Genomic DNA, 55,960 nt, shown 5'->3' on the forward strand with positions numbered 1-55,960 from the left:
CGACCGGCTGCCGGAGAAGCTGCCGATGCTGTACGCGGGTCTCACGCGGTAAACGATACGTCGCGTATGACTCAGTCCCCTACGCCAAAGGAGTCCGGTCTCCCGCAGGTGATGCTCAAGTCGGAGCTGCCGGCGCACCTGATCCGGCATGCCACGCTGCGTCAGCTGCAGGTGTTCGAGGCGATCGTGCGCCTGGGGAGCTTTACCCGCGCGGCGGAAGAGCTGCATCTGACCCAGCCGACCGTCTCGATCCAGATCAAGAAGCTCTCCACGGCACTGGGGCTCCCGCTGTTTGAATACGTGGGGCGCAAGGCCTTCCCGACCGAGGTCGGTCTGCTGCTGTACGACACCTGCCGCGAGATGCTCGGCGCGCTGACCAACCTCGAGATGAAGCTGGCCGAGATGCACGGCCTCAAGCGCGGGCGTCTGCGTCTCGCGGTGATCACCACGGCGCAGTACTTCGCGCCCAGCATCCTCGGACAGTTCGCCCGGCGGTATCCCGATATCGAGCTGTCGCTGGAGGTCAGCAACTTTGACCGGGTGCTGGAGCGGCTGTCGAACAACGACGACGACCTCTACATCATCGGGCATGTCCCCGAGCGGCTGACCGATGTCGCGGTGCACCCGTTCGCGCCCAATCCGCTGGTGGTGATGGCCAGCCGTGACCACCCGCTGGTCGGCCGGCGCAATATCCCGCTGAAGGAGCTGGAGCAGGAGACGTTCCTGATGCGCGAACCCGGCTCGGGTATCCGCGAGGCGACGCTCAAGCTGTTCCAGGAGCACGGGATCAGCCCGCCCGTGCGCATGGAACTGGGCAGCAACGAGGCGATCAAGCAGGCGGTGATCGGTGGTCTGGGGATTGCCGTGCTGTCGCTGCACACCCTGAGTGCCGAAGGTGCCGAGGGCCCGGTGGCGCTGCTGGATGTCGAGCACTTCCCGATCCATCGCCAGTGGCACATCGTCTACCCGAAGAAGAAGGTCCTGTCCGTCGTCGCCCAGACCTTTCTCGACTTCGCCATCCAGGACGAGGCCCGGGTGCGCGGGCAGGTCGAGGACCTGCTGGCCGCGTTCAAGGCCCAGGCCGGCTGAGTGGCGGCCAAGACAGGCCCTGAGGGGTCCCTTGGGAAACGCTGATTGATCGGCGTTTCCCTGCGGCACAGGGACGTGCCGCCGGTATCGACCGCCGTAGGCGGTTGATTCCGGAGCAAGCTGCAAACCCCTTTGCCCGTGCAAAGAGATGCAAGACGATGCAGCGCCGCGTGCGCTGAGAAAGCCGGGATGGCTTTATTCAGCGCTTTCTTTAAAATTCACGTTTTACCCGGCCGCCATCGGCCCGAGTGGGAGAACGCGCAGTGAGCACCGTGACCCGTCCGCGTATCAGCGGTACCCAGTTCATCAACGCCGACGAGGCCCCGCGTTCGCGGCTGAGCCTGAGCGCCTCGCACCGCGACCAGCATCACCCGGTGACCGGGACGGGCAGCGATATGCTCGCCGCCGCGATCGATACCCCGCCGAACGAGAGCTGCGTGGTCTGCGCACCCGCCACGCGCCGTCTGGCCGAGGAGTTGTTCGACGCCTGGAATGAAGCCCTGCAGACGGGCGATGCCCGTCGTGTGACCGAGCTGTACGCCAATGACGCGGTGCTGCTGCCGACCGTGTCGAACGTCCCGCGTACCAATCACGCCGAGATCCAGGACTACTTCGAGCATTTCCTCGAGAAGAAGCCCTTCGGCACCATCAACACGCGCAACGTGAAGCTCGGCTGCAACAAGCTGACCGACGCCGGCACCTATACCTTCCGCGTGACCGACGGCAACGAGACGCAGGAAGTCCCCGCGCGCTACACCTTCGTCTACGAGAACCGCGACGGCAAGTGGCTGATCGTGCACCATCACTCGTCGATGATGCCGACCGCCTGAACAGGGTGCGGAGCCGCCCGGACCGCGTTCGGGCTGGATCCCCTGATTCCCGGGTTTAGCGGTCTTGTTGCAGGGCCCGAGCGAGCTTGATGCCGCTCGAGATCAGCCCTACATGACTGAATGCCTGCGGGAAATTGCCGAGGAAGGCGCCGGTGGCCGGGTCAATCTGTTCGGGAAGCAGACCGAGGGTATTGGTGCGGGCGCACAGGGATTCGTACAGGGCCTGGGCCTCTTCCAGGCGGCCCTGTCCCAGCAGGTTGTCGACCAGCCAGAAGCTGCACAGGACAAATGCACCCTCGTGCCCGGGCAGACCGTCCGGGGACTCTTCCGGAAGATAGCGGTACAGCAGGCCGTTGCCCGCGCCCAGGCGCCGGATAACGGCCTCTGTGGTGGCGATCATCTTCGGGTGATCGGCCGGGATTACACCGCGTCCCGGCAGGGCCAGCAGGCTCGCGTCGATGCCACCGCCGCCCAGGTGCTCGGTGAGACTGCGAAGCTCGGGGTCCCAGGCCTGGTCCAGGATTGCCTTGCGGATTTGTCCTGCCTCGGAACGCCACAGGTCGCTGTTGCCTGCCATGCCATTGTTATCGGCCAGGGCCGCTCCACGCTCCAGGGCGACCGCACACAGGGCGGCGGAGTAGGTAAAGGGACGGCCGGCGGTGCGGACTTCCCAGATGCCATGATCGGGGTTCTTCCACTCCTTCTCGGCGGCTTCGACCAGTCGCCGCAGGCGGCTCCACAGGTGCTCATCCAGCGTCCCGCCCCAGCGCTCCCACCGATAGGCGCAATCGAGGATCTCTCCGAATACGTCGTGCTGGCGCTGCTCCACCGCACCGTTGCCCCAGCGTACAGGCGCTGAGCCTCGGTAGCCCTCCAGTTCGGGATCGATTCGCTCCGGCTGCGGCAGGTGCCCGTCTACGTCATACAGCACCCGTGGCCAGCCCGCGCGATCCACCGCGTCCAGGGCCCAGCCGATAAAGCCCGCGGCCTCGTGGGTCATGCCGATATCGCTCATGGCATACACGGAAAATGCCGCATCGCGTATCCATGCGTAGCGGTAATCCCAGTTGCGCGGGCCGCCTATTGCTTCCGGCAGGGACGAGGTCGGCGCGGCGATCATCGCTCCGGTCGCGGTGTAGTCCATCAACTTGAGCGTGACGGCCGAGCGCCGGACGAGGTCCTCGCAGGGGCCTTCATAGTGGAAATGGGTCATCCAGCGCCGCCAGACCTCCAGCGTGGCCTCGAGCAGTTCCTCGGGTGTGCGGGCCTGGAAACGGTGCGTGTGCGGGCCCCAGCCCAGGATCAGGTAGTGCTGGTCTCCGGCCTCGAGTTCGTGTTCGCTGTCGGTGTCCTCCAAGGGCAGCGACGAGCTCAGCGACAGCTCCAGTTCCGGCTGGCGGTACAGCGACAGGCCCAGGCCGGCACCGTGTGGATACGCCTTCGCACCTCCCCTGGGTGCGATCCTGACCCGCAGTCGGACGCGGCCTTCCAGCACCTCGATCCGCCGGAGCAGTTCGTTGCGCCCTGCCGGCGCATCCTCGGACAAGTCGGCCCCGGCGCGCAGGGGCAGACAATCAGTGACCCGGATGCGTCCTTCGGGGCCGGTCATCTCCGTGATCAGGACCGCAGTGTCGGGCATATAGCGCTGGTGCGAGGCGACCAGGGGCTCCGGGGCCACGGTGAAGTCACCGCCTCGCTGGTGATCGAGCAGAGCGCAGAACAGGGGCTCGGAATCGAAGCGAGGCGCGCACATCCAGGGGATGGACCCGTCGCGCCCCACCAGGGCGGCAGTCGTGCAATTGCCTATCAGGCCGTGTTCTTCGATGGGCAGGTAGCCCTCGACACGGGATATGGGGCGGTCGGATACCGTCACGGGCTCACTCCCTCGACATGGGATGTTGGCAAGACATACCGGGCGGATCGCCCGGTTCCATAATCACGACGGAGGCGCCGGGCAGGTCCAGGTTCTCCTGCCCGATCACGATCTCCGCTTTGGATCGCAGCAGCAGGCGTGATCGTGCGGTCCCGGGGCATGCCAGGCGTTGCGCATCGGGGTGCAGGTTGCACGCGACCAGCAGTCCCGGCCGGTGCATCACGAACCATCGGGCTGTCTCGTCGAAGTATGCGTCGATGGCATCCAGGCGATCATCGCTGAAGGCCGGGTGGGTGCGGCGCAGGGCGATCAGCGCCTGGTACCAGCGCAGGATCGCGGCATGTCGCGGCTGTTCGCGTTCGTCCCAGTCCAGTCTCGATCGTTCGAAGGTCTCGCGGGCCTGCGGGTCCGGGATGTCGCCCGGATCCCCGACGAAGGCGGCGAACTCGCGCCGCCGACCCTCGGTGACTGCCTGGCCCAGTTCCGGGTCGGTGTGATCCGTGAAGTACAGAAAGTGGCTCGAGGCGCCCCATTCTTCGCCCTGGAACAGCATTGGTACGAAGGGGCTGGTCATGACCAGGGCCGCCCCGACCTTGAGCAGGCCGGGGGAGACCAGTTCGCTGATGCGTTCTCCGTTGGCGCGGTTGCCGATCTGGTCGTGGTTCTGCAGGCAACCGACGAAGCGCCGTCCCGGCTGGTCCGCCGCGGGGCGGCCGTGCCGCCGGCGGCGGAAGGGCGAATAGCGGCCGTCGTTGGCGAGGCCGCGGGTCAGCACCCGGGCCAGGTCGGCCAGCCCGCGAAAGTCCATGTAGTAGCCGTCGGACTCGCCGGTCAGTGCGGTGTGCAGCGCGTGATGGAAATCCTCGTTCCACTGGGCGTCCAGCCCGTAGCCGCCGGCCTCGACCGGCCACGCCACGCGCGGGTCGTTGCGGTCGTTCTCGGCGATCACCACCAGGTGCCGGCCGAGCTGCCGCCCGAGGCGCTGCACCTCGCCGGCGAGCTGCTCGAGGAAATGGGTGGCCGAGGTGTCGACGATCGCGTGCACCGCGTCGATGCGCAGGCCGTCGATGTGATAGTCGCGCAGCCACATCAGGGCATTGTCGATGAAGAACCGGCGCACGCTGTCGCTGTCCGCGCCGTCGAGGTTGACCGCGTCGCCCCACGGGGTGTGGTAGCGGTCGGTGAAGTAGGGGCCGAACTGCGCCAGGTAGTTGCCGTCCGGCCCGAGGTGGTTATAGACCACGTCCAGCAGCACCGCGATGCCGCGGCGGTGGCAGGCGTCGACCAGGCGTTTCAGGCCGTCGGGACCCCCGTAGGCATGGTGCGGGGCATACAGGTCGACCCCGTCGTAGCCCCAGCCGCGGGCGCCGGAAAACGCGGCCACCGGCATCAGCTCCAGGTGGGTGATGCCGAGTTCGGCCAGATGGCCGAGGCGGTCGATCACGCCGTCGAAGCTGCCCTCCGGGGTGAAGGTGCCGACGTGGACCTCCTGGATCACCGCCGCGGCCAGCGGCGGCGCCTGCCAGCCGGCATCGTTCCAGACGAAGCGGGAATGGTCCAGCCAGCGCGACGGGCCGTGCACCCCCTGCGGCTGCCAGGCGGAACGCGGGTCGGGGAACGGCCCGTTGCCGTCGACGCGAAAGGCGTAGTCGCTGCCATGCACCAGCCGCGAGGTCTGCAGCGACCACCAGCCCTCGCCCTGGCGGTCCATCGGCATGCGGCTGCCGCCGCACTCGAGCTCGACCTGGTTCGCCTGCGGGGCCCAGACGCGCACGCGGGTCATGCGGTCTCTTCCTCGCGTTCGAGCAGTGCCACCGGAAACGCATCGAGGAGCTCGGCTACCAACCGGTCGCCGCCCTCGAAGGTCTCGCCCGAGAGGCGGTTGTGCCAGACGCCGGGCGGCAGCCCGAGCCGGGTGTCGCGCCAGTCGCCCCCCAGCCCGAGCACCAGGCGCGGCACCAGCACGAGGGCGCCTTCCCCGCGCAGGTAGGCCACTGCATGCCCGGCGCGCTCGCCGGTGACCCGCAGCGGGGTGTAGGCCGCATCCGGCCGGAACCATTCCGGATGGCGGTGGCGCAGGGTCAGCGCCTGGTGCACCACCCACTGCTTGGGCAGGCCCTCGTCGGCACGGGCACTGATCTGCGCCGGGGTCAGGTGACCGAGCTCCTCCAGCAGTCGGGCCCGGGTCACGAAGTCCACCGGGCGGCGGTTGTCCGGATCGACCAGGCTCAGGTCCCACAGCTCGCTGCCCTGGTAGAGGTCCGGAACCCCCGGCGCAGTGAGCTTGATCAGGGTCTGGGCCAGGCTGTTGGTGCGACCGGGGCCGATCAGCGGTTGCAGAAACGACTCCAGCGCGTTGCGAAATCCTGCATCCTCCAGCGTCCCCCTCACGAACTCGCGCAATGCCTGCTCGTAGTCCTCCTGGGGGTGGGTCCAGCTGCTGTACTGCTTGGCCTCGCGCGCGGCCTTTTCCATGTAGGCCGTCATGCGCTCGGCATCGATCGGCCAGGCGCCGACCAGCGTCTGGTAGTACAGGTATTCGGTGGCCGGTTCCGGCCAATCGCCGCTGCGGTAGCGGGCGTTGTGTCGCATCCAGCTGCGCGTGGCTTTTGCCCACGCATCCGGGATCTCGGAGAGCAGCACCAGGCGCGCGCGCACGTCTTCACTGCGTTTGGTGTCGTGGGTGGAGGTGGTAAGCATGGTCTCCGGGTGACGCGCGTGTACCAGGGCGCAGGCCTCGTGGAATGCATCGACCGATATGCCGAAACGTTCCGGGTCGCCACCGACCTCGTTGAGCGCCGTCAGGCGATGGAAGCGGTACAGCGCGGTGTCCTCGACCCCCTTGGCCATCGCCGGCCCGGTCAACTGCTGGAAGCGCAGGGCGAGTTCGTTCTCGCGCTCGCCGGGGATGCGCAGCAGGAGCAGGTCGCGCAGGAACTGCAGCAGCTCGCTGTCCAGCTCCGGACGGCGTTCGCCCGCCTGGTGGATCGCGGCGTCTACATAGTCGACGTCGGTCGCCGCCACTGAGCCTTCACGCGGGCTCACGTAGGTGCGGTAGACGGGGAAGCAGGAGGCTGTCTCCAGCAGGGCCAGGTGCAGCTCGTGGCGCGTATAGTCGCGGTGTCGGCGGTGCAGTTCGCAGATGTCCACGAACAGCGAACTCAGCCGGTTCAGCTCGCTGCCGAGCAGGTCCTTCAGTACCTGCCGCTTGGACTCGTAGACCAGCCCGGCGTAGTCGGCGTGCTCGCCGGTGAGTTCCTCGAACAGCCGCGTCAGCGGGGCCTCGCCCACCGGGTCCACGAACAGCCCCTGTACGCGGTTGAGAAAGTCGTAGCCGGTGGTGCCGGCGATCGGCCAGTCTCCGGGCAGCTGTTCGCCGGGCTCGAGGATCTTTTCGGCGACGATCCAGGCGCCCGGGCAGGCCCGGCTCAGCTGACTGAAGTACTGCCCCGGGTCGCGCATGCCGTCGGGGTGGTCGATCCGCAGGCCATGCACCGAGCCTTCCTCTACCCAGCGGAGCGGTAGTGCATGTACTGCCTCGAAGACCTCTTCCTGCTCCTGGCGCAGGCCGGCCAGGTCGTTGATGTCGAAGAACCGCCGATAACCGAGATCGCGTCCGGCGGTACGCCACCAGGCCAGGCGGTAGTTCTGTTTCTCGATCAGTGCATCCAGGGCATCGGGCCGCGTATTGATCTGTTCCACCTCGGCCTCGATGGCCGCAGCGGCCGCCGGATCCTGCCGGGTGGTGTTGTCGAGGAGTTGACGGATGACGTCCTGATCCCGATGGCGCCGAGACGCCGCGTCGCGGGCGGTCAGCCATGGCTGCGGCAGGCGCGCGCAAGACTCCGCGAGAAAGCCCAGCAATTCGATACCCGTGGCGCGGTACGCGCGGTGGAGCAGGTCGTTCAGCGAGGACGGGTCCAGCGGGAAGCGGTGTTCGTGACAGGCGAGCTCGAACAGGCCGTCGCCATACTGGAGACGGATCTCGCCAGCCTCCAGGATGCGCCCGTAATGATCGCCCAGCACCGGCAGGAGCACCTTGTTCGGCCAGCGCTCCTCCGATGATTCCCAGTCCACATCGAAATACATCGCAAACGGGCTGGAGGGGCCATTCTCCAGTACATTCCACCACCACGGGTTCTGGGCTCCGGCCACCGCCATGTGGTTCGGTACGATGTCCAGCACCAGGCCCATACCGGCCTGCTCCAGTGCCGCGCACAGGCGCTGGCGCGCCGGCTCGCCGCCGAGCTCGTCGTTCACCCGCGAGGGGTCGACCACGTCATAGCCATGGGTGCTGCCGTGCACCGCCTGCAGGATCGGAGAAAGGTAGAGATGCGATACGCCCAGCCGGGCGAGGTAGGGGGTCACGCGCGCGGCATCATCCAGTGTGAAGCCGGCGTGCAACTGCAAGCGGCAGGTGGCGGTCCGTTCAGGCTGCACGGGCTGTTCTCCGGGACCGGTTCCGGCAAGGAGAAGCGCCGGGCCGGATTCCGGAACCACCCCTTATAGCGCTACCGAAGGATCTTCGCATCGCCCTCCGCCTCGAGGATCAACCAGCCTCCACTCTGAATATGGACCACATCGCGGTCGAAAGGAACGTATGTCCTGTGTGTTGCGCCCCCCGTTCCACTGGTACGGCCGCTGGCATGAGGACGAGGCGGGCAGAATTCGCTCCGGCATGCAGGTGCAAACGCATCAGCGCCAACCCCGGCTTGCCCGTTGGTACAACCCGGGATACTGTCGGGTTCGGATCAAGAGCAGGGGACACACATGAACCCGAATCGCATCAGGAGCCTGACGGCTGCCACCATTGTGTTCGCCGTGGCCGGCAGCGCCCACGCCGCGGGCACCGCGCAGCTCGAGCTGGATGGGCAGTCCCATGATCTCGACGTTCAGGTCTGTGATTTCTCAGGCGAGTCCGACGAAGGTGACCTGCAGACACTCGTTGGCGATGCCGAGACTGAAGATGGCCCGATGCGGGTGTTTGTCTCGCGCAATGAGGTCAGCGGCATGCTGATGCATACGGTCAGCGTGCAGATCGGGGATGTAATGTCGCCGGAGGGCGAGGTGCTGGAGGCCAACCGCAGCCGTTCCGGCGATCAGTGGTTCTCCGCTGCGGACGGTCCCTCCGAACCCCTGATCCGGATCGACGGCGCGGAACTGGTCGCCGAGGGGCTGTTTTCCGATACCGGGATGACGCGGGATCCAGTCGAGGGGCGCCTGACCGCGACCTGCAACGACCCGGGTGTCTGAGCCAGGCCGCGACGGATCGCAGGCGGCGGTCGCCGCTGCAGTATGCGCAGCCACGGGCGCCCGCCGCGCGATCCCCATCGAGCATGTCCAGACGCTCTGGAGCGGCTACGGCGAGATCGTCCGCTATCGTCTGGAGGGGGCGTCCGTTCCCACCGTTATCGCCAAGCACATTGTGTTTCCGGCCAATCGCCGCCACCCGCGCGGCTGGTCAGGGGCGCGGGGGCATGAGCGCAAGCGGCACTCCTATCAGGTCGAGATGCACTGGTATCGCGACTGGGCGGGGCGCTGCTGCGACGCCTGTCGTGTCCCGCGATGCCACCTCGCGCAGGACCTGGGCGATTCCCACCTGATTGTGCTGGAGGACCTGGATGCCGCCGGTTTTCCGCTTCGGCACGATGACCTGTCGGTGGAGCAGGCCGGCGTTTGCCTGGGATGGCTTGCGGCCTTTCACGCGACCTTTCTCGGTGCCAGGCCCTTGGGACTCTGGACTACGGGTACCTACTGGCACCTCGCGACCCGGCCGGACGAATGGGCGGCCATCGCTGATCCCCAACTGCGCGAAGCAGCCCCGAAGCTCGATCAGCGACTCAGTTCGGCGCGCTTTCAGACGCTGGTGCATGGCGATGCCAAGGTCGCGAACTTCTGTTTCAGCGAACGTGGCGATCGGGTGGCCGCGGTGGATTTCCAGTATGTCGGGGGTGGCTGCGGGATGAAGGACGTTGCGTACTTCATCGGCAGCTGTCTGGACGAGGCTGATCAGGAACGCTTCGAGAAGGAACTGCTGGAGGGGTATTTCGCTGCACTGCGCTCGGAGGTTGTCGCCACGCACGGAGGGGGTGTGGACCTGGACGCACTGGAGCAGGAATGGCGCGAGCTGTTCCTGCTGGCCCAGGCGGATTTCCAGCGTTTTCTGGCCGGCTGGAGTCCGGAGCACTGGAAACGCAACGACTACGCCGAGCGCGTGACGCGCAGTGTGTTGGAACGGCTGTAAGGCCAACCGTCCGGACGCGGAGAGCGCCCGGACGGGTTCGCGTCAGGAAGCGAGTCGCTTGTACTTGACCCGATGGGGCTGGTCGGCCTCAGCGCCCAGGCGCTTGTGGCGGTCTTCCTCGTATTCCTGGTAGTTGCCGTCGAAGAACACCACGTTGCCATCCTCCTCGAACGCGAGGATGTGCGTGGCGATGCGGTCGAGGAACCAGCGGTCATGCGAGATCACGATCGCGGAGCCGGGGAAGTCCAGCAGGGCCTCTTCCAGCGCGCGCAGGGTCTCGACGTCCAGATCGTTCGTCGGTTCGTCGAGCAGCAGGAAGTTGCCACCGCTCTGGAGCAGCTTGGCCAGGTGTACGCGGTTGCGTTCCCCGCCGGACAGCTCCTTCATGCGTTTCTGCTGGTCGGTGCCCTTGAAGTTGAAGCGGCCGACGTAGGCGCGTGACGGCATCTGGAAATTGCCGACCTGGATGATGTCCTGGCCGTTGGAGATCTCCTCCCAGACGGTTTTCTCGTCCTGCAGCGCGTCGCGGCTCTGGTCCACATAGGCCAGCTGCACGGTCTCGCCCAGTTCGATCGTGCCTTCGTCCGGCTGTTCCTGTTCGGCGATCATGCGGAACAGGGTGGTCTTGCCGACGCCGTTCGGGCCGATCACGCCGATCAGCGCGCCGCGTGGCACGGAGAACGACAGGCCCTGGTAGAGCACGCGGTCGCCGAAGTTCTTGGACAGGCCGTCCACCTCCAGCACCTTGTCGCCCAGGCGCGGGCCCGGCGGGATGTAGATTTCCTTGGTCTCGGAGCGCTTCTGGTAGTCGGTGGAGGCGATCTCCTCGAAGCGCTTCAGGCGCGCCTTGCTCTTGGCGCCGCGGCCCTTCGGGTTGGAACGCACCCACTCGAGCTCCGACTCCATCGCCTTCACGCGGGCGGCCTCGGCCTTTTCTTCCTGCTTCAGGCGCTTTTCCTTCTGCTCCAGCCACTGCGAGTAGTTGCCCTGGAACGGGATGCCCTGGCCGCGGTCGAGCTCGAGAATCCAGCCGGCCACGTTGTCGAGGAAGTAACGGTCATGGGTGACCGCGACCACGGTGCCCTGGAACTCCTGCAGGAAGCGTTCCAGCCAGGCCACGGATTCGGCGTCCAGGTGGTTGGTCGGCTCGTCGAGGATCAGCATGTCCGGGCTGGACAGCAGCAGGCGGCACAGGGCCACGCGGCGGCGTTCCCCCCCGGACAGGGTCTTCACGTCCGCATCCCACGGCGGCAGGCGCAGGGCGTCTGCGGCGACCTCCAGCTTGCGCTCGAGGTTGTGGCCGTCGGCCGCTTCGATCTTCGCCTCCAGCTCGCCCTGCTTGGCGGCCAGGGCATCGAAGTCGGCATCGGCCTCGGCATAGGCGGCATACACCTGATCCAGCTCGGCCAGCGCCTCCTTGATCGGGGCCACGGCCTCCTCGACATTGCCGCGCACGTCCTTGCTCTCGTCGAGCTGCGGCTCCTGCGGCAGGTAGCCGATATTGATGCCCGGCTGCGGCCGCGCCTCGCCGACGATCTCGGTGTCCACGCCCGCCATGATGCGCAGCAGTGTGGATTTCCCCGCACCGTTGTAACCCAGCACGCCGATCTTGGCGCCCGGGAAGAAGTTCAGGTTGATGTCCTTGAGGATGTACTTCTTCGGCGGGACGATCTTGCCCACGCCGTTCATCGTGAAGATGTACTGCGCCATGATGCTCCTGCGACCTAAGGGGTTTGAATGAGGGGCGGGCCACTGACGACCCGCGCTGGGGTCGCACTTTACCATTCCGTGGGGTCCAGGGGCGCGTCTTCCGGCGCCGGACCCCTATTGAGGGCGCGGGTCCCGCGCGGCTGTGACCGGATCATGACCGGCTTGCTGGCCGCCGGATTCTGCGTTGCCGGAAATGAACTCGATCGCGTCAGCCCTTGAACTTCACCAGGCGGCTGACTTGGATGTCGGAGATGAAGACGACACCACTGTGCTGATTGAAGAAGGGCGTGAACCCTTCGAGGATCGGTTCGACCAGTTCTTCGGGGATCGCCGCGATGATCATGATCAGGACTTCGTCCTCGTTGAACATCAGGTGCCCCGAGTGGAAGCCCTGGCTACCCTTGCCGGAGAGATTGCCGATGATGGTGTAGCCCTTGACGCCCGCCCGATCCAGCAGATCGGTGGCAAACGCCTGGTGTTCGCCTTCGAGAATGATCTCGATCTTCTTCAGTGATTTGAGATTCAGGTCGTTCATGCGCGGTTTTCCTCCACGGCAGGTCGGTCGGCCGCATCTTGTGTGGAACGGGGCGGGGGTTCCTCGCGCCAGTCGCCGTCGACGAATCGGTACAGCCGGTCGGTTTCCGGGTCGAGGATGACGCACAGTACCCAGCCATTCGCAATCAGGCTCCGGACCTTGGGCACGTTTTCAATGGCCCGGCGCGCATGGGAGAGCGGGGCCTCGATCAGGGCCAGCAACCGGATCGGGTCGTGGTAGGGCAGCCCGTCGTAGAGTACGGTCTGGGCGGGCAGGCCGGTGCGCAGGTCCGAGAGGTTGCCGGTCATGACCCCGACGCGACAGGCGACGTTATGGTAGGCCTTGCTGCCGGAGCCGTAGCGTTCGTTGTCGACCGCCGAGAAATAGTGCTCCATGTTGATCCACTGGGCGACGATCAGCGGGCCGGTCAGAATGCTTTCCAGCAGTCGGCCTTTGGGGTCGACGCGATAGTCGTAGGAATGCAGGAACGTGCGGCCCTGCAGGTCGCTCGCCGCGGTCAGGTGTCGCCGGCCGATGATGAAGCCCGCATTGCGTGCCAGACCCCATTCGGGGCGCACCTGGGCCCAGTCGACCGTGTTGCGTCGTGCCCGCCGAGCGGCCGTTATGGTATCGGGGGCGTCCTCGAGATCCGGTTCCAGGGTCTGCAGCCGCTCGCGTGCCGTTCGGCGCGTGGCGGCGCGCAGGCCGCTGCGCAGGCGCTCGAGATAGACCAGGTGGCTGGCCGGCAGCAGGTCGAGGTCATGCAGCCGGATCTCGTCGGATGTGGTGTTGTGCATGGCGGGCAGAAACCAGGCGTCATCGGGGATGTCGATGCCCTGGGTTCGCAGCCGCCGTCGAACCTCGGGCTTGTTGCCCATGTGTGCGAGCACTCGCGCGCTGACGATACCGTGGCTGCCGCCGCAGGCGCCGCAGTCCAGGGCCGATTCGTAGGGGTTGTTGTCCGACTGGCTGCCGTGCCCCGTGAGGATGATGAAACGCGAGAACTGTTCGGTCAGGCCGATGGAGCGGAGCGCCTGGGCGACAAAGTAGGCCTGCTCTTCGAGGGAAAAGCCGATTCGTCCCAGTCGCTCGAGCTGCATATGGGCATAGGAACGGTTGATCCGATAGTCGTTCCGCAAGGTCGCGATGAACTCCGACTCCGCACTCTCGCTCAGGCCGAATTCGCGGGCGAAGACGGTCTGTTCGCTGCTGTTTCCCATTGCCGTCTCGCGCAACTCGCGGATCATGGAGTCGGTGATCGCTTCGCGCTCGATGTCGAACTGCTGATGAATCGCCTGGACGATGATGACCCGCTGCTGGGCGCGAACCACCGAATCCGCCTGTTCACGGGTAAGTTTGTCGACCATCAGGCGGGTCGAGGGCTGGTCCGACTCGATCTTGTTGCGCCATCGGTGGTAGGCCGCCGGCGCGACGGTTTTGCCAATCATGTCGAATCCGAAGAGCAGACCAATGGCCTCGACGGTGAAATACGGCGACAGCACGGAGTGCTTCAGGTCGTGCAGCAGGTATTCCGCCGAGGAGTACAGGTCCAGGTCCAGCTGCTCGGCGCCCGTGGTCACCTCCAGCACGAGGTTTTTCGGCGTGACCACGACCGGGCAGAGGTGATCCTCGCTGCCCTTGCCGAGCGCGATGAAGCTCACTGGTACCCCGAAGAAGCCGGCAATGCCGTAGGTCTGGTAGTCGCCGATGGTCTCGAGTTGACGCCGGACACGTTCGGAACGCACGTCGATGCAGAACAGCAGCTGCGCGAACGGGCGTTTTTCGCGCGGTGCGGGCGGGTCGAGTCGCAGGCCGGACAGAACGCTGCGGCGGTAGGTCGCCTCCATGGCCTCCAGCCAGACCATACCCTCGTGCCGCTCGAACTCGCCCAGCTGTTCCAGCACGGCGGCAAGCGGTCCGCGCTCGAGCCCGTCAAACAGCGCGGGATTCCCGGCGAGCGACGCCAGGGCGTGAAGCGCGCGGGCCTGGTCGCGACTTTCCGCGTGGCGTTTGGCCGGCAGGTAATGGTCCAGCTGCCGGGCGATCTCGGCCGGCCTGCCACGCGCGATAACGTCTTCGACGATCTCGGCCTGAGTCGGCAGTATTGCCCCGGTGAACAGTTCGTGGCGCAGGTAGGCCTCGCCGGGTCGCTCGGTCAGGAAGGCCTCGAGCGCCTTGCGGTCACCGGGCAACTTGTGCCGACGGCCATGTTCGCGGATCAGCGACAGCGCGAGCACCAGGCGGATAGCCAGGAAATCGATCAGGTCGGCCGGATGTTCGCGTGCCCAGTGGTAGTGGCTTGCCGTCGAGCGCCAGCGGATGAAGCCGGCCCAGCCGTGCAGGCGAGTCAGTTCGTGAACGATCAGATCGGGCCAGGCCTCTTCGGGGATCCCGATCGCGTCCAGGACATGGGCGATGATCGCCTCGGGACTGTCACACTCCGCCAGGATTTTGTGAGTGTACTGGCCGCGCAGGAACAGGCGCGGATGGTGATGGACGACACTCTTCCACGCGGCGAACAGGCCTTGTTCGCGGCCGGGCATCTGCCATGCCGACTGACCTTCGTCGAAGTAGTCCAGGCAGATCCTGATCAGCTGTTCGTCCAGCGTGGGCCCGATACGTGTGCCGAACACTGAATCGAGCGCCTCGTAGAGCGGCCGCATAGCCGGAAACGCGGCGTGCAGCCGGTCCGCGAGTATCCCGGTATCCGTCGCAGAGGGTGTGTGTTCGCGACCGTTCAGGGCGGCCGCCACGTCGTCGGCATCGGCGAGCGTGCGCGGCGTGATGACCGGATCATGGCATTCGGTCAGCAGCGTGCAGAGCAGGTCGAGCCCGCCGATCGCCCTAAGGGCCGGGTGGCTCTCAAGAGCGGCATCGACGCGCGCCTCGAGGGTGTCGCGGTCCACGCGGCCCTCGCGGAACAGTCGCTGGTAGTCGGCTCGGGGCAGGAATCCCCGCCCGTGGAACAGCTCTTCACCGCGCCGGATCGCGTCCGGGAACGGCAAGTTCTCCAGCCCGTGAAGCGGGTTGTGATGGATGAAGGTGCGCATGGGCCAGAAGTTGGGAATCGGCTCGGCCGCCATGTGCACCATCGAGCGGATCTTGAGCTTGCGTCCGAGGGTCAGCTTCACGGGGCACCTCCAGTCCACAGCAGTCCGGATACCACCAGCAATGCCACCAGTCCGGCGAAGGCCCATATCGATGTGGCCGGCAGGTCCTCGGCGATGGCGCCACTGCGCGGCCCGAACACTGTTCCTTGCAGCAGCCGCGCCCCTGCCCAGCTCCACAGCAACCAGGTCAGCAGGACCCCGAGGGCAACCCCGGGCGTGGCACCACCCAGCAGTGTCAGCAGAGCGAAGAAGCCGGGGAACAGTGGCAGGGCCATTGCGGAGAGCGTGGCTACCACGATCATGCCCGACAGGCGGGGGAGATCCCGCGCCAGCCCGCCATGCAGTCCGGTATAGGCGGTCTCCAGTCGTCGAACAAGCGCATCGCGTACCAGGAGCATCAGCAACGGGGCGGCTGTCATCGCGAGGGCGAAGCCGATCACGTCCGTCTCAGCCGGCCGCTGCAAGGCGAACAGCCACACCAGGGGCCAAGTGGAGCTGGCCAGCAAGGCCGCCCAGCGCCCGACGTCGCGGATGGTCAACAGGCGAAAGGCGTACAGGATCGCACTCAGGGTCGCCCAGACGACAAGCACTCCAGCGAATGGTGCGATATCACCCCACAGGATCAGTGCCACGCCGATCTGCGGCCAGGCCACGAAAAGCGCCACCTGCACGTAGGTGTTGCTGATGCGCGCAGCCAGCGCATTGAACGCCAGGCTCATCGGGAACAGTGGCAGGAAGAATGCCGCGACGAGGATCAGCAGAGCGGACATCTCAACCCCACCTCAGCCAGAGATTCAGGCGCCGGGAACCCGCCAGCAGCGAGACCGTCATGCGAGTGTAGAGCTCGGCGACGTAGAACTCGCGGGAGAACAGCGAGTACAGCGTCAGCCAGGTGCGTCCATGTTCCCTGTCGACCCGCTGGCGGCGCACGTGGGTCAGATAGGCGCCCATCCACCCGGCCACCATGACCAGCGCCAGTAGCGCGATCAGCACACCGAAGGTGATCTGGTCGATGCCTGCCGCGGTATAAAGCGCTTCGCGGAACTCGGCATCCGGATACAGGAAGCTCTCGAAGCTGTGCCCGACAAAGCTGTAGCCGACCACGATCACCGCGAATGACAGGACGATCAGGGCCATCATGCGCAAGGGATTGCCGGTATCCAGCCGGTGCGTGGCGAACAGCACCTGGACGCCCGTGATCCAGCCAAAGAACAGGAGCACGATCGCGCCCTGTTTCTGGAAGAAGTCCGGGGCCACCCAGTAGTGTGCGAGCACCAGGATCACCAGCGGCACGATCAGCATCGCAGCCCCGATCAACAGCCATGGCAGTCGGGCCGGGGCCGACTTGCGTTCGACCAGAAAGTCGTAGAGCGGGTCGTTCGGCACGCCGTCGTGCTTGCGCGCGGCGCCAATTACCTTGCCGGCACCCAGGAACAGCGTGCCCTTGAACAGCCCGTGGGCAATCAGGTGGAAGATCGCCAGCGCGAACGCACCCGCACCGGTCTCCATGATCATGAAGCCCATCTGGCCCACGGTGGAATAGCCCAGCGACTTCTTGATGTCGTTCTGCGCGAGCATCAGCATCGAACCGAGTACCGCCGTGAACAGGCCCACGATGAACAGCAGATGCAGGACCTCGCTGCTGTGGACGAATACCGGCGCGAAGCGATTGATGATGATGCCGCCGGCGTTGACGATACCCGCGTGCATCAATGCCGAAACCGGTGTCGGTCCCTCCATGGAATAGGGCAGCCAGGTGTGCAGCGGGAACTGGGCGGATTTGGCAAAGGCCGCCAGCGCCACCAGGAAGGCCACGGTTCCGGCCACCGGCAGGTCCAGGAACGTACGGGCGTCCGGCGCCGCTTCGATCCGGGCGAACAGGGTGGGGAAGTCCAGCGCCCCGTAGGCCTGGAAGAGCACCATCGCGGCCAGTACCAGCGGCAGGTCACCCAGGCGATAGGTAATGAACGTCCAGAACGCGTAGCGCTGCGCGTTAACGGGTTCGGTGTTGTGCGCCAGCAGGAAATAGAGAAAGACGCCGATCAGATGCCAGGCCACCAGCAGGGTGATCAGATCGCCGGCCATGACCATCAGCAGGATCGAGCCGGTCATCAGATCCAGCAACATGAAAAAGCGCGCGTACCCCGGCTCCTCGATCATGTAGCGGATCGAATAGATGTGGACCACCAGGCTGATGCCGGCGACGACCAGCGCCATGATCGCGCTCAGCGGGTCGATCTGCAGACTGCCCCAGCCGCCGGCCATGACCGTCCATTGCGGCCCTGTGTCTCTGGCGATGTAGGCGATCAGCTGGAAAGCGGCCACCAGCACGACGAGCAGGTTGATGCCCACGCTCAGCCGTGCGACCCGTTTGCCGAGTCGGGCACCGAACAGATGGACGAGTAATGCCGAGAGGAAGGGGAGGAGAGGGATCAGCCACTGCGTCTCGATCATTGTCTCGACCTTGGTTGGCGCTGTTGGCTGCCCGTCGGGGTGTTGACTTCGATGTACCGGATAATAGGTAAAGAAATATCCAAAAACACGCCGTCCGGATACAAAACAGGTGGGCCGATTGCAAACTCTGGCCCTTCATCACGGGAGGCGTACGCGGGCCCCGGCGGGCTGTCCGGCGTGAGCCAGTCGCGGACGGGGGCGGCCGCGGCCGGCTGCCGGCTCGGGGCTCCTTTACTGGTGCGGGTTGAAGCCCCTGCGGCGCAACAGGGCCTTCTCGAGCTCCACCAGGGTAAAGAGGATCAGGCCGAACGCGAGGATGCGCAGCCACTCTTGCGGTCCGATGGCGGTGGTGCCGAACAGGAGTTGCAGTGGCGGGGCATAGGTAAAGAGGCTCTGGAGCACGATCAGGATCCCGATTGCGATCAGGGCCGGTCGGCTGGCGACGAGGCTTGCATGGCTGAGAGCGGGCGCCAGAAGAGAGCGGCTGGTAAGCATGAAGAACAGCTGCCCCATGACCAGGGTGTTGATGGCCACCGTACGGGCAAACTCGTGTTCGGCCCCCTGCTGCTCCAGCCACAGGAAGTGGCCAAAGGCACCGGCGACCAGCAGGGTGGACACGAAACTGACGCGCCAGAGCAGGAAGCCGGACAAGATAGGCGTATTGGGCGGGCGAGGAGGGCGTTGCATCACGCCCGGCTCGGTCGGTTCGAAGGCCAGCGCCAGGCCGAGGGTAACCGCACTGACCATGTTGACCCACAGGACCTGCACCGGGGTTAGCGGCAAGGTCAGACCCAGCAAAATGGCAGCGACGATCGTAAAGGCCAGTCCCCCGTTGCTGGGCAGCAGGAACATGATCGCCTTTTTCAGGTTGTCATAGACCGTGCGGCCTTCCTCGACCGCATTGGCGATGGAGACGAAGTTGTCGTCGGCCAGCACCATTGCGGAGGCCTCGCGTGCGGCCTCGGTACCCTTCAGTCCCATGGCCACGCCAACATCGGCGCGTTTGAGTGCAGGGGTGTCGTTTACGCCGTCACCGGTCATTGCTACCACGTCGCCGTGGCTCTGAATCGCGCGAACGAGCCGCAGCTTGTGCTCCGGTGTGGTGCGGGCAAATACGTCGACCCGCTGGACCATCGCCTGGAGGTCATCGTCCGAGGTGTCGTCCAGTTCGTGGCCGACCACGACACCGCCTTCGGTGCTGATGCCCAGTTCGTCGGCGATCGCCCGTGCGGTGACGCCGTGATCGCCGGTGATCATCTTCACGCGGATCCCGGCTCTCTGACAGTGAGCCACCGCTTCGATTGCCTCTTCTCGCGGAGGGTCGATGATTCCGCAGACAGCAACCAGGGTGAGGCCTCCGTTCTCGATGTCGTCGAACTCGAGTTCTCGGCAGTGCCTTTCCATGCGTTTGGTAGCGAGAGCGAGCAGGCGCTGACCGCGGGAGGCGACATCATCCATCCACTGCTGCCAGTGTTCGGTGTCCAGCGGCTCATCCTCATCGTCGGTGCGCTGGTGGCTGCACAGCGCCAGTACGCGTTCCGGCGCGCCCTTGAGGAAGAGGAAGGCGTGCCCCTCATGATCGTGGTGCAGGGTGGCCATGAACTTGTAGGATGATTCGAACGGGATCACGTCGTCGCGCACAAATTCCTTGTTCACGAGCTTCGGCTCCAGCCCGCCCTTCATCGCCGCGGTGATCAGGGCGCCTTCGGTCGGGTCGCCTTCCATGGTCCACTGGTCGCCCTTGAGATAGACCTCGGCGTCGTTGCACAGCAGGATACCGCGCAAGGTCTCGGCCAGCAGGGGATCGGTCTCCGGATCGGCCTCCTGGCCGTCGCGGGTGACCCCGCCGTGCGGCTCGTAGCCCACCCCGCCCAGTTCGTACTCTGCCTGGGTGGTGATGATGCTCTTTACCGTCATCTCGTTACGGGTGAGGGTGCCGGTCTTGTCCGAGCAGATGGTGGTAACCGAGCCCAGGGTCTCGACCGCCGGCAGGCGGCGGATGATCGCGTGACGGGCAGCCATCCGCTGAACCCCGATCGCCAGGGTGATGGTCATGATCGCTGGCAGCCCCTCGGGAATCGCCGCAACGGCAAGGCTGGCTGCAGCGAGAAAGGTCTCTACCAGGTCGTAGTCGCGCACCCAGAAGCCGAATGCAAAGGTGAGTGCCGCCAGCACGCCAATCGCGACTGACAACCAGCGGCCAAACTGGGCGATCTGCTGAAGCAGCGGAGTGGTGACGCTCTCCACTTCGCCAAGCAGGGTGGAGATGCGGCCGATCTCGGTATTGGCGCCCGTGGCCACCACTACGCCGCGCCCCTGGCCGAAGGCGACCAGGGTCCCGGAGTAGGCCATGGACTGACGGTCGCCAAGATCGGCGTCGCTGTCCACGGGGTCGGTCTGTTTGTCGCTGGCGATCGACTCGCCGGTCAGCGTGGCCTCGTCGACCCGCATATTGTGCGCCCCGATCAAGCGCAGATCAGCCGGGACTCGGTCTCCGGCCTGCAGATAGACGATATCGCCGGGGACGAGCTTCTCGGCGGGAATGCTGCGGCGTTGCCCCTCCCGCAGGACTTGCGCCTGGGGCGAGAGCATCCCGCGGATGGCTTCGAGGGCCTTTTCGGCCTTGCCCTCCTGGATGTGGCCGATGGTGGCATTGATCAGCACCACCCCGAGGATTACGCCAGTATCCAGCCAGTGACCAAGGAGCGCTGTGCCAACGGCTGCGGCGATCAGTACGTAGATCAGTATGTTGTGAAACTGCCCCAGAAAGCGCATCAGCGGTCCACGGCGTGGCGGCTGGGGCAGCCGGTTGTACCCGTGTTTTTCCAGCCGCTGGTGGGCGGTTTCGCTATCCAGGCCGTCAGCGTTGGTGCCAAGGGCATCCAGGGTCTGGTCGACGCCCCGGCTGTGCCAGTCGCGGTCTGGTTCGCGATCGCTCATGTGTATCCCTGACGGATGGCGGCTGTACATTGCTTCCGGTTGTCCTAATCATGCGCCGGGAAAGGCGATGTGTCAGGGCTTGTCGATGAACAGGCGCACTAGCGTGTGCCGAAGCATGGCCAAGTTGTATTTGAACAGATCCGCGGAGGGCGCTGAATCGGTGCGCCGAATGCAAATGCTCGACAGGCCGACTGCGGGCACAGACAATGCCGTCATGATCGACTGGTGGGAGGGCCTTGTGCTGGTGGGGGCAGGGGGCGCGCTGGGAGGGCTGGCGCGCTTCTGGCTGTCGCAGTGGATTGATAACCGCACCGGAGGCCGTTTCCCGTGGGGGACGCTGGTCGTGAACGCCTCGGGCGCGCTGCTGATCGGCGTGACGATCGGGCTGGTGGCGGACCCCTCCGGAGCGCGCTGGCTCTGGTTGTTGCTGGTGGTGGGGGTGCTCGGCAGTTTCACCACGGTCTCCTCGTTCAGCCTGCAGACGTTGGGTGTTGCGGAACGCGACGGCTGGCGCCCGGCGATCGCCTACGTCCTGCTCACACTGGGTGGTGGGCTGGCGCTGGTGTATATCGGCCATGCGCTGGGCCGCGTCGCGGGTGGTGCGGCATGACGGGCTACTCGCTGCGCCTGTCCGCGTTCGTCGCCCTGGGGGCCGCGCTGGGCAGCATGGCGCGCTATGGCCTGTCGTGGACCGGGCTGCACCTGATGGGAACCGGGTTTCCCTGGGACACGCTGGCGGTGAATGTGGCCGGCTCCTGGCTGATTGGGCTTTACGCCGTGATCAGTGCCCCGGAGGGTTGCCGGCCCGCCGATCCGGTGAGCCGCCAGTTTGTCCTGGCCGGCTTCTGCGGGGGCTTTACGACGTTTTCGGTGTTCAGCCTGGAGAGCCTGTGGTTGCTGGAGACGGGCGATCCCGGACGTGCGGCGCTGTATGTGTCCGTATCCCTGGTGCTGTGGCTGGCGGGCGTATGGCTGGGTAGCGTGCAGGGGCGTCGCTGGAATGCCGCTGCGTCACGCGGCTGAGGCCGGACGGGCCTGACGGCCCGGCCATGGACGGGGCGCGGCCGCGACCGTAGACTTCCCGGTCGTTTGTGAACGGATTACCGACATGCTGGATATTCGCAGTCTGCGCCAGGACCTGGACGCGACCGTGGCGGCCCTGGCCAGCCGCGGCTTCGAGCTCGACCGCGAGCGCTTCGAGACGCTGGAAGCGCGGCGCAAGGACCTTCAGGTTCGTACCCAGGAACTCCAGAACGAGCGTAATACCCGCTCCAAGGGGATCGGGCAGGCCAAGGCGCGGGGCGAGGATATCGAGCCCCTGAAGGCCGAGGTCGGTCGTCTGGGTGATGAACTCAAGCAGTGCGAGGCCGACCTGCATGGCGTGCAGCAGGAGCTGGACGCGCTGCTGATGCGCATCCCGAACCTGCCGCAGAAGGACGTGCCCGTCGGCAAGGACGAGGAGGCGAACGTCGAGGTGCGCCGCGAGGGCACCCCGCGCGAGTTCGATTTCACCCCCCGCGACCACGTGGACCTGGGCCTGCCCGGCGGCTGGCTGGATTTCGAGGCGGCGGTACGCGTGGCCGGCTCCCGCTTCGTGGTGATGCGCGGCGAGATGGCGCGTCTGCACCGCGCGTTGACCCAGTTCATGCTCGACCTGCACACCCAGCAGCATGGCTACCAGGAAACCTATGTCCCGTACCTGGCGAATCCGGAGTCCCTGGAGGGGACGGGCCAGCTGCCCAAGTTCGATGAGGACCTGTTCTCGGTGGACTGCGACCAGCGTTTCCGGCTGATCCCGACCGCCGAGGTCACGCTGACCAACCTGGTGCGCGAGCAGATCCTCGAGGCCGGCGCGCTCCCGCTGAAGATGACCGCCCACACCCCGTGCTTCCGCTCGGAGGCGGGCAGCTACGGGCGTGACGTGCGCGGCCTGATCCGCCAGCACCAGTTCGAGAAGGTGGAGCTGGTGCAGGTGGTGCATCCGGAACAGTCCGGCGCGGCCCTGGAAGAGCTGCTCGGGCACGCGGAGACGGTGCTGCAGGCACTGGAGCTGCCCTATCGCGTAATGCTGCTGAGTACCGGCGACATGGGCTTTGCGGCCGCGCGCACCTATGACCTGGAGGTCTGGTTGCCGGGCCAGCAGGCCTACCGCGAGATCTCCTCGTGCTCCAATTTCGAGGCCTTCCAAGCGCGGCGTATGCAGGCCCGCTTCCGTCCGGAAGCAGGCAGCAAGCCCGAGCTGGTGCATACCATCAACGGGTCCGGTGTCGCGGTGGGTCGTGCCCTGGTCGCCCTGCTCGAGAATCACCAGCAGGCCGACGGCTCGATCACGGTCCCGGAGCGGCTGCGTCCCTATCTCGGTGGAACCTCGGTCCTGAAACCGCCGTCTGAACAGTAAGTTGATTCAGGCGGGGTGGATGTGAGCCAAATCGGAAAGCCAACTGCGTTCGTCAGTCTGCTGGTGCTGCTGCTTTGCTGGCCGCTGTGGGCGCAGGCCGAGATCGAGGAGGGCTTCGATTTCGACGATTCACCGCGGATCATCGGCCTGCACGCACCGGACTGGTTCGAGCTGAGCTTTCTCGATCTGCCGGAGGACCTGGAACGTGCCGTGGAGCGCGGCAAGCAGGGGCTGGCCGTGTACTACGGGATGGACGACTGCCCGTACTGCGAACAGCTGTTCGAGGTGAATTTCGAGAAAGAGGACATTCGCGCGCAGCTGTCGGACAACTTCGATGTGGTGGCGATCGACGTGCTCGGCGACCGCGAGGTGACCGGGCTGGACGGGGAGGTCAAATTCGAACGCGAATATGCCTCGGAACAGCGGCTTAACTTCACCCCTTCAATTGCTTTCTATGATGCTGACGGCGAACGCATCCACCAGATGCGGGGATACTACCCGCCGTATCGATTCCGCGCGCTGCTCGACTTCGTGACGGAGCGTCACGACCGCGAAATGAGTTTTCGTGATTATCTCGACCGCGCCGACCCTCCGCCCAAGTTCGACACGGACGACATCAACGAGCGCGACTTCTTTGTCAACGAGCCCTATGCGCTGGATCGCAGCAAGATCCCCGCGCAACGGCCCCTGGTGGTGTTCTTCGAGCGCGAGGCCTGCCATGCCTGCGATATCCTGCATACCGAACCGTTGCAGGAAGACGAGGTGCTGGACCGCATCGCCCTGATGGATGCCGTCCAGCTGGACGCCGAGGACAGTGACACGCCGGTACTGACCCCGGACGGTCAACGAACCAACCCGCGCGACTGGGCGGCGGAACTGGACGTGCACTGGGCGCCGACTCTGATCTTCTTCGACGAGACGGGCGAGGAGATCATCCGCATTGATTCGGTCGTGCACCTGAACCGGCTGCGCAACGTGATGGACTATGTGCTCACGCGCGGCTATGAGGACTATCCAACCTTCGAACGCTGGCGCGCCCAGCAACCATAGCCGTTAGGGAAACGCTGATTCATGTACACACTCGCGTTGGCACCCCCGGTTTTCCGAGAGAAGGCGCGGTGCGCAGCCGGTAGCGGTTCTACCGGCAAGGGCCGCAACGCAGGATCGGGGAACCGGGGGTGCCAACCCCAAGGGGCTCGGCCGCCCGTTTTTGATGACAACGGGCGCGCGCCCGGCGTTGCGGTTCCCTTGTGCAGAATGACTGCACGGCGGTCACCGCGCCTTGTTCGCACGCAAAAGCGACTCGAGCGCGAGCGTGTACATGAATCAGCGTTTCCCTAGGCGGCCGAGGACCGAACTGCATGCATTTCGAACGTGACTTCGTCGTGCGCAATCGCGATGTGCTGGAGGCCATTGTGGCCCGCGCTCATCGTGTCGCGCTGGGGATCTTTGTGCTGACCTTCAGCGGCTACGGGATCGCCGTCTGGCTTTGGTTTCAGGAGCAGATGTGGGCGGCGCTGATCACCGCGACCGTCAGCTACCTGGTGTTTCGCCAGTTCCGCATGCTGGCGCTGGGGATCGCGCGCATGCCGCTGCGAGGGGACCCCCAGGCGCTGGAAGCGACCCGGGCACTGGATAACGCGCTGGAAGAGGACCGGCCGCATCCGGTGCTGGCGGAGCTGGAGGCCCACCTGCGGGCGCTGGATGAGGAGGGATCTCCGGAGGCGTCGTCGCAGGAGGGTGAAGACGGCCGGTCGGGCCGAGACTAGGGAGACGCTGGTTTAATCGCACGTCCGCGTTGGTGCCCCCTGTTTTCCGAGACAAGGCGCGTCGTGTAGCGGGTAGTGGTTCTACCCGCCCGTTTTTGATGAATGCGGGGCGCAACGCAGGATCGGGGAACAGGGGGCACCAACCCCACAAGCTATTGAAAGCAGGAGCTCGGCCGCCCGTTGTTGATCAAAAACGGGCGCGGGAACGGCGTTGCGGCTCCTTTGTGCAGAATGACTGCACGGCAGTCACCGCGCCTTGTTCGCACGCAAAAGCGACTCGAGCGCGGACGTGCGATTCAATCAGCGTCTCCCTAGAGCTCGACGCGTACGCCCAGCTTCTGCCCGATCACGCGGGCCACGGTCTCGTGCAGGTCGTCCCCGTTACGGTCATCCAGCCAGGCATCTTCGTCCTCGTTGTAGCCGAAGTGAGCCGGGCCCTCGGGCGAGGACAGCCAGATCTGCTGCGCAGCCTCCTGGCGGTTCAGGATCATCTGCGCCCCGTCCTCGAATTCGAGGGTCAGGACACCGTCGATCAGGTCGATGTCCAGGTCGTCGAGACCGTCCTGGTCGCTCAGGCGGTTGTAGATCTCGTCGAGGGTCTGTTCGGCGAATACGGCGAAGGAGGGCTGGCTCATGGGTCTCTCGGTTCAGTCAATGCTTGTGGCGCAGGCAGTATAAATGTTGGATGCGCTGAGAAAAGCCAAGTCTGGCTTTGTCCGGGTTTGCAAATGTCTTGCTACGCCCGCCAGGCGGCGATCGCCAGGCTCAGCCAGCCGAGGATGAAGGTGGTGCCGCCCAGAGGTGCGATGGCTCCCAGTACGCGCGGGGCGCCCAGTGCCAGGGCATACAGGCTGCCGGCAAAGAGCAGGATGCCAAGCACGAAGGCGACGGCGCTGGCGGTGGCCCAGCCGCTGGCCAGGTGCGACCACAGCGCTGCCAGTAGCAACAGGGCGAGGGCATGGATGAAGTGATACTGGACGCCGGTGTCCCAGGTGGCCAGCGCGCGCTCGGACAATCGTTCTTGCAGGGCATGTGCGCCGAAGGCACCGAGCACCACCGCGATGGCGGCGAGCAGGGCCCCGATCACGACTAGGGCGCGGATCATCGGCTCGGTCTCCGTACCTGGCATCAGTGTTTCCCTAGGGCTAGGCGTCGTCGCCCATCTCGCTGTCGTAGTCCTTCCCGGGGATCCAGCCGTGCTCGCGGGCACGCTCGATCGCTGCATCGTGGATGCGCGTGTGGCGCTCGCGAAGCTCGGGCGGGAGGTTGGCGATGCGCAGGTCGTACTTGTCCCACTCGGCGTTGACCTGGTCGTGGAGCTGCTGGATGCGCCCGAGGTCCCACCCCTCGCAGGTCTCGGTCTCCGGCAGGAAGCCGAAGACCCAGGCATCGCGGATAATATTGCCGACCGGCGTCATGCCGCCGTACAAGTCATTGTGGATGCCGATGTAGTGGCGGCGTCCGGAGCGTCTGGCTGTAGTCATGCGCGTAGTGTAGAGGCACGCCGGCCAGGCGCAAAGCACATTCTTTACAGACCGGGGTACTCACGATGCAGCCCGCGGGCGAAAGCCTGAATCGAATACGGATCCGCGTCCTGATGAAGCTGATGGTGCTGGGCGGGGTGGTGATGTTCGCCGGTGTCCTTGCGAGCTACGCCCTGTCCATGCTGGGTGGCGGGGAGACCGAGCGCCGCGTCGTGGAGCTGGATACGATCGCCCCCGGCCAGCTCAAGCGGCTGGACTGGGAGGGTCGGCGCATCCTGGTGCTGCACCGTGACCCGGCCCTCCAACAGGCGCTGGGTGAAGATGACGAGCTGGTCGATCCACGCGCCCGCCGGGGCCAGCAGCCAGACGGGCTGGAACTGCCGCTGCGCAGTCTGCGGCCGGAGTGGCTGGTCGTGATCGGCGAGAGCACCGATCTCGGCTGCGAGCTGGATCTGGTGCACCCGGACGCGGCGGACGACTGGTCCGGCGGGTTCGTCGATCGCTGCCGTGGGGGCCGCTATGATGCCGCCGGACGGGTGTATGACGGGCAGGACGCCCGGCGCAATCTGCCGATCCCCGAGTACCGTTTCTCCGGAGACGACAGGCTGATTCTGGGTGGTTCGTGATCGGTGAGGCGCGCGTGGGCGGGCCCGGAGGCCGGATTCAGGCGTGCACGGTGGGTGCGTAGACGTCGAAGCGTACGCTCTTGCCCCGGACGCTGCCCTGGGGCGTGTCGGGACCCAGGGCAGGGGCATGCAGGGGCCGCTTGACGACGACCCGCCGCGTGGCCGCCTCGCGCAGACGCTGCAGCGTGGTTTCCGGGTCGGGGTCCGGGGCGCCCTCCATCAGGGCCTGGGTCAGCTGCATGTCCTTCTTGACCGCGGCGCGCTTGGCCCGCTCCGGAAACATGGGATCGAACACGGCGGCGACGGGCGGTGTGCCCAGGGTCGCTGGCGTGGCCAGGCCCGCGTGCAGCGTGATGCGCTCGACAATCGGGGCCAGCGCCTCGTCATGGGCGGCGCGCTGCAGGGCATCCGCCAGCAGCAGGTAGACGACCGGGTGGCGTTCCCAGGCATCCACGCGGAAGCCGTGCGCGGCCAGCAGCAGCGTATCGCGCCCCAGGCCGGCGGTGGCGTCCACCACATGGCTGTCTCGCGGGATGTTGCCCATGGCCCGGATCAGGCCCTCTCGCTGATGCCCGCTATGGGCCAGACGATATCCCTGACGGCCGGTGGCAAAGTCCAGATGCAGACGCAGTTCGCGTCGACCCTCCTCGCGGATCAGCGACAGCCCGTGCGCGCCGACCTCCAGTACCAGGGGCGCCTCGCCCAGGTGGCGATAGCCGTGGGCTCTCAGGTAGTGGTCGATCTCCCGGCCTCGGGCCTCCTGCCCGGGTTCTGCGCGGACTTGAAGGGTCACGGTCAGTAGTGCGGCGGAGGCGGCTCGTTGCCGTCTCCGGGGCCGCCACCCTGGTCCTCGAGTTCCCGCAACCGGTCGCGGAGCCACTGGAGCTGGCGGCGCAGTTCCTGGTTGTCCTGCTGGAGCTCGTGCTGGACGCGGGCCTGCTCTTCCTGGGTGTATTCCTGATGCGCCAGGCGAACTTCCAGCGCCTCGATCCGCGCGATCAGTTCGTGGTCGGTGCGGGATGGGTCAGCTGACGACATGGCGGGGCTGTCCCTGGGCGAAAGAGTGGATGTTGGCTGCGACCTCCTCGATCACGTGCTGACGGGCACCGCGGGCCGCCCAGGCCGTATGTGGCGTCAGCACAAGGTTCGGGATGTCCGCTGCCAGCAGGGGGTGGTCTGCGGGCGGGGGCTCGGGCTCCAGGACGTCGATGCCGGCACCGCCCAGGTGGCCCGCTCGCAAATGCCGCGCGAGGGCCTCGGGATCGACCAGGCCGCCACGGGCGGTATTGAGCAGGATTGACCCAGTGGGCATCTGCCGCAGTGCGTTGTCGTCGATCAGGTGGCGGGTTTCGGGGGACAACGGGCAATGCAGGCTGACCACGTCGCTGGTCGCCAGGAGCTCGGGCAGCGGGATTCGATCCGCGTCATCCGCAGGCGAGGGCACCGCCTTGCGCAGGCTTGCGGCCACCTGAACCTGCATGCCGAAGGCCCGGGCGACGCGTGCCGTGGCCTGGCCCAGTACGCCATGGCCGATGATGCCCAGACGCATGCCCGCCAGGGTCCGGATCGGGTGATCCAGCAGACAGAACTGATCGGACGCGCTCCAGTGGCCGGCGCGAATATCGGCGCGGTAGTCGTCCAGCCGCGTGACCAGCGTCAGCAGCAGGGCAAAGACATGCTGTACCACGGAGTCTGTCGCATAGTCGCGGGCATTGCTGACCGTGATGCCCGCCCGGTTCGCGGCGGCGACATCGATATTGTTGGTGCCGGTGGCCGCCGCGCAGACCAGCTGCAGGTTTGCGGCCGCGGCCAGCAGCGACTCGTCGAGCACCACCTTGTTGGTGACCACAACCTCGGCACTGGCGATGCGGGCGGCGATCTCGTCGGGGTCTGTGCGCGGGTGCAGGTCCCACTCGGGAAGGGCCTCGCGCAGGGGGGTGAGGTCCAGGTCGTCGCGATCCACCGTGGACAGGTCGAGAAATACCCCGTGTCGCAGTTCAGTCATGGCGTTTACCAGGCGAAACGGTGTTGCGACGCTTGCGGACAGGATCACTACCGACCGCACGATGCGGCTTGCCTCGGAAAACCTGGGGTACCAACGCGAGCGTGTACATTGATCAGTGTTTCCCAACAAAAGGGCCCCGCATCGCGGGGCCCGAATCGCTTGCCTGTCGGCCTGCGACTGTTAGTTGTCGCCCATGAAGGCGTGGAACAGGTTCAGCAGGTGGAGGAACATCACATAGAGGTTCGCGTACAGCGAGACCGTCATCATGATGTAGTTGGCCTCCGGGTCGTGGATCATGCGGCTGGTGTCGAACAGGATCGCCGCCGACAGCAGCAGCACCACGGCCGCCGAGATGGTCAGCGACAGCGCCGGGATCGCCAGGAAGATGTTCGCGACGATCGCCAGCAGGGCGACGATCAGGCCGACCACCAGGAAGCCACCCAGGAAGCTGAAGTCCTTCTTGGTGGCCAGGGCATAGCCGGACAGCGCGACAAAGGCGACCGCCGTGGCGGTAAAGGCATTGCCGACGATCTGCGGCCCGTTGGGCAGGCCCAGGTACATGCTCAGGATCGGGCCGAGGAAGAAGCCCAGCACGCCGGTGAAGGCGAAGGTCAGCACCAGTCCGAGCGCGGAATTGCGAGCGGCATGGATGGCGAACGGGCCGCCAATCAGGACCGCCAGCAGGACCAGCCAGTGCACCGCCGGGGCGCCCACAGCCATCGCCACGAAGGCCATCACGGCGCTGAATGCCAGCGTCACCGACAGCAGCATGTAGGTCTGGCGGATGACCTTGTTGGTCGAGATGGTCTCGCTGATGGAACCGGTGCTGGACGGATTGCGACTCGAGCGAACGATCTGGTCTCGGGACACGGGTCAACTCCTCTTGGGTTCGTAACCTGCTCAGTGTAGCGATTGACGCCGGTGGGTGCAGCCCTTTTCGCCGTCCGTGGCGTGGGCTTTGGCGATCACTTGATTGGCTCACCCACGCGTTCGGAGATCTCCTTAACCGCGTGGTCGGTGGACTTGAAGATGTTGTCCTTGCCGATAATGTCCTCGAGCCCGGTGCGCTGTATCACCTCCAGGACCTGTGCCTTCACGCCGGCGAAGACCAGGGTGATGCCGCGCGCCTTCAGGCGGTGCACCAGCTGGTGGATCACTTCCTCGCCGGAGGCGTCGATCTCGTTGATGCCCTTGCCCACCACGATCAGATACTTGGCCTGTGGGTGGCGCGCGACCAGGTCCAGTACCGCGTCCTCGAAGTAGGGGACGTTGGCGAAGTACAGCGAGCCGTCGAAGCGCATCAGGCCGACCTTCTCGTTGGTCTCCAGCCCGTAGCGCTGGGCCTCGCGAAGCGTCCCGTCGTCGTAGCGGGCCAGTTCGCATACGCGCGGCTGCATGGTGCGGTACAGGTACAGCACGATGGCCAGACCGGCACCCATCAAGATGCCGTAGTCGAGATTCGGGGCCATCGCCAGGGTGGCGATGAAGGTGACCACCGCGGCCGCCCCGTCATGCTTGTTGGCCACCCAGGCGTGCTTGATTGCCTTGAAGTTAATCAGCCCGACCACGGCCATCATGATGATCGCCGCCAGTACCGATTGCGGCAGGTGGTAGATCAGGGGCGTCAGGAAGAGCAATGCGATCCCGATAAGCACGGCTGTAAATACCGAGGCCAGGCCGGTGCGTGCACCCGAATTGAGGTTGACCGCCGAGCGCGAGAACGAACCGCTGACGGGGTAGCCCTGTGTAAAGCCGCCGGCGATGTTGGCCAGGCCCTGTCCCATCAGCTCCTTGTTCGGGTCCAGACGCTGGCCGGTGCGCGCGGCCATGGCTTTGGCGATCGCAATGGCCTCGGTAAAGCCGACCAGCGCGATCACGAAGGCCGTGGTCAGGAGCGTGGTGATCGTTCCGAAGGTGATCTCTGGTGCGGAGATTGACGGCAGACCCTGGGGTACGTTGCCCACGACAGCGCCGCCACCATTGAGCGAGACCTCATCGCCGTCCACTTGCTCGATCCGCCACGAGGTGCGCTCGGCGCGTTCGCGTTCGGCATCCGTCATGTGGTCATCGGCGATGAAGCGCTCGGGTTCGTCGTCCGTCGCCGGGAGTCGGCGCAACGTTGTGTTGCGCAACTCGTCGCGCAGTGGGGCGAGCTCGGCGCGCAGTTCATCGCGCTGCAGTGCGGCCTGCTCCTGCTCGAAGCGCAGGGCCGGTGCATCGCCACGGGCCGCCTCCTGAATCTCGAGTTCCAGTTCGCGCACGCGGTCATCCAGATTGGCCGCCTGTCCCTGCTTCTCCTCGATCTGCTGGGCGAGTTCGACCAGCTCGCCAGGCGCAATTTGTGCGAGCGTCGTGTCGGCCTTGCGCTCGTACCCGATCAGCCAGGAGACCAGGATGGTGACAACCACCGCGACCAGCACGCCCGGAATCTTCGGGGCGACGCGTTTCATGCCGACCATCAGCGCGATCGCGCCCAGGCCGAAGGCGAGGGTGGGCCAATGGGTGTGCCCCAGCTCCAGCACGACACCCCAAAGACCCAGAAGGAAGTGGCCGGAGGTGTCGATCGGTACCCCCAGCAGCTTGTTGATCTGGGACAGCCCGATGATGATCGCGGCGGCGTTGGTAAAGCCGACGATCACCGGGTGCGAGATGAAGCTGACCAGCGCGCCCAGCTTGAACAGGCCCATGACCAGCTGGATTACGCCCACGATCAGGGCGAGCGCAATCGCCAGCATGATGAATTCGGATGAGCCCTCGGCCGCCAGCGGCACCAGGGCCGATGCCGTGAGCAGGGATACCACTGCCACCGGGCCGGTGGCGAGCTGATTCGAGGAACCCCACAGCGCGGCCACCATCACCGGCAGCAGCGAGGCATAGAGCCCGTACACCGGAGGCAGACCGGCCAGTTGCGCATAGGCCATGGATTGCGGGATCAGGACCAGGGCCACCGAGATCCCCGCAATCAGATCCGCGTTGAGCGTTTCCTTGGTGGGACGCCAGCTCAGGAACGGAAAGATGCGCAGCAGGATCGAATTCATGGCGGTACTCGCTTGGCCTGTTCGTGACGAAGACGACGGCTAGTCGAGCGATCCCGCGTGCCTGGCGCACCCGGGCTGTATGGCTGCCAGGGCCGTCGTCACGTGATTGGCAGCCATCTCTGGCCCGGGGTTGGGCCGGGCGCAGTCAGGGGAGGGAAGATTATAGAAGGTCGGCTTATTTTCTTCTATCAAAGGCATTCAATACGATATATAGCCTTTAGGGTATATATCGCACTCGCTGGAGCGCCCAACCCTGCACAAAAAAGCCCCGGTCACCAGCGGCGACCGGGGCCTTCCAGCGTATGCTTCAGCGTGGCTTACTGCGGGGGTGCCATGCCCGGGCTTCCGCCCTGTTGCATTTCCTGCTGCAGGGTTTCCAGACGCGCGATGATGTCATCGATGTCCGGATTCTCTTCGCGCATCGCGGCCATCAGGTCCTCGCGCAGCGATTCCTGAGCGGAGATGACCTCCTCGTCCTGCGCGACGGCCTGCTGGGCCTCCTGCAGGTTCATCTGCGCCTGCTGGACCTCTTCGGACTGGATTACCTGCTGGCGCTCTTCGGCACTCAGGTCCGGGTCGCGCAGGCGTTCTTCGGCGCCTTCGAGGGTTTCAAGATCCTGGCGGGGCTGGTAACCGGCCTCTTCCATCTTGTCGAGCACCAGGTTCTCAAGCTCTTCGCCCTTGCGCTCCAGATCAGGGTTGTTCTCGATCGCCTGCTGCTGGGTCTCGGCCAGGGTCTGCTGCAGCTGCTGCATTTCCATTTGCGGGTTGGCCCCGCCTTCCTGCTGCCCCTGCTGGCCCATGCCTTCCTGACCCATGCCCTGGGCCATCACCAGCGGACTGGCGAGCGCAAGCGCGGCGGCGGCAATCAAACCGGCGAGAGGCCGGGAACGGTTCGTCATAACAACTCTCCTCGTGAAAGTACGGTGGGAAGCTTAGTGCGTGGCGACTTAACAACAGCTTAACAGGCGCGAGCCGAGGTTTCCGGGGCACCCCGGATTTCGTTGCAGGCTTCTCGTTTTTCGTTTCCCTGGGGCTCCGGGATGCGAAAAAGCGCAATGTCCGGTGCCGGCAGGTGGATCGCCCAGCCAAGATGCGCGGCGATCCAGCGCAGGGTGTCGGGCCCGTAGAAGGCCACGTGGGTAGGGTCGCGGCGATAGTGCCAGCGATGAAAGGCCGCCGCGGGGGGCGGCCAGCCGGTCATGATCGCAATCGTGCCGCCGGGGCGCAGAAGGGTGGCCATCTCGCCAAGGATGGCGATCGGGTCATGCAGGTGCTCGAGAACCTCGGTACAGGTGACGAGATCGAAGCATGCACGGGCTTCGGGACGGTCAGGTGCGAATACGGGGTCATGGGTCTGCATGGAGTAGCCGCGCGCACACAGCATGTCCGCCAGTACCGGATGGGGGCCGCAGCCCCAGTCCACGCCCTGCGCCGGTGGCGGGCAGTGCGCCTCCAGCGGTGCAAGCAGGCGGCCCAGAAACCGCCGATACCCGGGGTCGTCCGGCCGGTTTTCGTGTGTCTGGTAGTACTCGCGCTCGAATGCGAGGGTGGGCCAGCAACGGTGCTTCAGGACAATCAGCGAGCAGCCCCTGCAGCGCTGGTAGTCCCCGGGCGAAGGGTCGCGCACCCCGCGGCTGAAGAACGGGCGCAGAGGTGCGGTACACAGCGGGCAGCGGTCCATGCGCTACCGCCGCAGGAAGCGGAACCAGGACGCGATGTTCAACAGGCTCATCAGGGACTGGGCGACGTAGGTGTAGGCCGCGGCCTTCAGGATGCGCTGGGCATGGGGATAGTCCGGCGGGTGCAGGTAATTGCCCCGGCGCAGCATCGGCAGGGCGCGGCGAAAGCTCGCGTCGAACTCGGTGGGCAGGGTGACGAAGTGCACCAGCGCGGCGATCCCCATCGACAGAATCCCGGCCAGGAAGAACAGGATGCCCGGTGCCGGATGCCGGGCGATCAGCGTGATGATGGGGATCGCGACCATTAGCCAGGCCCCGATCTGCTGTCCGTAGCGAGACAGGCAGACCAGGTTGCTGCGCATGCGCAGGGGCGGGTAGTCCTGAGCGTGCTGCACCGCGTGCCCGACCTCGTGCGCAGCCACCGTGATCGCGGTGAGCGAGCGACCGTCGTGGTTGTCCTCCGACAGCCGCACCGCGCGATCGAAGGGATCGTAGTGGTCGCCATCGCGGGTGGATTCGACGCGCACGTGATGCAGGCCATGGCGATCCAGAAGGTCACGCGCAAGCTCGGCGCCGGTCCCGTCGTAGCGGTCCTCCGGCTGGCTGTACTTCCTCATCGTCTGGCGTACCCACCAGCTCGGTGCCCAGGCCAGAAGCAGCACGAGCGGTGCGAGCAGAATCAGCAGTCGCATGCCTTCATCATGGCGCGACTTCCCCTTCGGGGGAAGTCGTCCGCGTGAATCCGTACACCGGCCCTGTCTCGCTCAGTCCTCGGCCTCGTCGTAATCGCCCTTGTGCTTCGGATTGGGGCGGGCCCGCTGGTCTTTCGAGTAGTCGCGACCGTCGTCGGTGTCTTCACCCTGCTCCTGGCTGAGACGCAGGTGCGCGGGCGGAGCGCTGCCGTCCTTTTCCTGACCGAAGTAGATGGTCTGATGCGGGAACGGGATCTCGATACCGGCGGCGTCGAAGTGCTTCTTCACCAGGCGGTTGAACGCGCGGCCCAGGCCAAACTGCGTACCGGGCAGCGCCTTGATGCGGATGCGCACGTTGACCGAGCTGTCGGCCAGCGCAGTCACGCCGTGTACCTCCATCTCGTCGAGGATGTTCGGACCCTGGTCCGGATCTTCCTTGAGTTCCTCGAAGGCCTCGCGCAGGCGCACGATCACTTCGTCGATGTCCTCGCGATAGGCCACGCCGTACTCGCCCACGTGATAGCCATACTCGCGCATGTAGTTGGAGACGGCATCCACCGACGAGAACGGGATCAGGTGATAGGTGCCGGACAGGTCACGCAGGCCCATGGAACGGATCGTGAGCTTCTCGACCACGCCGGTCATGCCGGCCACCGTGACCACGTCCCCGGTGTTGATGGCTTTCTCCAGCTGGATGAACACCCCGGTGATGATGTCCTGCACCAGCTTTTGTGCGCCGAAGCCAACCGCCAGGCCGAGCACGCCGGCGCCGGCCAGCAGCGGGCCGATATTCACGCCAATCTCGGCCAGCACGATCATGGCGGTCATCACGGCCAGCACGACGGCGACCGCATTGCGGAACAGGGTCAGCAGGGTCTTCTCGCGCGCCCCGGGCTCGCCCTCGCCGGTATTCGGGCTCAGGCGGTGTTCGATCCAGCTGGCGAACACGAGCCAGATGGCCAGGGCACCGATCAGGATCAGGGCGACCGAGATCGCAGTGCCGAGCACGTACATGCCCGTATCGGAGGCAATCCAGGCGCCGAGATTGAACGCGCCCCAGGCATCTGCGATCACTGCCAGCACGATGAGCAGGATCACCAGGCGCATCGTCTTCAGCGCCTTGGGGATGTACGAGTTCAGGCGTGCCTCGAGCATCGGGAACTTCATGCGAGTCTCGTCCGGAACCCGGATCTCGCGGCCGATGATCTGGCTGAGCACGTTGGCGACAAAGACCCCGATGAATGCGGCCAGTACCGTCTGTCCGGTGGCCTTGGCCATGAAGGGCAGGGCATCTTCCGGGCGGGTGATGCTGACGATTGCCAGGGTCAGGAAGTAGATCAGCGCGATCCAGTGCCAGGCGTTCGCCAGGAAGGTCAGCGTCATGCGCGTGAAGGCGAATCCGGCACGATTGGCGACCAGGATCAGGCGGTCATGCACGCGCTGGCGGTTCTGCAGGATGATGACCGCCGCGTAGAGGAAAGCGGTCAGCATGACCAGCAGCCCCAGCGAGCGCCCGGCCTCGCTGGAGAGATGATTGTTGGCCAGCGGCACCAGCAGCAGCAGGCCGTAGCCGATGTACGTGACCAGGCGTGCCAGCCAGGCATTCCAGTAGGCGGCCTCGTCGCCGGCCATGGGCAGCAGCCGCAGGCCCCGGTAGCGCGTGGCGAAGATCAGGCGCAGGGCCGCCTTGGTGACCTCGATCAGCAGGAAGGCGTTGAGGAACAGCGAGTGCCGCGTCAGCATCTCTCCGGACTCCCCGAGCACAAAGAGCGCGAGGCCATAACCCCCGACCCAGGCCAGGATCACGATCAGGAAATCGATCAGCGCGGCCAGGAGTACGGCGGGGAGTGCGCGCAGCAGGTGATACTGCTCCGGCGAGTTGATCACCCAGCGATCCAGCGCCGCGAACATCGGGCTGCCAAGGCGCCGCAGGATCAGGAACGCGGCGATCGTCAGGACAATCAGGATCGCCAGGTCCAGCACCCCCGCGCCGAATACCACCGGGTCGATCGAGCTCAGCTTGTCGCCAATATCCACGGCGATCTCGTTCAGGGCCCGAATCTCCTGCACTGTGCCTTCGGCCAGCGATTGGGTGAACTGGGCGATCTGGCGCGGGATCGACGTCAGTTCGTCGGTGTCGACCGCCGCCTCATCGCCTGCCGTACTCTCGTCGTCCCCGGTACGTTCGGCCCGCAGTGTCTCGAGCAGGCGTTCGCGTGCCTCTTCGTTCTCCAGTGCCTCGATCAGCGCGTCATGCAGATCACCTCCATCGCCACCCTCCTGGGCCTGAACGGTCCCCAGGGGCATGAGCAGCAACAGCGAGAAGAGGGTGAGGAGGAGGAAGAAGGGGAGACGCAAAAAGCGGCTGGGGGACACGGGCGGACCTCGGGTTTGGACGGGGTTCGCGGGTCGCCAGGAGGACGCCAGTGCGAGCATCCGTGCGACAGCGGAGGAATGTAGTCTAGGGAAACACCAGGGCATTTTCACGCCCGTGGAGCGAGCGCAGGGGCTATTCCAGCAGCATGGGGTCCAGCCAGGCGATGCCCAGCTGGTTCATCTGGCGCTCGATCCAGGCGATCCGCTGGCTGAGGCGCGGGCCGGGGTTGACAGGGTTGTAGCTGCCCGGGCTGGGGAGGATCGCGGCCAGGCGTGCGGACTGGTGGCGGTCCAGTTCGCGCGCGGATAAGCCAAAGTAGTGCTGGGCGGCGTGCTCGATCCCGTAGATGCCCGGACCCCACTCGGCCAGGTTCAGGTAGACCTCGAAGATGCGGCGCTTGGGCCAGATGGTTTCCATACCGGCCGTGAATCCGGCCTCCAGCGTTTTGCGGACCCAGGAGCGCTTGTGCCACAGGAACAGGTTTTTGGCCGTTTGCTGGCTGATGGTGCTGGCCCCGCGCAGGCGTTGGCCGTGCAGCATGTGGTCGTCTACCGCCTGGCGCATGGAGCCCCAGTCAAAGCCGCGATGTACCGGAAAGTGCTGGTCTTCCGCTGCGATCACGGCCAGCATCAGGTGACGCGGAAGGTCGTCCAGGCGCTGCCATTCGGGCCGTAGGCGGGATGCGGTCTGCCAGTCCGTGGCGACGACCATGGCCATGCCATAGGGCGGGTTGACCTTGGCGAACAGCACGATCAGGCCGAGCGCGAATGTGACCGCGAGTGTGAGCGTCCCGGCCAGCAGCCAGGTCAGTGCGCGTAGCAGACGGGTAATCGGTCCGCGTCGTCGACGGGCCATCAGTGCCACCCTGCGTGTAAGTGCAGTCCCATATTCATCGAGGTCAAGAATACCGCGACTCGCGGTTCGATCGAGTATCCCGTCAGTGTGGTCTGATACGGTAAAGCCCAGTAACGATGCAGACCCCATCTTGACCGACGGGGAAACTCGTTCCTGGTTGAACTGTTTCCGTCATGCGTGGCCCAACCACGTAAGCCTAAGCCGCCGTTCGGCCTGGCGATACCATCCGATCCACACGAACAAGAAGGAGAGACCCATGGACGTGATGCCCTATCGGTATACCACCCCCAGTGGAGAGGCCGTTTCCTTCGAGTTTCGTTTGCATCCCGAGACCGGGTCCGCCGTGCGTGTCCAGCAGTTGCTGGACCGGCTGGTCGAGACCCTGGATCACGAGATTGCACTGCTGGGCGACACCTGCAATGGAGATGTGCTGCAGGCGCTGGCAATGGCGCTCGCCGTGCGCACCGACATGATCCCGGCGCATCCGGAGATGACCCGCGATCTGGCGCGCGACGTGGTAGAACGTGCGTTGGGCTCGCTGCCGGAGGCCGAATATCAATACCTGGGCCCGGTCGGCCATGCCTGACCATTCGTTATCCGGGCGGCGCCCCATCGTCTTTTTCGATGGCGGCTGCCCACTTTGTCGGCGCGAGATCGGCCACTACCGGCGGCTGGACAAGGCCGGTCGCGTGGACTGGCAGGATATCCACGCCGACGCGGCACCCTTGAAGGCGTGGCGCATCGACTGGGATGCGGCGATGCGGCGTATGCATGTGGTCGACGCCCAGGGGCAGATCCACAGTGGGGCCTGGGCGTTTGTCGTCGTCTGGCGGCATTTGCCGTACTACCGCTTGCTGGGGCGGGTGCTGTCGCGCGTGCCGCACGTGGTGCGCCTGATGGATCGGGTCTATAACGGGTTTGCGCGTCGACGCTGGCGGTCGCGCTGTGGTGACGGGCTCTGCCGCCCCGATTAGTCCGGCGGCGGTGATGGCTCTGCATGGCGGAGTCGCGCGGTGGTGTAGCGGAGGAAATCGGAACTGTGAAACGGCTGCTGCTTGGGCTGGCCCTGGTAGTGGGGTGTCTGTTTGGCACACCGGTTTGGGCGGACGAACTGGCTGCGGAGCACGTCATTGTTGCTCAGTTGCAGGAGCCCCACCGGATCCTGTTAATGCGGCATGCCGCGGCGCCAGGTATCGGGGACCCTCCGGGTTTCGATCTCGAGGACTGCACAACCCAGCGCAACCTCTCCGAGTTGGGCCGTGACCAGGCGCGCGAGCTTGGTGAACGTCTGCGCGCCGCCGGACTGGCCGAGATCCGCGTATTTGCCGGCCCGTGGTGCCGCAATGCGGATACGGCGCGCCTGCTGGGCTACGGCGAGCCGGAGATCCTCGATGCGCTGGGCTCGATCTTCCGCACCAATGAACCCGACCGGGAGCGCCGCATGCGTGCCTGGCACCAGCATCTTGCGGAGGCATTTGCGCGCGATGCGGGGCCGGCGGTGTATGTCACGCATCGTGCGAACATCATGGAACTGTCCGGTCGCAGCATCGGCGCGGGCGACATGCTGGTAGTGGAGATCGATGCCGAGGGTGGCGCCCGGCCCGTCGCCAACTGAAAAGGCCGGCTCCGGCTCGGGGCCGCTACATGTACGGCCCGATGATGCGCGCGATCCAGCCGTAGATGCGGTATTTCCAGGGCCGGTTTTCCCAGGCCTCGATCGTCATCCGCTCGGCCTCGGCCTTGTCTTCCTCGATCAGTTCCCGGATCGAGCGGGCGAAGTCTTCGTCATAGATGTTCAGATTGGTTTCGTCGTTCAGGCGGAATGAGCGGTTGTGCAGATTGGCCGAGCCGATGCTGGTCCAGCGGTCGTCCACGCTCATCAGCTTGGAGTGATACATCCGCGGGTGGTATTCGTGCAGCTCGACCCCGGCCTCCAGCATGGGCCTCCAGCGATTCACGGAGGCATGTCGTACGAAACCGTGGTTGATGCTGTCGCCCGGCATGAGCACGCGGATTCGAACGCCGCGGTCGGCCGCGTCGGTCAGCGCATCGAGAAAGTCCGGGTCGGGATAGAAGTACGCCGTCGCAATGGTCACCTGGTCCTCGGCTGCTGCCAGGGCATGCAGGAACATCTTGCGAATGCGATGACGGCCCTCGCGCGGGGCGCTGTTGACGACCTGCGCATCCAGAGCACCTTCGTCCTCGAGTTCCGGGTAATACGCATCGCCCAGCTTCAGTTCGCCTTTGGCATCCAGCCAGGTCTCCATGAATGCCGCCTGCAAGTTGCCCACAACGGGCCCGGTGACACGGAAGTGGTTGTCGCGGTAGGGCTCGTGGTCCTCGGCGGGCACCCAGGTGTCCGCGATGTTCGCGCCGCCGATGAATCCGGTTCTGCCGTCCACCACCAGAATTTTTCGATGCGTACGGTGGTTGAAACGTGACATCTGATACCAGGAGGGCTCGCGCCAGCGCACGACTTCCGCGCCGGCTTCGGTCATGCGGTCGAACTTTTCCTGATCCGCGAGCACGGAGCCCACGTAGTCGATCACCACATGAACCTTGACCCCGCGCTCCGCCGCGCGTGCGAAGGCCTCGGCGAAGCGGGCGGCCTGCTCGCCCCAGAACTCGTATACCTCGAAGGTAACCGTCTGTTCAGCGCCTTCGATGGCCTCGATCTTGGCGTCGTAGATGGCCTCGCCGTCGCGCAGCAGCTCCAGCGCGTTGCCGGAGACAATCGGCTGCTGCAGCGTGAGCCCCATTCCGCGGCGAAATGCACTGTCCGAGGTGCCGTAGTCGATGGCCACCGGGGCCTTCACTCGGTCGGGTTTCGGGAGGAGGTTGAACAGGGCAACGTTTGCCAGCACGAAGGCGAGCGCGACGCCCAGGAGGATACCGACAGGGATGCCGATGATGCGGCGGCGCATGGAAAGTCTCTCGTATCGAGCCCGTCAAGGGGAGGGTGGTTGGCGCCGAATTCGCACCTCAGTCCATGAGTCTACACAATCAGTTCTCGAACAAACCCGGACGAATGTCATGAATCCTTTTCTGGAAGCAGCCCTGGACGAGGCACGAACCGGCTGGGATGAAGGGGGTATCCCGATTGGTTCGGTCATCGAGCACGGCGGGCGCATCGTCGGCCGCGGACACAATCGGCGGGTGCAAAACGGCAGCGCCATCCTGCATGCCGAGATGGATGCCCTGGAGAACGCCGGACGCCAGGCGGCGAGCATCTACCGCGAGTGCACGCTCTACACGACGCTCTCGCCCTGTGCGATGTGCAGCGGGGCGATCGTGCTGTACGGCATCCCGCGTGTGGTGGTCGGGGAAAACGCCACCTTCATGGGAGAGGAGGACTGGCTGCGTTCGCACGGCGTGCAGGTCGATGTGTTGCAGGACGCCGCCTGCCAGGAGCTGATGGCCGCGTTTATCGAACGACACCCGGACCTCTGGCACGAGGATATCGGTTGCGAATAGGGCCGGTTTGACCGGAACACCCTTGCTGGCGGACGGATCGTGCTTGCCGCACCGGACAAGACAGCGACATGGGGCGGGCGCCCGGGGAGCGCCTCATGGCGCCCTTCACGGAAAACACCAGTGTTCTGGCATGGTCGCTGCTTGGGTGCCGGGTGCAACGAAAACCGGGAGCACCTCATGATCGACGGCATCGGAATGAATCAGGCGGCGCTGGCGCGGCCGGTCCATTCGGCGCAAAGCCCGAACAACGCCGGGCAGGCTGGCCACCGACCGGCGCAGGCCGGGCAGGCCGGGCAGGCCGGGCAGGCTGGGCAGGCGGCACACGCACAGCCGGCACAGCAGGCTCAGGCCGCCACGCAAGCGCAGGCGAACGGTCAGGTCAACGGACAGGGCGCGGCCGTCTCGACTTCCCCACATGTGGCCCAGCCGGCGTCCACCACACAGGCCCCGTCGGCACACGAGGCGGCATTCGCGCCCCAGGGCCTTAATGCGACGCCGCCGACGCAGGCCACCGCGATGCCGCTGGCCGGCGGCCAGGTCAACGGGGCCCCGCAGGCCGACGATGCCCCCCAGATGGACGCCGATCCGGACGACGAAGCGGACATGGGCCAGACCTTCATGCCCGACGGCTCGGTGCAGTCCAACTCCAACGAGCACCTCGGATCGCACTTTGACCTGCAGGCGTGAAGCCTGGGCGCAGATCTGCGGTCTTGTGGGTCGGCTTCAATGACCGGAAGCGACATTTACTGACCGATGCCCTGCGCCCTCAGGCCGGGAAAACCGGAAGGTCACGTGCTCGCGATGGATCAGGAATTGACCAGTCGCGTGCATCCACAGTTGTTCGCGCACCGTGGCATCCATCCACTCGAATAGCTCCTGTAGTGCCAGGGCGGTCGCGCCGCGGTCCGGATAACGCAGGCCAAGCCCCTCCCAGTAGTGCCGGGCATCTTCCGCTCGTTTCCAGCCTTCGCGGACGAACCCGGCGGTCAGCAGGGCGCGCAGGGCCCCGTCACCCAGCTTGTCGCGAAGCTCGTTCAGGAGGAGGCCGGGGTCCCCGACGCTCTCGGGGGAGACGTTGAGCGAGGCCGGCAGGAGCTCGACCCAGTCATCGTGCTGGCCAAGCCCCGGGATCAGATCTTCGTCGACCATCTGCTGATAGTCCGGGACGGGGTCAGAGTGGGTTCGCAGGGAGAGCTGGATCAGGGCCGCGGCCTCGTCGACGTAACCGGACAGACTGAAACCGCACAGGAGATGGTCGACGATGTCATGGACAAACACCGAGGTCGGAATGCGATCCCCGCAATAGGGAGTTGCGGCAATCACGTCGGCGCCCAGCCCGGCGACGTCCAGCTTCCAGCCGCGGGCGCCGAAGCCGTCCTGCCAGCTGTCCTCGTAGCGAACCGGAATCGTGACCGCCTGCGCGTTGATAACCGGGATGGACATGGTGGCCTCGCTAGATATCCGATGCTTTCCAATTTACCGACCGGTCAACTATTCTTCAATGTATGGCCGATGCATTCACCCCAACCCGGACACGCGACGCCCTGATCGCCGCCGCACGGTCGCTGATCCTTGGCCGCAGCTACGGCGCCGTCGGCGTGGCCGAGATCTGTGCGCACGCTGGCGTGAAGAAGGGCAGCCTTTATCACTTTTTTCCCGGCAAGGACGCCCTGGTGCTGGAGATGCTCGAGACGCTTTATCGCGAGCTCGAACGCGAGGTACTGCGGCCGTCGCTGGAATGCGACCTGCCTCTGCGCGACCGCCTCGGGCGGTTTGTCGATCGCCTGTATCAGTTCGAGATCCGCGCCCAGGGGGAGGTCGGGGAGCTCCCCGGCTGCCCGTTCGGGAACCTGGCGCTGGAGCTGGCGAACTGGAATTCGGCGGTTCGAGAGGCCGTGGCCGCGCACCTGGAGGCCCTGCGCGGCCATTTCCAGCGAGCGATCGAGACCGCCGTGCAAAGCGGCGAACTCCCGCAGGCATCGGATAGTGCCCGTCTGTCGGAACAGTGGCTGGCGCAGGTCGAAGGCGTGCTGCTGCTGGCCAAGGCGCGGCAGGACGCGGACACGGTCCTGCATCTGTTGCCGGCACTGGAAACCCTGCTGCCGGCCAGGCCCGCCGACGACGAAGAGCGAGGGAACCATTGATCCGTGGTTCCCTGGAGGTATATGACGATGGAATTTCCACTGAGAACACCCGACAGCGCGCCGGAGGCCTTCGAGCGATCCGGGAAGGTGCTGGGACTGGTGCCGAATTTGATTCGCGTGATGGCCAGCAGCCCGGCGGCGGCCTCGGCCTACCTGGACCTGACCGAGCGGTTGAGCCAGAGCAGCCTGTCCCCCGAGGAACAGAGCGTTGCGCTACTCACGATCAGTCGGTACCACGAATGTCATTACTGCATGGCCGCGCACTCCATGACGGGACGGATGGCGGGCCTGCCCGATGCGGTCGTCGACGCGCTGCGCGAGGATCAACCCGTGCCCGATCAGCGGCTCGAGGCCCTGCGCCAATTCGTGGTAGCAGTACTCAAGCATCGCGGTGCGGTCCCCAATGACGAACTCGAGGCGTTTCGCCGGGCGGGATTCGAGGAGGCGGCGATCCTGGATGTGATCCTCGCAGTCGCGCTGAAGACCCTCTCGAACTACACCAACCACCTGGCCGCCACGCCACTGGATGACGTGATGCAGGACGAGCACTGGGAGGCGCCTGCGGGTCGCTGAAAGCCCGGTACCGCGGTGTTTCAGTGCGCGCGAGTCAGGCGCGAGAACAGTCGCCGGATACGCCCGGGGCCGTACCCGTGGACGCGCTTGAAGGCCTTGCGAAAGGCCGGCTCCGAGCCATAGCCGACCTGTTCCATCACGCTGGCCACCGATGCCCTCGGATCGCGCAGCAGGCGTTCGGCCAGGACCATGCGCCACTGGGTCAGGTAGTCGATGGGGGCCTGTCCGACCAGCTCGCTGAAACGCGCGGCGAAACTGGTTCGCGACATCGCGGCCTCCTGCGCCAAGCCCTCGACCGTCCAGTTCTCCTCGGGGCGTGCGTGCAGCGCATCGAGGGCACGGCGGATACGGTCGTCCGCGAGGGCCGCGATCAGACACTGTTCTGGATGCTCCTGGTAATGGCAGACGTAGTGGCGCACCGTCATTACGAACAGGGTATCCGCCAGACGATCGAGTACCGGCCGATAGCCGGCGGACTGCTCTGACAGTTCCAGGCGCATCAGATCGGCCAGCCGCGCCAGCCGCTCGCCGCTCTCGGCGTGGCGCACGATCACGCGGTCGGGCAGGGCCGCCAGGATCGGATTCCGGCGCCCGGAATCGAATTCGAAGTGACCGCATAACAGCTGTGTCGAGCCGGGTTCGGGCTCGGACGGGTCCAGCAGATTCAGGTGATTGTCCCGGTCCTCGAATGAAGGCTCGCTCGCCAGCAGGTGCCAGTCGTCGTGGGGCAGGAGCAGCATGTCGCCCGCATCCAGCCACAGTGGCTCGCAGTCCTCCATGTGCAGGTAACAGCCCCCTTCGCTGATCAGGTGAAAGCTCGCATGCCCGGAACCGGTGGTGCTGAGCTGCCACTGGCCGCACAGACGGGGGTTGGTGTCGATCCGTGCGCGCAGGTTGTAGGCCGAGAGGACGGACGACAGCGTGTCCTCGCGCGGCATGATCCGGCTCATGTCCATGAGGGGTTCGCTCCTGTCGAGGAAACACTGATCAATGTACGGCATCGCAGGCGTCTTGGCTCCGCCCCGGACGATCGGACATAAATGCCGGCGCGACGGTTCTCACGATTGTCCGAAGGGCTGGCTAGGCTTCAAGTCAGTTCAACGGAAGAATCGAGGACGAGGCGATGAACGCTATGGCGTTGCGGGCGGGTATCCGATTCCAGCGGTGGCTGGACATGACGCGCGGAGCGGATTTTCTGGCGCCGCTGCTGATTCGCCTGTATCTCGCGCCGGTGTTCTGGATGGCCGGCACCAACAAGCTCGACGGCTTCCTGCCGAAGGAAAGCGTGGTGATGTGGTTTGGCAACCCGGACTGGGGGCTGGGGATGCCGTTTCCGTACCTGATGGTGCTGCTGGCCGCCTATGCCGAGGTCCTGGGTGCGATCGCCCTGCTGCTGGGTATTGCCGCGCGCTGGTTCTCCATTCCCCTGATGGTCACGATGATCGTCGCGGCGGTCACGGCCCATCTGGAGAACGGATGGCAGCGCATCTCCGACCCGATGATGTGCCTGTTCAACTGCTCGGGAGTGGAAGCGGCCCAGGAACGGCTGAGCCGCGCGCGTTCCATCCTGCGGGAGCACGGCAACTGGGACTGGCTGACCGAGTACGGGAGCTTCGCGATCGTGAACAGCGGAATCGAGATGGCCGCGACGTACTTCATCATGCTGCTGGTGATCTTCTTCTGGGGCGCCGGCCGCTACCTGAGCATCGATTTCTACATCCGCAGGAGGATGATGGACAGGGGATAGCCAGGAGGATGGAGGACAGGGGATCGCCAATGGAGCTGTGCAAAACAGCAACCATTGGCAAGGCGGGCATTTTGCCCCTAACGTTAAGCGACGAAGGAGTTGCATCATGAAACAAGAACTGTTCTCGAAAAAGACCCTGGCCGGCGTGGTGGGTACCGCCGCGATCGGCCTGGCCATGGGTTCCAGCCCGGCCTTCGCCGCGGTGGATCTGAACCACGGGTATCAGCAGGGATCTTCAGCCCCTCACATGCTGGCCCAGGGTTCCTGTGGTGAAGGCACCTGCGGTGGCGCCGATAGCGAGCCCAAGGACTCCGAAGGTTCCTGTGGCGAGGGTAGCTGTGGCGCCAACGGGGAAGAGAAGGACTCGGAAGGCTCCTGTGGCGAGGGGACCTGTGGCGGCTGAAGCCATCCAGCCCGTACGCCCGGCCCGCGTACGCGGGGCCGGGCTCGGCCTGCGGCGGGCACTACTGGAGCCGCTGGCCGAGGCACCCGAGTCGCTGGAGCGGCTCGGGTTTTTCGAGGCTGCGCCGGAGAACTGGATGCACCTTGGCGGGCGCCTGGGCCGTACTTTCCGCGAATATACCGAGGCCCACCCGTTCGTCTGTCACGGGCTTTCCCTGGACATCGGCGGGCCACGACCCCTGGACATGGACTTTCTGGCCGATCTGCGCCGGTTCCTCGATACGCATGACATCGAGGACTACACCGAACACCTCTCGGCCTGCGGGGACGAAAAGGGCCACCTCTACGACCTGATGCCGATCCCGTTTACCGAAGAAGCCGTGCGGCATGTGGCCCGTCGCGTGCTCCAGGTGCAGGAGACGATCGGCCGGCGCATGGCACTGGAGAATGTTTCCTACTACACCCCGGTCGGGGCCCGGATGAGCGAGCTGGAGTTCCTCCGGGCGGTGCTGGACGAAGCCGACTGCGAGCTGTTGCTGGATGTGAACAACATCTACGTGAACAGCATCAACCACGGCTATGACCCGGTCGAGTTCCTCGATGGTCTGCCGCTGGAGCGCGTGCGCTACATCCACATCGCCGGCCACGAGGAAGAAGCGCCGGATCTGCGCGTGGACACGCATGGCCAGCCGGTCTGCGGGGACGTATGGGATCTGCTGGAGGCGACCTACGAACGGATCGGCCCGGTGCCGACCTTGCTGGAGCGGGACTTCAACTTCCCGGCGCTGGAGGTCTTGCTGGAGGAAACGGACCGCATCCGCGCACTTCAGGTCACCGCGGCCGGGAAGCGCGCATCCCTGCAGGCCCATGGCTGAACCCGATTTTCAGGAGTTGCAGCAGGTCCTCGCCCGGCACCTGCGCGACCCGGAGCGCCACCCGCCCCCGGAGGGTATCGAGGACCGCCGGCTGGCGATCTACCGGCGCCTGTTTATCAATAACATTCGTAATCTGCTCGGGCGCGGGTTCCCGGTCATCCGGCGGATCCTAGGGGAGGAGGCGTGGGCAGCGCTGGTGCGCGATTTCTATCGTGACCATGGCTGTCATACGCCGTATTTCCCGCGGCTGGCGGAGGAATTCGTCCAGTACCTGGCCGAGGAGCGGAGGCTGCTGCCGGGCGACTGGCCGTTTCTGGCCGAGCTGGCGCACTACGAACGGGTCGAGACGGAGCTCGTCTACAGCGATGCGCAGCCCTCGGCCGACGTGGATCCGCAGGGCGATCTGCTGACGGGGGTCCCGGAGTTTTCGTCCGCCGCGCGACTGCTGGCTTACGAGTTCCCGGTGCATCGGATTGGGCCGGACCACTGCCCCCAGCAGCCGGGTGATGTGCCCACCTACCTGTTGGCCTATCGTGGCGAGGGCGAGCGCGTACGCTTTGCCGAGCTGAACCCGCTGGGAGCACGGCTGTTGTGGCGGGTCTGCGAGGAGCCGGCAGCGGGTGACCAGCAGCTTCGCCGGGTAGCGGAGGATTTTGGCCTCGAGCCCGGTCCCGAGTTATTGGAGAGCGGGCGGCAACTGCTGGAACACTATCGGGGCCTGGGGGCGATCGCAGGTGCGCGACCGCTTGATTAGTGTTTGCCGAGAGAAACATTGATTAATGTACACGCTTGCTGCTTCGTCCCTTTTGCGTGCGAACAAGGCGCAGTGACTGCCGTGCAGTCATTCTGCACAAGGGAGCCGCAGCGCCGTGTGCGCGCCCGTTTTGGATAACGGCGGGCGGCCGAGCCCCTGCATTGAATGGCTTGTGGGTTGGCGCCCCAGTTTCCCTGATCCTGCGTTGCACCGCTTGCGGGTAAAACCATTGCCCGTTACACGACGCGCGTTGTCTCGGATAACAGTGGGCACCAACGCGGACGTGCGATCAAATCAGCGTCTCCTTAAAGATCCCAGTAGTCCCTGGCCGCGACCCCCGGGCTGTCCAGTTCCAGTGCGGGCTCGTCCAGGGCGGCGGCTTGTTCGCGAAGGGTCAGGATGTGTTCCTCCCAGTAGCGCGGGGTGTAGAACACCGGGAATCCGTCGACGAACGCGGGATCATCCGCCCGGCGGGCCAGCCAGGCGGCGTGGCGCATGATGCGCAGCGTGCGCAGGGTGCTGATCAGGCCCAGCTCGCGGCGGTCGAAGCGCATGAACGTCTCGTAACCCTCCAGCAGGTCGCGCAGCTGTGATGCCATCTCCGGTGGCTCCCCGGAGAGGAACATCCAAAGATCCTGCATCGCGGGCCCATTGCAGGCGTCGTCGAGGTCGACGAAGTGGGGACCGTCGTCGGTCCACAGGATGTTGCCCGGGTGGGTGTCGCCATGCAGCCGGAGCTGCGGGACGGGGCCCACCGCCTCGGTGTTTCGCTGCATGCGGCTGATCAGGTCCGCGCTGAGGTCGCGATAGACTGACTGCAACTCGGGGGGCAGGTAGCCGGAGGCGAGCACGTCCTGCCGCGCCTGTTCGCCCAGTGCCACCGGCTCCAGCGTGATGCGTTCGTGGAATGAGGCGCTGAGGCCCACTTCGTGGATTCGCGCAATGAACCGCCCGATGCGCTGCAGCGTGTCCGACTGCTCCAGGTCCGGCGTACGCCCGCCGCAGCGCGGATAAACCGCGAAGCGAAAGCCCTGATGATGGTGCAGGGTTGCCCCGTCGTCTGCGACCAGCGGCGCGACGACGGGGACCTCCCGCGCGGCCAGCTCCTGGCTGAATGCATGCTCCTCGAGGATCGCGCGGTCGGTCCAGCGGCCGGGCCGGTAGAACTTGGCAATGACCGGCGTCGCATCCTCGATGCCAATCTGATACACCCGGTTCTCGTAGCTGTTCAGGGCAAGCAGGCGGCCATCGCAGCGCAGGCCGGTGGTTTCCACCGCGTCGAGAATCACGGTGGGTTTGAGGGCATCGTATGGGTGGGGCTGTGTATTCATGCGGCCAATGTACGCACGCGGGCAGCGTCCGGGTCCAGCGTTTTGACGAATGCGTATCGGGAGAGGGCAGGTGAATCGAGCGTACTGGGTGGTGGCGATCCTTGCGGTGGCCGCATTGATCGCGTTCTTCGCGCTCGACTTGGGCCGTTTCCTGGAGTTCGAGCGCCTGCAGGCAGCCCAGGGGGATCTGGAGGACCAGCGTGCGGCCCGGCCGCTGTTGGCGGCGGTGGTGTTCTTCTTCGTTTATGTGGTGGTCGCGGCGCTGTCGTTGCCCGGTATCGTGATCATGACGCTGGCGGGCGGGGCCATCTTCGGGGTGTTCTGGGGTAGTGTGCTGTCGTCCTTTGCCTCCACACTGGGCGCGACGCTGACGTTTCTGGTGGCGCGCACCATCGCTCGCGAGCCCCTGCAGCGCCGATTCGCAGACCGGCTGGAACCCATCAACCGTGGCTTCGAGCGCGAGGGGGCGTACTACCTGTTCGCGCTGCGCCTGACGCCGGCCTTCCCCTTCTTTGTGATCAATGCAGGCATGGGCCTGATGCGCATCAGGACGTGGACGTACTACTGGGTGTCGCAGCTGGGCATGCTCCCGGCGACGATCGTCTTTGCCAATGCCGGTACGCAGATCAGTCGTCTGGACGGGCCCGAGGGGATCTTTTCGCCCGGTCTGATTGCCTCTCTGGTCGCGGTGGGCCTGTTTCCGCTGGTGGCGCGGTGGGTCGTGCGTGCCCTGCATGGTTCGACAGGGGACTCGCAGCCGCGGCGCTGATGTGAACCCTGTCTAAATATGCGCGAAAGCGGATATAATCGCCGAAAACCAATAACGGCCCGAACGGGCGTTCGAAGGCCGGGGTACACGCGACGCGTTCGCAGGCTCTCCAACCGGGGGGCGAAACCCGCTTATTGAGGATGTTTGGATGGATAGGCAATTGAAAGGGCGCTGGACCGTATGGCCAGTGCTGGCCGTTGTGCTGATGGGCCTGGCCCTGATTGCGCAGGCCGGAGAAGAGAAAGAAGAGCCGCGCGACCGACCCATCGAGAAGGTACTGGAGCCGATTCAGCTGACGGACCGCGTCTGGTACTTCTACGGTTCGCTGGAGAACCGCACGCCGGAAAATCTCGGCTTCACCAATAACACGGGCTTCGTCGTCACTGACGACGGCGTCGTGCTGATCGATTCGGGGCCGAGCTACAAGGTCGCCGAACGCATGGCCAGGGCGATCGCCGAGGTCACGGATCAGCCGATCACGCATGTGATCTCGGTGGGTTCGCAGGATCACCGCTGGCTGGGCAATGGCTACTTCCACGAGCAGGGTGCGGAGCTGGTCGCCCTGCAGCGCACTGCATCCACGCAGGCCGAACGCGGCGAGGGGCAGATCGAGTCCCTGGCGAATACCGTGGGAGAAGAGGCCATGGAAGGGACCGAGCCAGTCCCGGCCCCGAATCCGATTGACGTGGACGAACACACCCTGACGGTCGGCGGGGTGGACTTCGAACTGATCTATGCCGGGGACGCCCACTTCCCGGGCGATATCATGGTCCACCTGCCAGGCGAGGATGTCGTGTTCACCGGCGACATCGTCTACACCGAACGCATGTTGGGCATCCATCCCTGGAGTAACCCGGTGGAGAAGCTGGAGGCCTTCCGGCACCTGGAGTCCATCGATCCCGAGATCGTCGTACCGGGTCATGGCCGCGCGACGGACATGGCCGAGGCGCGCCAGGACACGGGTGACTACCTGGAACTGCTGGTGCGCGAGGTCGAAGCGGGTATCGAGGACTGGGAGTCCCTGGACGAGGTGGTGGAACGCCTGTCCGATCTCGAAGAGTTCAAGCACCTGCGCCACTACGACGACTGGCATCGACCCAACGTGAACCGGACCTATCTGTTCATCGAAGAGAACATGTAAGGGGCGATCCGGGAATCCCGGCTGCAGGCCGGGAAACCTGCCGCGGCGCGGGGCGTGTGATACGCTTCGCGCCGTTGTCGTTTCCGGCAAGTCCAATTTTTGACACGCGACGTTCGACCCCGCGTATGGGTCGGCGAAGGAGCCTTGCAATGCCCGCAGTAACCCTCCCCGACGGCAGCCGCCGCGAGTTCGATCATCCAGTCACCGTGCTGGATGTGGCCAAGGACATCGGTCCGAGCCTCGCCAAGGCGACCCTGGCCGGCAAGGTGAACGGCCAGCTGGTCGATGCCCGCCACGAGATCGACGCCGACGCCGAACTCGCGATCGTGACCGACCGCGACCCGGAGGGGGTGGAGATCATCCGGCATTCGACCGCGCACCTGATGGCGCAGGCGGTCAAGCAGCTCTTTCCCGAGGCCCAGGTCACCATCGGCCCGACCATCGAGAACGGCTTCTACTACGACTTCGCCTATGACCGCGGCTTCACGCCGGAGGATCTGGAGAAGATCGAGAAGCGCATGAAGGAGCTGGCCAAGCAGGACCTGCCGGTGGAGCGCTCGCTGATGGATCGCGACGAGGCGGTGAAGTACTTCCGCGACATGGGAGAAGAGTACAAGGCCGAAATCATCGCCTCCATCCCGCAGGGCGAGAACATTTCGCTGTACAAGCAGGGCGACTTTGTCGATCTCTGTCGCGGCCCGCATATCCCGTCAACCGGCAAGCTGAAGGCCTTCAAGCTGACCAAGGTGGCCGGTGCCTACTGGCGCGGCGACTCCGACAACGAGATGCTGCAGCGTATCTACGGGACCGCCTGGGCGAACAAGGACCAGCTGAAGGAATACCTGGAACGCCTGAAGGAGGCCGAGCGCCGCGATCACCGCAAGATCGGTCAGGAGCTGGACCTGTTCTCGATCCAGGACGAGGCCGGCGGCGGCCTGGTGTTCTGGCACCCGAAGGGCGCGCGCATCCGCCGCGAGATCGAGAAGTACTGGTACGACATGCACGAGAAGGCGGGTTACGACTTCGTCGTGTCGCCGCACATCGCGAACCTGGAGCTGTGGAAGACCTCCGGCCATGCGGACTTCTACGCCGAGTCCATGTACGAGCCGATGGAGGACGAGCACCAGGCCTTCCAGCTCAAGCCGATGAACTGCCCGTTCCACGTGCTGATGTACAAGGACCGGCTGCATTCCTACCGCGATCTGCCGCTGCGCTGGGCGGAGATGGGCACGGTCTACCGTCGCGAGATGTCCGGCGCGCTGCACGGGCTGATGCGTGTGCGCGGCTTCACCCAGGACGACGCCCATATCTTCTGCCGCGAGGACCAGATCGAGGCCGAGGTGATGGCGGTGATCGACCTGACGCTGGAGGTCCTGCAGACCTTCGGGTTCGAGAAGTTCGATGTGAACCTCTCGACCAAGCCGGAAGATGCGGTCGGCTCCGACGCGATCTGGGAGCACGCGACCGCGTCGTTGCGCTCGGCGATCGAGAAGAAGGGGCTGGAATACTCGGTGGACGAGGGCGGTGGCGCCTTCTACGGGCCGAAAATCGACATCAAGATCCACGACGCGATCGGCCGCGAATGGCAGTGCTCCACGGTGCAGCTGGACTTCAACCTGCCCGAGCGCTTCGACATGGAATACGTGGCCGAAGACAACGAGCGCCGGCGCCCGATCATGATCCACCGCGCGCTGCTTGGCTCGGTGGAACGTTTCTTCGGCGTGCTGATCGAGCACTACGCCGGGCACTTCCCGACCTGGCTGGCCCCGGTGCAGGCCGAGGTGCTGACCATCACCGAACGCCAGGACGACTATGCCCGCGAGGTCACCAAGACGCTACGGGACAAGGGATTCCGGGTCGAGTCCGACTTGAGAAACGAGAAGATCGGCTTTAAGATTCGCGAGCACACGCTCAAGCGCGTGCCGTACCTGCTGGTCCTTGGAGACAAGGAAATGGAAAACGGGCAGGTCGCGGTGCGTACACGAAGCGGAGAAGACCTGGGCGTAATGAGCGTCGAGGCCTTCGGCGAGCGCCTCCGGGAGGAGGTCGCCAGTCGCCAACACTGAACCTTGAATTGGAGAGAAGGCTATTAGCGCAGCGAAAACGGTCCGCCTGAACGATCAGATCACGTGCCCGCAAATCCGACTGATCGACGCCGAGGGCGAGAATCGCGGCGTCTGCAGTACTGCAGAGGCCCTGGAAATGGCCCAGGAGAGCGGTCTGGACCTGGTCGAGATCTCACCGAATGCGGAACCGCCCGTAGCCCGGATCATGGACTACGGCAAGTTCAAGTTCGAGCAGGCGAAGAAGGCGCAGGAAGCCAAGAAGAAGCAGAAACAGATCCAGATCAAGGAAGTGAAGTTCCGTCCGGGTACGGACGAGGGCGACTACAACGTCAAGATTCGCAACCTGCGCCGCTTCATCGAGGGCGGCGACAAGGGCAAGGTGACCATCCGCTTCCGCGGTCGCGAAATGCGCCACCAGGAGCTGGGTGGCGAGCTGCTGGACAAGATCGAGCAGGACATGTCCGATATCGCGGTCGTCGAGCAGCGGCCGAAGATGGAAGGACGCCAGATGATCATGGTGCTGACCGGCAAGAAGAAGTAGGCCGGTCAGACAACAAGGATCGCGCAGGTCTCCGCATACCTGCCGGTCCTCCCATAAACGGCCGGCCCGAATCGGGTACGGCCCAAAATGCCGGAGAGAGCAATGCCAAAGATCAAGACCAATCGGGGTGCGGCCAAGCGCTTCGCCCGTACCGGGTCTGGGAAGTTCAAGCGGTTCCAGTCGCACCGCAGCCACATCCTGACCAAGAAATCCACCAAGCGTAAGCGTCAACTGCGCAGTCCGGCCATGGTGCACGAGGCGGATGTCGCCGCCGTGCGCAAAATGCTGCCGTACCGTTGATCTGACCGAGGAAGAAAGACATGCCACGAGTCAAGCGCGGTGTAACCGCTCACGCCCGTCACAAGAAGGTCCTCAAACAGGCCAAGGGCTACTACGGCGCCCGGAAGAACGTCTTCCGCGTTGCCAACCAGGCCGTCATCAAGGCCGGCCAGTATGCCTACCGTGACCGTCGCCAGAAAAAGCGCCAGTTCCGGTCGCTGTGGATCGTCCGCATCAATGCGGCGGCCCGTCAGTTCGATCTCTCCTACAGCCGCCTGATGGCGGGTCTGAAGAAGGCCGAGATCGAGATCGACCGCAAGAGCCTGGCCGATCTGGCCGTGCACGACCTGACCGCCTTCGGCAAGATCGCCGAACAGGCCAAGGCTGCACTGCCGGCCTGACGAGGTCCTGCAGGATTACCCGCCGGGCGCTGCCTGGCGGGTCCCGGAAAGGGGAGGGTCGACGCCCTCCCTTTTTTGTTTCGGGAACAGGGAACACCGGGACGGCGGGCAACCGCCGCCCCGTCACTTTCGGGGAATGCACGTGGAGCAACTGCAACAGCTCGTCGCCGAGGCCCGCGACCGCATCGAGGCGGCCACTGACCTGAAGGCGCTGGATGATGTCCGGGTGCAGTACCTGGGCAAGAAGGGCTCGATTACCGCTCAGCTGAAGGAGCTCGGCAAGCTGCCGGCGGAGGAGCGTCCGGCCGCCGGCCAGAAGGTCAACGAGGCCAAGACCGAGGTCGCCGGCCTGATCGAGGCCCGCAAGCAGGCCCTGGCGGACAGCGCCCTGGCCGAGCAGCTGGCCAGCGAGCAGGTGGATGTGACCCTGCCGGGGCGCCGCCTGCCCGAGGGTTCGCTGCATCCGATCACCCACACCCTGGAGCGCATCGAGGCATTCTTCGCCGGGCTGGGGTTCCGCGTGGCCGAAGGGCCCGAGGTCGAGGACGACTTCCACAACTTCGAGGCGCTGAACATCCCCGAACATCACCCCGCGCGGGCGATGCACGACACGTTCTACTTCGACGCCCACCGCGTCCTGCGCACCCATACCTCGCCGGTTCAGATCCGGACCATGGAACAGCAGAAGCCGCCGCTGCGCGTCATTGCGCCGGGGCGGGTCTATCGCTGCGACTCCGATCTGACGCACAGCCCGATGTTCCACCAGGTCGAGGGGCTCTGCGTGGACGAGGACATTACCTTCGCGGATCTGCGTGGCGTCTTGAGTGCGTTCCTGCAGAGCTTCTTCGACCGCGACGACCTGGCCACGCGCTTTCGTCCGTCGTATTTCCCGTTCACCGAGCCCTCGGCCGAGGTCGATATCCAGTGCGTGCACTGCGGTGGCGATGGCTGCCGGGTTTGCAGTCATACCGGCTGGCTGGAGGTGATGGGCTGCGGCATGGTGCATCCGAACGTGCTGGGCCATGTGGGCATCGACCCGGAACAGTACACCGGCTTTGCCTTCGGCCTCGGGGTCGAGCGGATGGCGATGCTGCGCCACGGCGTGAATGACCTGCGCCTGTTCTTCGACAACGACATCCGATTCATTCGCCAATTCGGACGGACCGGCTAATGCGCATCAGTATTCAGTGGCTGCGGGACTGGCTGCAGATCGACGAGACCCCCGAGGAGCTGGGCCACCGCCTGACCATGGCGGGGCTGGAGCTGGACGCGATCGAGGCGGCGGCACCCGCGTTCAGTGGTGTGCGCGTGGGCCGGGTGGCGAAGGTGGAGCCGCATCCGGATGCCGATCGCCTGCGTGTCTGCCAGGTCGATGTTGGGGAGGCCGAACCGCTGACCATCGTCTGCGGCGCGCCCAATGTGCACGAGGGCATGGTGGCGCCGGTCGCCGTGGTTGGCGCGGTGCTGCCCGACAACTTCAAGATCAAGAAGTCCAAGCTGCGAGGCGTCGCCTCCGCGGGCATGCTGTGTTCGGCACGCGAACTGGGCCTTGCGGAGGACGCCGAGGGCCTGCTCGCACTGCCCGCGGACCTCAAGATCGGCGCGGATCTGCGCGCGGCACTGGGCCTGGATGATCACATCCTGGAGGTGGACCTGACCCCGAACCGCGCCGACTGTCTCGGGATGCGGGGGATTGCCCGTGAATGCTCGGCGCTGCTCGATCGGCCGCTGAACGAGAACGTGGCCGAGCCG

56 protein-coding genes (2 of these 56 running past the window's edge) are annotated in these 55,960 nt (G+C 65.4%); 30 read left to right on the forward strand and 26 right to left on the reverse strand.

Going from position 1 to position 55,960, the window contains the following annotated elements:
- The 3 genes from F468_RS0111685 to F468_RS0111695 all read left to right on the forward strand — a co-directional run.
- Positions 1–52, forward strand: the end of a protein-coding gene (locus F468_RS0111685) for a nitric oxide reductase activation protein NorD (RefSeq protein WP_018995236.1). Its footprint begins 2,270 nt before the window's first position; 52 of the gene's 2,322 nt are visible here — the last part of the coding sequence; its start codon lies off the left edge, out of view; it ends in the stop codon at positions 50–52.
- 59 nt (positions 53–111) lie between these two features.
- Positions 112–1,089, forward strand: coding sequence for a LysR family transcriptional regulator (locus F468_RS0111690; protein ID WP_018138841.1), 978 nt, complete (start codon positions 112–114; stop codon positions 1,087–1,089).
- Between the two features lie 263 nt (positions 1,090–1,352).
- Positions 1,353–1,919, forward strand: a complete 567-nt coding sequence (locus F468_RS0111695; protein WP_018138840.1) for an SgcJ/EcaC family oxidoreductase — start codon at positions 1,353–1,355, stop codon at positions 1,917–1,919.
- Between the two features lie 55 nt (positions 1,920–1,974).
- On the opposite strand, the gene F468_RS0111700 is transcribed toward F468_RS0111695, so the two are convergent.
- Genes F468_RS0111700 through treY form a run of 3 tightly spaced genes read right to left on the reverse strand, consistent with a single transcriptional unit; the run spans position 1,975 to position 8,232 of the window.
- Complete coding sequence (locus tag F468_RS0111700; RefSeq protein ID WP_018995237.1) at positions 1,975–3,792, reverse strand: glycoside hydrolase family 15 protein; 1,818 nt, start codon at positions 3,790–3,792, stop codon at positions 1,975–1,977.
- A gap of 4 nt (positions 3,793–3,796) precedes the next feature.
- Positions 3,797–5,575 carry a malto-oligosyltrehalose trehalohydrolase gene (treZ, locus tag F468_RS0111705; RefSeq protein WP_018995238.1) on the reverse strand — a complete coding sequence of 593 codons (1,779 nt, stop codon included), beginning with the start codon at positions 5,573–5,575 and terminating at the stop codon, positions 3,797–3,799.
- Complete coding sequence (gene treY / locus F468_RS0111710; protein WP_018995239.1) at positions 5,572–8,232, reverse strand: malto-oligosyltrehalose synthase; 2,661 nt, start codon at positions 8,230–8,232, stop codon at positions 5,572–5,574. The genes treZ and treY overlap by 4 nt, the downstream gene beginning before the upstream one ends.
- Positions 8,233–8,562: 330 nt before the next feature.
- On the opposite strand from treY, the gene F468_RS0111715 reads away from it, so the two are divergent.
- Both F468_RS0111715 and F468_RS0111720 read left to right on the forward strand, forming a co-directional pair.
- A complete protein-coding gene (locus tag F468_RS0111715; protein ID WP_018993626.1) occupies positions 8,563–9,045 on the forward strand; it encodes a hypothetical protein in 483 nt (160 codons plus the stop codon).
- Positions 9,038–10,036, forward strand: a complete 999-nt coding sequence (locus tag F468_RS0111720; RefSeq protein ID WP_018995240.1) for a phosphotransferase — start codon at positions 9,038–9,040, stop codon at positions 10,034–10,036. The genes F468_RS0111715 and F468_RS0111720 overlap by 8 nt, the downstream gene beginning before the upstream one ends.
- A gap of 42 nt (positions 10,037–10,078) precedes the next feature.
- On the opposite strand, the gene ettA is transcribed toward F468_RS0111720, so the two are convergent.
- From ettA to F468_RS0111750, 6 genes are all read right to left on the reverse strand, one after another.
- A complete protein-coding gene (gene ettA / locus F468_RS0111725; RefSeq protein ID WP_018174432.1) occupies positions 10,079–11,746 on the reverse strand; it encodes an energy-dependent translational throttle protein EttA in 1,668 nt (555 codons plus the stop codon).
- Positions 11,747–11,954: 208 nt separating this feature from the next.
- The gene (locus tag F468_RS0111730; protein ID WP_018174440.1) at positions 11,955–12,281 is read right to left on the reverse strand and encodes a P-II family nitrogen regulator; all 327 of its coding nucleotides are present in this window, start codon (positions 12,279–12,281) and stop codon (positions 11,955–11,957) included.
- Entirely contained in the window at positions 12,278–15,412 is a 3,135-nt protein-coding gene (locus tag F468_RS0111735) for a DUF2309 domain-containing protein (protein ID WP_018995241.1), read from the reverse strand. The genes F468_RS0111730 and F468_RS0111735 overlap by 4 nt, the downstream gene beginning before the upstream one ends.
- Positions 15,409–16,161, reverse strand: coding sequence for a hypothetical protein (locus F468_RS0111740; protein ID WP_018174442.1), 753 nt, complete (start codon positions 16,159–16,161; stop codon positions 15,409–15,411). Before F468_RS0111740 ends, F468_RS0111735 begins: the two co-directional genes overlap by 4 nt.
- 1 nt (position 16,162) lies before the next feature.
- Positions 16,163–17,845, reverse strand: a complete 1,683-nt coding sequence (locus F468_RS0111745) for an NADH-quinone oxidoreductase subunit L (protein WP_018138822.1) — start codon at positions 17,843–17,845, stop codon at positions 16,163–16,165.
- Between the two features lie 231 nt (positions 17,846–18,076).
- Positions 18,077–20,785: a cation-transporting P-type ATPase gene (locus F468_RS0111750; RefSeq protein WP_018138821.1), complete on the reverse strand. Its 2,709-nt coding sequence runs from the start codon at positions 20,783–20,785 to the stop codon at positions 18,077–18,079.
- A gap of 175 nt (positions 20,786–20,960) precedes the next feature.
- Between F468_RS0111750 and F468_RS0111755 the strand changes: the two genes are divergently transcribed.
- The 5 genes from F468_RS0111755 to F468_RS0111775 all read left to right on the forward strand — a co-directional run bounded on the left by F468_RS0111755 (position 20,961) and on the right by F468_RS0111775 (position 24,952).
- Complete coding sequence (locus tag F468_RS0111755; RefSeq protein ID WP_018138820.1) at positions 20,961–21,395, forward strand: CrcB family protein; 435 nt, start codon at positions 20,961–20,963, stop codon at positions 21,393–21,395.
- Positions 21,392–21,808 carry a fluoride efflux transporter CrcB gene (gene crcB / locus F468_RS0111760; RefSeq protein WP_018138819.1) on the forward strand — a complete coding sequence of 139 codons (417 nt, stop codon included), beginning with the start codon at positions 21,392–21,394 and terminating at the stop codon, positions 21,806–21,808. The genes F468_RS0111755 and crcB overlap by 4 nt, the downstream gene beginning before the upstream one ends.
- 85 nt (positions 21,809–21,893) lie before the next feature.
- The gene (gene serS, locus F468_RS0111765) at positions 21,894–23,183 is read left to right on the forward strand and encodes a serine--tRNA ligase (protein ID WP_018649352.1); all 1,290 of its coding nucleotides are present in this window, start codon (positions 21,894–21,896) and stop codon (positions 23,181–23,183) included.
- A gap of 21 nt (positions 23,184–23,204) precedes the next feature.
- Entirely contained in the window at positions 23,205–24,233 is a 1,029-nt protein-coding gene (locus tag F468_RS0111770; RefSeq protein WP_018174444.1) for a thioredoxin fold domain-containing protein, read from the forward strand.
- A 311-nt stretch (positions 24,234–24,544) separates the two neighbouring features.
- The gene (locus F468_RS0111775) at positions 24,545–24,952 is read left to right on the forward strand and encodes a hypothetical protein (RefSeq protein WP_018139189.1); all 408 of its coding nucleotides are present in this window, start codon (positions 24,545–24,547) and stop codon (positions 24,950–24,952) included.
- A gap of 311 nt (positions 24,953–25,263) precedes the next feature.
- On the opposite strand, the gene cyaY is transcribed toward F468_RS0111775, so the two are convergent.
- The 3 genes from cyaY to F468_RS0111790 form a co-directional block, all read right to left on the reverse strand.
- Positions 25,264–25,587 (reverse strand): iron donor protein CyaY, encoded by a 324-nt coding sequence (cyaY, locus tag F468_RS0111780; protein WP_012982299.1) that lies wholly within the window; start codon positions 25,585–25,587, stop codon positions 25,264–25,266.
- 101 nt (positions 25,588–25,688) lie between these two features.
- Complete coding sequence (locus tag F468_RS0111785) at positions 25,689–26,081, reverse strand: DUF423 domain-containing protein (RefSeq protein WP_018995242.1); 393 nt, start codon at positions 26,079–26,081, stop codon at positions 25,689–25,691.
- 16 nt (positions 26,082–26,097) lie between these two features.
- Positions 26,098–26,370, reverse strand: coding sequence for a hypothetical protein (locus F468_RS0111790; RefSeq protein WP_018139187.1), 273 nt, complete (start codon positions 26,368–26,370; stop codon positions 26,098–26,100).
- 131 nt (positions 26,371–26,501) lie between these two features.
- On the opposite strand from F468_RS0111790, the gene F468_RS0111795 reads away from it, so the two are divergent.
- Entirely contained in the window at positions 26,502–27,062 is a 561-nt protein-coding gene (locus F468_RS0111795; protein WP_018993614.1) for a hypothetical protein, read from the forward strand.
- 37 nt (positions 27,063–27,099) lie between these two features.
- Here the strand turns inward: F468_RS0111795 and F468_RS0111800 are convergent, their stop codons facing one another.
- From F468_RS0111800 to mtgA, 10 genes are all read right to left on the reverse strand, one after another.
- Positions 27,100–27,855: a class I SAM-dependent methyltransferase gene (locus F468_RS0111800; RefSeq protein ID WP_018174446.1), complete on the reverse strand. Its 756-nt coding sequence runs from the start codon at positions 27,853–27,855 to the stop codon at positions 27,100–27,102.
- A 2-nt stretch (positions 27,856–27,857) separates the two neighbouring features.
- Positions 27,858–28,100, reverse strand: a complete 243-nt coding sequence (locus F468_RS14340) for a SlyX family protein (RefSeq protein WP_081601215.1) — start codon at positions 28,098–28,100, stop codon at positions 27,858–27,860.
- Positions 28,087–29,067, reverse strand: a complete 981-nt coding sequence (locus F468_RS0111810; RefSeq protein ID WP_018649353.1) for a D-2-hydroxyacid dehydrogenase — start codon at positions 29,065–29,067, stop codon at positions 28,087–28,089. Before F468_RS0111810 ends, F468_RS14340 begins: the two co-directional genes overlap by 14 nt.
- Positions 29,068–29,247: 180 nt before the next feature.
- The gene (locus F468_RS0111815) at positions 29,248–29,937 is read right to left on the reverse strand and encodes a Bax inhibitor-1/YccA family protein (protein WP_018139182.1); all 690 of its coding nucleotides are present in this window, start codon (positions 29,935–29,937) and stop codon (positions 29,248–29,250) included.
- 95 nt (positions 29,938–30,032) lie between these two features.
- Positions 30,033–32,105: a SulP family inorganic anion transporter gene (locus tag F468_RS0111820; RefSeq protein WP_018649354.1), complete on the reverse strand. Its 2,073-nt coding sequence runs from the start codon at positions 32,103–32,105 to the stop codon at positions 30,033–30,035.
- Positions 32,106–32,422: 317 nt separating this feature from the next.
- Positions 32,423–33,007 (reverse strand): hypothetical protein, encoded by a 585-nt coding sequence (locus tag F468_RS0111825; RefSeq protein WP_018139180.1) that lies wholly within the window; start codon positions 33,005–33,007, stop codon positions 32,423–32,425.
- 59 nt (positions 33,008–33,066) lie between these two features.
- Positions 33,067–33,789, reverse strand: a complete 723-nt coding sequence (locus F468_RS0111830; RefSeq protein WP_018995244.1) for a class I SAM-dependent methyltransferase — start codon at positions 33,787–33,789, stop codon at positions 33,067–33,069.
- Between the two features lie 3 nt (positions 33,790–33,792).
- Complete coding sequence (locus tag F468_RS0111835) at positions 33,793–34,479, reverse strand: zinc metallopeptidase (protein WP_018139178.1); 687 nt, start codon at positions 34,477–34,479, stop codon at positions 33,793–33,795.
- Between the two features lie 72 nt (positions 34,480–34,551).
- Positions 34,552–36,855, reverse strand: a complete 2,304-nt coding sequence (locus F468_RS0111840) for a mechanosensitive ion channel domain-containing protein (protein ID WP_018995245.1) — start codon at positions 36,853–36,855, stop codon at positions 34,552–34,554.
- Between the two features lie 133 nt (positions 36,856–36,988).
- Positions 36,989–37,711: a monofunctional biosynthetic peptidoglycan transglycosylase gene (gene mtgA, locus F468_RS0111845; protein ID WP_018174453.1), complete on the reverse strand. Its 723-nt coding sequence runs from the start codon at positions 37,709–37,711 to the stop codon at positions 36,989–36,991.
- Positions 37,712–37,967: 256 nt separating this feature from the next.
- On the opposite strand from mtgA, the gene F468_RS0111850 reads away from it, so the two are divergent.
- From F468_RS0111850 to F468_RS0111860, 3 genes are read left to right on the forward strand one after another with little or no spacing between them, the layout of a single operon-like run.
- Positions 37,968–38,297: a hypothetical protein gene (locus F468_RS0111850; RefSeq protein WP_018139175.1), complete on the forward strand. Its 330-nt coding sequence runs from the start codon at positions 37,968–37,970 to the stop codon at positions 38,295–38,297.
- A complete protein-coding gene (locus F468_RS0111855; RefSeq protein WP_018174454.1) occupies positions 38,290–38,685 on the forward strand; it encodes a thiol-disulfide oxidoreductase DCC family protein in 396 nt (131 codons plus the stop codon). Before F468_RS0111850 ends, F468_RS0111855 begins: the two co-directional genes overlap by 8 nt.
- 23 nt (positions 38,686–38,708) lie before the next feature.
- Entirely contained in the window at positions 38,709–39,326 is a 618-nt protein-coding gene (locus tag F468_RS0111860; protein ID WP_018174455.1) for a histidine phosphatase family protein, read from the forward strand.
- Between the two features lie 25 nt (positions 39,327–39,351).
- Here F468_RS0111860 and F468_RS0111865 read toward each other — a convergent pair whose 3' ends face one another.
- The gene (locus F468_RS0111865; RefSeq protein WP_018174456.1) at positions 39,352–40,635 is read right to left on the reverse strand and encodes a phosphatidylserine/phosphatidylglycerophosphate/cardiolipin synthase family protein; all 1,284 of its coding nucleotides are present in this window, start codon (positions 40,633–40,635) and stop codon (positions 39,352–39,354) included.
- 109 nt (positions 40,636–40,744) lie between these two features.
- Between F468_RS0111865 and F468_RS0111870 the strand changes: the two genes are divergently transcribed.
- Both F468_RS0111870 and F468_RS0111875 read left to right on the forward strand, forming a co-directional pair.
- Positions 40,745–41,185: a nucleoside deaminase gene (locus F468_RS0111870; protein WP_018139171.1), complete on the forward strand. Its 441-nt coding sequence runs from the start codon at positions 40,745–40,747 to the stop codon at positions 41,183–41,185.
- Between the two features lie 177 nt (positions 41,186–41,362).
- A complete protein-coding gene (locus F468_RS0111875; protein ID WP_026296537.1) occupies positions 41,363–41,872 on the forward strand; it encodes a hypothetical protein in 510 nt (169 codons plus the stop codon).
- A gap of 36 nt (positions 41,873–41,908) precedes the next feature.
- Here F468_RS0111875 and F468_RS0111880 read toward each other — a convergent pair whose 3' ends face one another.
- Positions 41,909–42,628, reverse strand: coding sequence for a hypothetical protein (locus tag F468_RS0111880; RefSeq protein ID WP_018174458.1), 720 nt, complete (start codon positions 42,626–42,628; stop codon positions 41,909–41,911).
- Positions 42,629–42,690: 62 nt separating this feature from the next.
- Between F468_RS0111880 and F468_RS0111885 the strand changes: the two genes are divergently transcribed.
- Both F468_RS0111885 and F468_RS0111890 read left to right on the forward strand, forming a co-directional pair.
- Complete coding sequence (locus F468_RS0111885; RefSeq protein ID WP_018174459.1) at positions 42,691–43,329, forward strand: TetR/AcrR family transcriptional regulator; 639 nt, start codon at positions 42,691–42,693, stop codon at positions 43,327–43,329.
- 21 nt (positions 43,330–43,350) lie between these two features.
- Entirely contained in the window at positions 43,351–43,902 is a 552-nt protein-coding gene (locus F468_RS0111890; RefSeq protein ID WP_018174460.1) for a carboxymuconolactone decarboxylase family protein, read from the forward strand.
- 20 nt (positions 43,903–43,922) lie between these two features.
- On the opposite strand, the gene F468_RS0111895 is transcribed toward F468_RS0111890, so the two are convergent.
- Positions 43,923–44,858 carry an AraC family transcriptional regulator gene (locus F468_RS0111895; RefSeq protein ID WP_018174461.1) on the reverse strand — a complete coding sequence of 312 codons (936 nt, stop codon included), beginning with the start codon at positions 44,856–44,858 and terminating at the stop codon, positions 43,923–43,925.
- A 176-nt stretch (positions 44,859–45,034) separates the two neighbouring features.
- Here F468_RS0111895 and F468_RS0111900 point away from each other — a divergent pair, with 176 nt between their 5' ends.
- From F468_RS0111900 to F468_RS0111915, 4 genes are all read left to right on the forward strand, one after another.
- Positions 45,035–45,649, forward strand: coding sequence for a DoxX family protein (locus F468_RS0111900; protein ID WP_018174462.1), 615 nt, complete (start codon positions 45,035–45,037; stop codon positions 45,647–45,649).
- Between the two features lie 106 nt (positions 45,650–45,755).
- On the forward strand, positions 45,756–46,052 hold the full coding sequence (locus F468_RS0111905; protein ID WP_018139164.1) for a hypothetical protein: 297 nt from the start codon (positions 45,756–45,758) through the stop codon (positions 46,050–46,052).
- Positions 46,042–46,926, forward strand: coding sequence for a DUF692 domain-containing protein (locus F468_RS0111910; protein ID WP_018174463.1), 885 nt, complete (start codon positions 46,042–46,044; stop codon positions 46,924–46,926). The genes F468_RS0111905 and F468_RS0111910 overlap by 11 nt, the downstream gene beginning before the upstream one ends.
- Positions 46,919–47,680 carry a DUF2063 domain-containing protein gene (locus tag F468_RS0111915; protein WP_018174464.1) on the forward strand — a complete coding sequence of 254 codons (762 nt, stop codon included), beginning with the start codon at positions 46,919–46,921 and terminating at the stop codon, positions 47,678–47,680. The genes F468_RS0111910 and F468_RS0111915 overlap by 8 nt, the downstream gene beginning before the upstream one ends.
- 305 nt (positions 47,681–47,985) lie before the next feature.
- Here F468_RS0111915 and F468_RS0111920 read toward each other — a convergent pair whose 3' ends face one another.
- Complete coding sequence (locus tag F468_RS0111920; RefSeq protein ID WP_018174465.1) at positions 47,986–49,011, reverse strand: serine/threonine protein kinase; 1,026 nt, start codon at positions 49,009–49,011, stop codon at positions 47,986–47,988.
- An 88-nt stretch (positions 49,012–49,099) separates the two neighbouring features.
- Between F468_RS0111920 and F468_RS0111925 the strand changes: the two genes are divergently transcribed.
- The 8 genes from F468_RS0111925 to pheT form a co-directional block, all read left to right on the forward strand.
- A complete protein-coding gene (locus F468_RS0111925; RefSeq protein ID WP_018174466.1) occupies positions 49,100–49,780 on the forward strand; it encodes a TVP38/TMEM64 family protein in 681 nt (226 codons plus the stop codon).
- 148 nt (positions 49,781–49,928) lie between these two features.
- Complete coding sequence (locus F468_RS0111930; RefSeq protein WP_038038701.1) at positions 49,929–50,921, forward strand: MBL fold metallo-hydrolase; 993 nt, start codon at positions 49,929–49,931, stop codon at positions 50,919–50,921.
- 149 nt (positions 50,922–51,070) lie between these two features.
- Positions 51,071–52,987, forward strand: a complete 1,917-nt coding sequence (gene thrS / locus F468_RS0111935) for a threonine--tRNA ligase (RefSeq protein ID WP_018995247.1) — start codon at positions 51,071–51,073, stop codon at positions 52,985–52,987.
- Positions 52,988–52,994: 7 nt separating this feature from the next.
- On the forward strand, positions 52,995–53,528 hold the full coding sequence (infC, locus tag F468_RS0111940) for a translation initiation factor IF-3 (RefSeq protein WP_081601214.1): 534 nt from the start codon (positions 52,995–52,997) through the stop codon (positions 53,526–53,528).
- Positions 53,529–53,630: 102 nt separating this feature from the next.
- Positions 53,631–53,828 (forward strand): 50S ribosomal protein L35, encoded by a 198-nt coding sequence (gene rpmI, locus F468_RS0111945; protein ID WP_018139157.1) that lies wholly within the window; start codon positions 53,631–53,633, stop codon positions 53,826–53,828.
- Positions 53,829–53,848: 20 nt separating this feature from the next.
- Positions 53,849–54,208, forward strand: coding sequence for a 50S ribosomal protein L20 (gene rplT, locus F468_RS0111950; protein ID WP_018139156.1), 360 nt, complete (start codon positions 53,849–53,851; stop codon positions 54,206–54,208).
- Between the two features lie 142 nt (positions 54,209–54,350).
- On the forward strand, positions 54,351–55,379 hold the full coding sequence (pheS, locus tag F468_RS0111955) for a phenylalanine--tRNA ligase subunit alpha (protein ID WP_038038722.1): 1,029 nt from the start codon (positions 54,351–54,353) through the stop codon (positions 55,377–55,379).
- Positions 55,379–55,960, forward strand: partial view of a phenylalanine--tRNA ligase subunit beta gene (gene pheT / locus F468_RS0111960; protein ID WP_018995248.1) — the beginning only. The gene runs 1,779 nt beyond the window's last position; only the first 582 of its 2,361 coding nucleotides appear in the window; the start codon lies at positions 55,379–55,381; its stop codon lies off the right edge, out of view. The genes pheS and pheT overlap by 1 nt, the downstream gene beginning before the upstream one ends.

Origin of the sequence: Thioalkalivibrio sp. ALJ2 (genome assembly GCF_000378325.1) — a bacterium.
Classification (GTDB): Bacteria; Pseudomonadota; Gammaproteobacteria; order Ectothiorhodospirales; family Ectothiorhodospiraceae; genus Thioalkalivibrio.

What these genes read in the sequence shown, in the direction of transcription:
- thrS (WP_018995247.1), top strand. Translation starts at nt 51,071, where the DNA reads ATGCCCGCAGTAACCCTCCCCGACGGCAGCCGCCGCGAGTTCGATCAT.
- F468_RS0111825 (WP_018139180.1), bottom strand. Translation starts at nt 33,007, where the DNA reads ATGACGAACCGTTCCCGGCCTCTCGCCGGTTTGATTGCCGCCGCCGCG.
- F468_RS0111870 (WP_018139171.1), top strand. Translation starts at nt 40,745, where the DNA reads ATGAATCCTTTTCTGGAAGCAGCCCTGGACGAGGCACGAACCGGCTGG.
- F468_RS0111900 (WP_018174462.1), top strand. Translation starts at nt 45,035, where the DNA reads ATGGCGTTGCGGGCGGGTATCCGATTCCAGCGGTGGCTGGACATGACG.
- F468_RS0111775 (WP_018139189.1), top strand. Translation starts at nt 24,545, where the DNA reads ATGCATTTCGAACGTGACTTCGTCGTGCGCAATCGCGATGTGCTGGAG.
- cyaY (WP_012982299.1), bottom strand. Translation starts at nt 25,587, where the DNA reads ATGAGCCAGCCCTCCTTCGCCGTATTCGCCGAACAGACCCTCGACGAG.
- F468_RS0111875 (WP_026296537.1), top strand. Translation starts at nt 41,363, where the DNA reads ATGATCGACGGCATCGGAATGAATCAGGCGGCGCTGGCGCGGCCGGTC.
- mtgA (WP_018174453.1), bottom strand. Translation starts at nt 37,711, where the DNA reads ATGGCCCGTCGACGACGCGGACCGATTACCCGTCTGCTACGCGCACTG.
- F468_RS14340 (WP_081601215.1), bottom strand. Translation starts at nt 28,100, where the DNA reads ATGTCGTCAGCTGACCCATCCCGCACCGACCACGAACTGATCGCGCGG.
- F468_RS0111860 (WP_018174455.1), top strand. Translation starts at nt 38,709, where the DNA reads ATGGCGGAGTCGCGCGGTGGTGTAGCGGAGGAAATCGGAACTGTGAAA.
- F468_RS0111880 (WP_018174458.1), bottom strand. Translation starts at nt 42,628, where the DNA reads ATGTCCATCCCGGTTATCAACGCGCAGGCGGTCACGATTCCGGTTCGC.
- F468_RS0111810 (WP_018649353.1), bottom strand. Translation starts at nt 29,067, where the DNA reads ATGACTGAACTGCGACACGGGGTATTTCTCGACCTGTCCACGGTGGAT.
- F468_RS0111895 (WP_018174461.1), bottom strand. Translation starts at nt 44,858, where the DNA reads ATGGACATGAGCCGGATCATGCCGCGCGAGGACACGCTGTCGTCCGTC.
- F468_RS0111905 (WP_018139164.1), top strand. Translation starts at nt 45,756, where the DNA reads ATGAAACAAGAACTGTTCTCGAAAAAGACCCTGGCCGGCGTGGTGGGT.
- F468_RS0111790 (WP_018139187.1), bottom strand. Translation starts at nt 26,370, where the DNA reads ATGACGCCGGTCGGCAATATTATCCGCGATGCCTGGGTCTTCGGCTTC.
- F468_RS0111750 (WP_018138821.1), bottom strand. Translation starts at nt 20,785, where the DNA reads ATGAGCGATCGCGAACCAGACCGCGACTGGCACAGCCGGGGCGTCGAC.
- F468_RS0111855 (WP_018174454.1), top strand. Translation starts at nt 38,290, where the DNA reads ATGCCTGACCATTCGTTATCCGGGCGGCGCCCCATCGTCTTTTTCGAT.
- F468_RS0111740 (WP_018174442.1), bottom strand. Translation starts at nt 16,161, where the DNA reads ATGTCCGCTCTGCTGATCCTCGTCGCGGCATTCTTCCTGCCACTGTTC.
- F468_RS0111715 (WP_018993626.1), top strand. Translation starts at nt 8,563, where the DNA reads ATGAACCCGAATCGCATCAGGAGCCTGACGGCTGCCACCATTGTGTTC.
- F468_RS0111820 (WP_018649354.1), bottom strand. Translation starts at nt 32,105, where the DNA reads ATGAATTCGATCCTGCTGCGCATCTTTCCGTTCCTGAGCTGGCGTCCC.
- F468_RS0111885 (WP_018174459.1), top strand. Translation starts at nt 42,691, where the DNA reads ATGGCCGATGCATTCACCCCAACCCGGACACGCGACGCCCTGATCGCC.
- F468_RS0111920 (WP_018174465.1), bottom strand. Translation starts at nt 49,011, where the DNA reads ATGAATACACAGCCCCACCCATACGATGCCCTCAAACCCACCGTGATT.
- F468_RS0111755 (WP_018138820.1), top strand. Translation starts at nt 20,961, where the DNA reads ATGCTCGACAGGCCGACTGCGGGCACAGACAATGCCGTCATGATCGAC.
- serS (WP_018649352.1), top strand. Translation starts at nt 21,894, where the DNA reads ATGCTGGATATTCGCAGTCTGCGCCAGGACCTGGACGCGACCGTGGCG.
- rplT (WP_018139156.1), top strand. Translation starts at nt 53,849, where the DNA reads ATGCCACGAGTCAAGCGCGGTGTAACCGCTCACGCCCGTCACAAGAAG.
- F468_RS0111915 (WP_018174464.1), top strand. Translation starts at nt 46,919, where the DNA reads ATGGCTGAACCCGATTTTCAGGAGTTGCAGCAGGTCCTCGCCCGGCAC.
- F468_RS0111730 (WP_018174440.1), bottom strand. Translation starts at nt 12,281, where the DNA reads ATGAACGACCTGAATCTCAAATCACTGAAGAAGATCGAGATCATTCTC.
- F468_RS0111850 (WP_018139175.1), top strand. Translation starts at nt 37,968, where the DNA reads ATGGACGTGATGCCCTATCGGTATACCACCCCCAGTGGAGAGGCCGTT.
- F468_RS0111785 (WP_018995242.1), bottom strand. Translation starts at nt 26,081, where the DNA reads ATGCCAGGTACGGAGACCGAGCCGATGATCCGCGCCCTAGTCGTGATC.
- rpmI (WP_018139157.1), top strand. Translation starts at nt 53,631, where the DNA reads ATGCCAAAGATCAAGACCAATCGGGGTGCGGCCAAGCGCTTCGCCCGT.
- F468_RS0111745 (WP_018138822.1), bottom strand. Translation starts at nt 17,845, where the DNA reads ATGATCGAGACGCAGTGGCTGATCCCTCTCCTCCCCTTCCTCTCGGCA.
- F468_RS0111795 (WP_018993614.1), top strand. Translation starts at nt 26,502, where the DNA reads ATGCAGCCCGCGGGCGAAAGCCTGAATCGAATACGGATCCGCGTCCTG.
- ettA (WP_018174432.1), bottom strand. Translation starts at nt 11,746, where the DNA reads ATGGCGCAGTACATCTTCACGATGAACGGCGTGGGCAAGATCGTCCCG.
- F468_RS0111890 (WP_018174460.1), top strand. Translation starts at nt 43,351, where the DNA reads ATGACGATGGAATTTCCACTGAGAACACCCGACAGCGCGCCGGAGGCC.
- F468_RS0111930 (WP_038038701.1), top strand. Translation starts at nt 49,929, where the DNA reads ATGGATAGGCAATTGAAAGGGCGCTGGACCGTATGGCCAGTGCTGGCC.
- F468_RS0111865 (WP_018174456.1), bottom strand. Translation starts at nt 40,635, where the DNA reads ATGCGCCGCCGCATCATCGGCATCCCTGTCGGTATCCTCCTGGGCGTC.
- F468_RS0111830 (WP_018995244.1), bottom strand. Translation starts at nt 33,789, where the DNA reads ATGGACCGCTGCCCGCTGTGTACCGCACCTCTGCGCCCGTTCTTCAGC.
- F468_RS0111690 (WP_018138841.1), top strand. Translation starts at nt 112, where the DNA reads ATGCTCAAGTCGGAGCTGCCGGCGCACCTGATCCGGCATGCCACGCTG.
- F468_RS0111835 (WP_018139178.1), bottom strand. Translation starts at nt 34,479, where the DNA reads ATGCGACTGCTGATTCTGCTCGCACCGCTCGTGCTGCTTCTGGCCTGG.
- crcB (WP_018138819.1), top strand. Translation starts at nt 21,392, where the DNA reads ATGACGGGCTACTCGCTGCGCCTGTCCGCGTTCGTCGCCCTGGGGGCC.
- treZ (WP_018995238.1), bottom strand. Translation starts at nt 5,575, where the DNA reads ATGACCCGCGTGCGCGTCTGGGCCCCGCAGGCGAACCAGGTCGAGCTC.